The organism is Pseudomonas sp. FSL W7-0098, assembly GCF_005930585.1.
In the GTDB taxonomy this organism is placed as follows: domain Bacteria; phylum Pseudomonadota; class Gammaproteobacteria; order Pseudomonadales; family Pseudomonadaceae; genus Aquipseudomonas; species Aquipseudomonas bubulae.
In genome coordinates, this window is sequence record NZ_RXHW01000011.1 from 115,343 (window position 1) to 173,013 (window position 57,671).

The 57,671-nt window shown below is 60.0% G+C and carries 46 protein-coding genes and 2 pseudogenes (1 of these 48 cut by a window edge); 19 read left to right on the forward strand and 29 right to left on the reverse strand.

Annotated features, from left to right (window positions below):
* Window positions 1-1,140, forward strand: partial view of an acyl-CoA dehydrogenase family protein gene (locus FHL07_RS19610; protein ID WP_138738813.1) — the 3' portion only. Its footprint begins 87 nt before the window's first position; 1,140 of the gene's 1,227 nt are visible here — the last part of the coding sequence; the start codon falls outside the window, past its left edge; its stop codon occupies window positions 1,138-1,140.
* A gap of 106 nt (window positions 1,141-1,246) precedes the next feature.
* Here FHL07_RS19610 and FHL07_RS19615 read toward each other — a convergent pair whose 3' ends face one another.
* From FHL07_RS19615 to FHL07_RS19660, 10 genes are all read right to left on the reverse strand, one after another.
* Window positions 1,247-2,026 carry an ABC transporter substrate-binding protein gene (locus FHL07_RS19615; protein WP_238705569.1) on the reverse strand — a complete coding sequence of 260 codons (780 nt, stop codon included), beginning with the start codon at window positions 2,024-2,026 and terminating at the stop codon, window positions 1,247-1,249.
* Window positions 2,027-2,054: 28 nt separating this feature from the next.
* Complete coding sequence (locus FHL07_RS19620; RefSeq protein ID WP_095020661.1) at window positions 2,055-2,834, reverse strand: ABC transporter permease; 780 nt, start codon at window positions 2,832-2,834, stop codon at window positions 2,055-2,057.
* A gap of 2 nt (window positions 2,835-2,836) precedes the next feature.
* A complete protein-coding gene (locus tag FHL07_RS19625) occupies window positions 2,837-3,703 on the reverse strand; it encodes an ABC transporter ATP-binding protein (RefSeq protein WP_138738814.1) in 867 nt (288 codons plus the stop codon).
* On the reverse strand, window positions 3,703-4,734 hold the full coding sequence (locus FHL07_RS19630; protein ID WP_095002509.1) for an ABC transporter substrate-binding protein: 1,032 nt from the start codon (window positions 4,732-4,734) through the stop codon (window positions 3,703-3,705). Before FHL07_RS19630 ends, FHL07_RS19625 begins: the two co-directional genes overlap by 1 nt.
* A gap of 100 nt (window positions 4,735-4,834) precedes the next feature.
* On the reverse strand, window positions 4,835-6,166 hold the full coding sequence (locus FHL07_RS19635; protein ID WP_095002508.1) for an LLM class flavin-dependent oxidoreductase: 1,332 nt from the start codon (window positions 6,164-6,166) through the stop codon (window positions 4,835-4,837).
* Between the two features lie 31 nt (window positions 6,167-6,197).
* On the reverse strand, window positions 6,198-6,962 hold the full coding sequence (locus tag FHL07_RS19640; RefSeq protein WP_095002507.1) for an ABC transporter ATP-binding protein: 765 nt from the start codon (window positions 6,960-6,962) through the stop codon (window positions 6,198-6,200).
* Window positions 6,963-6,987: 25 nt separating this feature from the next.
* Window positions 6,988-7,776: an ABC transporter permease gene (locus tag FHL07_RS19645; protein ID WP_095002506.1), complete on the reverse strand. Its 789-nt coding sequence runs from the start codon at window positions 7,774-7,776 to the stop codon at window positions 6,988-6,990.
* Complete coding sequence (locus tag FHL07_RS19650) at window positions 7,773-8,675, reverse strand: ABC transporter permease (protein WP_095002505.1); 903 nt, start codon at window positions 8,673-8,675, stop codon at window positions 7,773-7,775. Before FHL07_RS19650 ends, FHL07_RS19645 begins: the two co-directional genes overlap by 4 nt.
* 80 nt (window positions 8,676-8,755) lie before the next feature.
* Entirely contained in the window at window positions 8,756-9,850 is a 1,095-nt protein-coding gene (locus tag FHL07_RS19655; protein ID WP_138738815.1) for an ABC transporter substrate-binding protein, read from the reverse strand.
* A gap of 36 nt (window positions 9,851-9,886) precedes the next feature.
* Window positions 9,887-10,798 carry a TauD/TfdA dioxygenase family protein gene (locus tag FHL07_RS19660; RefSeq protein ID WP_095002503.1) on the reverse strand — a complete coding sequence of 304 codons (912 nt, stop codon included), beginning with the start codon at window positions 10,796-10,798 and terminating at the stop codon, window positions 9,887-9,889.
* A 505-nt stretch (window positions 10,799-11,303) separates the two neighbouring features.
* On the opposite strand from FHL07_RS19660, the gene FHL07_RS19665 reads away from it, so the two are divergent.
* The 11 genes and pseudogenes from FHL07_RS19665 to FHL07_RS19715 all read left to right on the forward strand — a co-directional run bounded on the left by FHL07_RS19665 (window position 11,304) and on the right by FHL07_RS19715 (window position 25,129).
* A complete protein-coding gene (locus FHL07_RS19665) occupies window positions 11,304-11,543 on the forward strand; it encodes a type II toxin-antitoxin system RelB/DinJ family antitoxin (protein ID WP_095002587.1) in 240 nt (79 codons plus the stop codon).
* A pseudogene (locus FHL07_RS19670) lies at window positions 11,533-11,819 on the forward strand (type II toxin-antitoxin system RelE family toxin). Before FHL07_RS19665 ends, FHL07_RS19670 begins: the two are co-directional and overlap by 11 nt.
* Window positions 11,820-11,942: 123 nt before the next feature.
* Entirely contained in the window at window positions 11,943-13,154 is a 1,212-nt protein-coding gene (locus tag FHL07_RS19675) for a CmpA/NrtA family ABC transporter substrate-binding protein (RefSeq protein ID WP_095002502.1), read from the forward strand.
* A 14-nt stretch (window positions 13,155-13,168) separates the two neighbouring features.
* Window positions 13,169-13,744: an ANTAR domain-containing response regulator gene (locus tag FHL07_RS19680; protein WP_019827366.1), complete on the forward strand. Its 576-nt coding sequence runs from the start codon at window positions 13,169-13,171 to the stop codon at window positions 13,742-13,744.
* 226 nt (window positions 13,745-13,970) lie between these two features.
* Window positions 13,971-15,182, forward strand: coding sequence for a nitrate/nitrite transporter (locus FHL07_RS19685; RefSeq protein ID WP_095002501.1), 1,212 nt, complete (start codon window positions 13,971-13,973; stop codon window positions 15,180-15,182).
* A 7-nt stretch (window positions 15,183-15,189) separates the two neighbouring features.
* The gene (locus FHL07_RS19690) at window positions 15,190-16,860 is read left to right on the forward strand and encodes a bifunctional protein-serine/threonine kinase/phosphatase (RefSeq protein ID WP_138738816.1); all 1,671 of its coding nucleotides are present in this window, start codon (window positions 15,190-15,192) and stop codon (window positions 16,858-16,860) included.
* Window positions 16,861-17,177: 317 nt separating this feature from the next.
* Window positions 17,178-19,631, forward strand: a complete 2,454-nt coding sequence (gene nirB / locus FHL07_RS19695; protein WP_138738817.1) for a nitrite reductase large subunit NirB — start codon at window positions 17,178-17,180, stop codon at window positions 19,629-19,631.
* Complete coding sequence (nirD, locus tag FHL07_RS19700) at window positions 19,628-19,945, forward strand: nitrite reductase small subunit NirD (RefSeq protein WP_095002498.1); 318 nt, start codon at window positions 19,628-19,630, stop codon at window positions 19,943-19,945. The genes nirB and nirD overlap by 4 nt, the downstream gene beginning before the upstream one ends.
* Window positions 19,945-22,662, forward strand: coding sequence for a nitrate reductase (locus FHL07_RS19705; protein ID WP_138738818.1), 2,718 nt, complete (start codon window positions 19,945-19,947; stop codon window positions 22,660-22,662). Before nirD ends, FHL07_RS19705 begins: the two co-directional genes overlap by 1 nt.
* Before the next feature lie 10 nt (window positions 22,663-22,672).
* Window positions 22,673-23,449 (forward strand): uroporphyrinogen-III C-methyltransferase, encoded by a 777-nt coding sequence (cobA, locus tag FHL07_RS19710; protein ID WP_095002496.1) that lies wholly within the window; start codon window positions 22,673-22,675, stop codon window positions 23,447-23,449.
* A gap of 279 nt (window positions 23,450-23,728) precedes the next feature.
* A complete protein-coding gene (locus tag FHL07_RS19715) occupies window positions 23,729-25,129 on the forward strand; it encodes a purple acid phosphatase family protein (RefSeq protein ID WP_176465004.1) in 1,401 nt (466 codons plus the stop codon).
* A gap of 115 nt (window positions 25,130-25,244) precedes the next feature.
* Here FHL07_RS19715 and garD read toward each other — a convergent pair whose 3' ends face one another.
* The 5 genes from garD to FHL07_RS19740 form a co-directional block, all read right to left on the reverse strand.
* Window positions 25,245-26,798, reverse strand: a complete 1,554-nt coding sequence (gene garD / locus FHL07_RS19720; protein ID WP_095025637.1) for a galactarate dehydratase — start codon at window positions 26,796-26,798, stop codon at window positions 25,245-25,247.
* A gap of 11 nt (window positions 26,799-26,809) precedes the next feature.
* Window positions 26,810-28,165: an MFS transporter gene (locus FHL07_RS19725; RefSeq protein WP_138738819.1), complete on the reverse strand. Its 1,356-nt coding sequence runs from the start codon at window positions 28,163-28,165 to the stop codon at window positions 26,810-26,812.
* Window positions 28,166-28,315: 150 nt separating this feature from the next.
* Window positions 28,316-29,227: a 5-dehydro-4-deoxyglucarate dehydratase gene (kdgD, locus tag FHL07_RS19730; protein WP_095002493.1), complete on the reverse strand. Its 912-nt coding sequence runs from the start codon at window positions 29,225-29,227 to the stop codon at window positions 28,316-28,318.
* 354 nt (window positions 29,228-29,581) lie between these two features.
* Window positions 29,582-30,331: a FadR/GntR family transcriptional regulator gene (locus tag FHL07_RS19735; RefSeq protein ID WP_095002585.1), complete on the reverse strand. Its 750-nt coding sequence runs from the start codon at window positions 30,329-30,331 to the stop codon at window positions 29,582-29,584.
* A 263-nt stretch (window positions 30,332-30,594) separates the two neighbouring features.
* On the reverse strand, window positions 30,595-35,307 hold the full coding sequence (locus FHL07_RS19740) for an AAA domain-containing protein (protein WP_138738820.1): 4,713 nt from the start codon (window positions 35,305-35,307) through the stop codon (window positions 30,595-30,597).
* Window positions 35,308-35,489: 182 nt separating this feature from the next.
* Between FHL07_RS19740 and FHL07_RS19745 the strand changes: the two genes are divergently transcribed.
* The gene (locus FHL07_RS19745) at window positions 35,490-38,459 is read left to right on the forward strand and encodes an autotransporter outer membrane beta-barrel domain-containing protein (protein WP_138738821.1); all 2,970 of its coding nucleotides are present in this window, start codon (window positions 35,490-35,492) and stop codon (window positions 38,457-38,459) included.
* 215 nt (window positions 38,460-38,674) lie between these two features.
* Here the strand turns inward: FHL07_RS19745 and FHL07_RS19750 are convergent, their stop codons facing one another.
* From FHL07_RS19750 to FHL07_RS19810, 13 genes are all read right to left on the reverse strand, one after another.
* Window positions 38,675-39,253, reverse strand: coding sequence for a TerD family protein (locus FHL07_RS19750; RefSeq protein WP_095002490.1), 579 nt, complete (start codon window positions 39,251-39,253; stop codon window positions 38,675-38,677).
* Window positions 39,254-39,292: 39 nt separating this feature from the next.
* A complete protein-coding gene (locus tag FHL07_RS19755) occupies window positions 39,293-39,868 on the reverse strand; it encodes a TerD family protein (protein ID WP_016783512.1) in 576 nt (191 codons plus the stop codon).
* Window positions 39,869-39,894: 26 nt separating this feature from the next.
* On the reverse strand, window positions 39,895-40,941 hold the full coding sequence (locus tag FHL07_RS19760; protein WP_016783513.1) for a TerC/Alx family metal homeostasis membrane protein: 1,047 nt from the start codon (window positions 40,939-40,941) through the stop codon (window positions 39,895-39,897).
* Window positions 40,942-40,948: 7 nt separating this feature from the next.
* Complete coding sequence (locus FHL07_RS19765) at window positions 40,949-41,398, reverse strand: tellurite resistance TerB family protein (RefSeq protein ID WP_095002488.1); 450 nt, start codon at window positions 41,396-41,398, stop codon at window positions 40,949-40,951.
* Window positions 41,399-41,464: 66 nt separating this feature from the next.
* On the reverse strand, window positions 41,465-42,676 hold the full coding sequence (locus tag FHL07_RS19770) for a TerD family protein (protein ID WP_138738822.1): 1,212 nt from the start codon (window positions 42,674-42,676) through the stop codon (window positions 41,465-41,467).
* Window positions 42,673-43,263 (reverse strand): TerD family protein, encoded by a 591-nt coding sequence (locus FHL07_RS19775; RefSeq protein ID WP_095002486.1) that lies wholly within the window; start codon window positions 43,261-43,263, stop codon window positions 42,673-42,675. The genes FHL07_RS19770 and FHL07_RS19775 overlap by 4 nt, the downstream gene beginning before the upstream one ends.
* 73 nt (window positions 43,264-43,336) lie before the next feature.
* Window positions 43,337-44,014, reverse strand: a complete 678-nt coding sequence (locus FHL07_RS19780; RefSeq protein ID WP_138738823.1) for an HAD-IB family hydrolase — start codon at window positions 44,012-44,014, stop codon at window positions 43,337-43,339.
* Window positions 44,011-44,970, reverse strand: coding sequence for an HpcH/HpaI aldolase/citrate lyase family protein (locus FHL07_RS19785; protein WP_095020649.1), 960 nt, complete (start codon window positions 44,968-44,970; stop codon window positions 44,011-44,013). The genes FHL07_RS19780 and FHL07_RS19785 overlap by 4 nt, the downstream gene beginning before the upstream one ends.
* Entirely contained in the window at window positions 44,970-46,064 is a 1,095-nt protein-coding gene (locus FHL07_RS19790; RefSeq protein WP_130872471.1) for a cysteine protease StiP family protein, read from the reverse strand. The genes FHL07_RS19785 and FHL07_RS19790 overlap by 1 nt, the downstream gene beginning before the upstream one ends.
* The gene (locus FHL07_RS19795) at window positions 46,057-46,815 is read right to left on the reverse strand and encodes a trehalose phosphatase (RefSeq protein WP_095031907.1); all 759 of its coding nucleotides are present in this window, start codon (window positions 46,813-46,815) and stop codon (window positions 46,057-46,059) included. The genes FHL07_RS19790 and FHL07_RS19795 overlap by 8 nt, the downstream gene beginning before the upstream one ends.
* Window positions 46,805-47,941, reverse strand: a complete 1,137-nt coding sequence (locus FHL07_RS19800; RefSeq protein WP_095020647.1) for a phosphoribosyltransferase domain-containing protein — start codon at window positions 47,939-47,941, stop codon at window positions 46,805-46,807. The genes FHL07_RS19795 and FHL07_RS19800 overlap by 11 nt, the downstream gene beginning before the upstream one ends.
* Before the next feature lie 77 nt (window positions 47,942-48,018).
* The gene (locus tag FHL07_RS19805; protein WP_138738824.1) at window positions 48,019-49,161 is read right to left on the reverse strand and encodes a trypsin-like peptidase domain-containing protein; all 1,143 of its coding nucleotides are present in this window, start codon (window positions 49,159-49,161) and stop codon (window positions 48,019-48,021) included.
* Window positions 49,162-49,201: 40 nt separating this feature from the next.
* Window positions 49,202-50,215 carry an ATP-grasp domain-containing protein gene (locus FHL07_RS19810; RefSeq protein ID WP_095025646.1) on the reverse strand — a complete coding sequence of 338 codons (1,014 nt, stop codon included), beginning with the start codon at window positions 50,213-50,215 and terminating at the stop codon, window positions 49,202-49,204.
* A gap of 176 nt (window positions 50,216-50,391) precedes the next feature.
* Here FHL07_RS19810 and FHL07_RS19815 point away from each other — a divergent pair, with 176 nt between their 5' ends.
* The 3 genes from FHL07_RS19815 to FHL07_RS19825 all read left to right on the forward strand — a co-directional run bounded on the left by FHL07_RS19815 (window position 50,392) and on the right by FHL07_RS19825 (window position 53,838).
* The gene (locus FHL07_RS19815) at window positions 50,392-51,687 is read left to right on the forward strand and encodes a carbohydrate porin (protein WP_095024395.1); all 1,296 of its coding nucleotides are present in this window, start codon (window positions 50,392-50,394) and stop codon (window positions 51,685-51,687) included.
* A 91-nt stretch (window positions 51,688-51,778) separates the two neighbouring features.
* Window positions 51,779-53,239, forward strand: coding sequence for an ArnT family glycosyltransferase (locus FHL07_RS19820; RefSeq protein ID WP_138738825.1), 1,461 nt, complete (start codon window positions 51,779-51,781; stop codon window positions 53,237-53,239).
* Window positions 53,240-53,331: 92 nt separating this feature from the next.
* The gene (locus tag FHL07_RS19825) at window positions 53,332-53,838 is read left to right on the forward strand and encodes a hypothetical protein (RefSeq protein ID WP_095018720.1); all 507 of its coding nucleotides are present in this window, start codon (window positions 53,332-53,334) and stop codon (window positions 53,836-53,838) included.
* A gap of 47 nt (window positions 53,839-53,885) precedes the next feature.
* On the opposite strand, the gene pmrG is transcribed toward FHL07_RS19825, so the two are convergent.
* The gene (pmrG, locus tag FHL07_RS19830) at window positions 53,886-54,608 is read right to left on the reverse strand and encodes a lipopolysaccharide core heptose(II)-phosphate phosphatase PmrG (RefSeq protein ID WP_232527685.1); all 723 of its coding nucleotides are present in this window, start codon (window positions 54,606-54,608) and stop codon (window positions 53,886-53,888) included.
* Window positions 54,609-55,111: 503 nt separating this feature from the next.
* Between pmrG and FHL07_RS24080 the strand changes: the two are divergent.
* The 3 genes and pseudogenes from FHL07_RS24080 to FHL07_RS19840 form a co-directional block, all read left to right on the forward strand.
* A pseudogene (locus FHL07_RS24080) lies at window positions 55,112-56,044 on the forward strand (methyl-accepting chemotaxis protein); the annotation flags it as partial.
* A gap of 141 nt (window positions 56,045-56,185) precedes the next feature.
* On the forward strand, window positions 56,186-56,899 hold the full coding sequence (locus FHL07_RS24085; protein WP_369782769.1) for a methyl-accepting chemotaxis protein: 714 nt from the start codon (window positions 56,186-56,188) through the stop codon (window positions 56,897-56,899).
* 308 nt (window positions 56,900-57,207) lie between these two features.
* Window positions 57,208-57,654, forward strand: a complete 447-nt coding sequence (locus FHL07_RS19840; RefSeq protein WP_133144349.1) for a hypothetical protein — start codon at window positions 57,208-57,210, stop codon at window positions 57,652-57,654.
* Window positions 57,655-57,671: the final 17 nt, after the last annotated feature.

The following is a 57,671-nucleotide window of genomic DNA, read 5'->3' on the forward strand; positions in this document are numbered from 1 at the left end:
ATTCGTGAAGGAGCCGTAGATCGCGAACTGGAGCGACGCTTGCCGCTCCAGGAGTTGCAATGGCTCAAGGAGGCAGGCTTCACCACCCTGCGCGTGCCCAAGGAATATGGCGGTGCCGGCGCCAGCCTGCCGGAACTGTTCAACCTGCTGATCGAACTGTCCGAGGCCGACTCCAACCTGGTGCAATCGTTGCGCGGGCACTTCGGTTTTTGTGAAAACCTGCTTAACAGCCGCGACCCTGAGTATCAGGGCGTGTGGCTGGAGCGCCTGGGTCGTGGCGAAACCGTCAGCCCGGCGTCCGGCGAAGTGGGCAATGCCAAACAGCTTGAATTCGGCACCCGCCTGAGCCTGCACGGCGGCCACTGGCAATTGAGTGGCAGCAAGTTCTACACCACCGGTGCGCTGTATGCCGACTGGGTCGATGTCAGCGCCAACAACCCGGATGAACAGCGCGTATCGGTGACGGTGCGCAGCAATGATCCGGGGGTGGAAATCATCGACGACTGGAACGGTTTCGGCCAGACGTTGACCGCCAGCGGCACCGCGCATTTTCGCGAAGTGCCGGTGGACCCGCTCAATGTGATCCTGGCTGAAAACCGCTTTCGCTATTCACCGGCTTTTTTCCAGTCTGTGCACACGGCAACCCTGACCGGGATTGGCCGCGCGCTGGCCGACGAAACTGCCGGGCATGTGGCCAGGCGCACCCGCAGCTTCAGCAGCGGCAATGCACCGCGCGTGGCCCACGACCCGCAAGTGCTGCAAGTGGTGGGCAACCTGCGCAGCGCGGCCTATGCCGCCGGCGCTATTGCAACGCAGAACTTCCAGGCGCTGGAGCGAGTCCATCAGGCCCATTTGAGCGATGATGAACACGCCCTGAGCCACGCCGTGAATATTGCCGAACTGGAAGTGGCGCAGTCGCAAACCATAGTCTCGGACTTGATCATCAAGGCCAGTGGCGATCTGTTTGATGCACTGAGTGCATCGGCCACCCTCAAGCCCTTGGGACTGGACCGTTTCTGGCGCAATGCGCGCACGCTGTCGTCGCATAACCCGCGTATTTACAAGAGTCGCATCGTGGGGGATTTTGCGGTGAACGGCACACCGCCACCGGCGCAATGGCGCATTGGTGTGGCGGAGTAAACCCTGTGGGAGCGGGCTTGCTCGCGATGGTATCGACGCGGTTTGCCTGACAGACCTCACCGTTTGCATCGCGAGCAAGCCCGCTCCCACCGTGGCGTGGTATCGCTCAGTGACACACCAGCCCGTCGCCGATCTTCAGGCTGTCCACCAGCAACGCATTACTGCGCAGCTCCCATGCACGGGTCTGGCCGCCACGGGCCTGCCAGTCGCGCAGTGCCGCATTGATCAACGCGCGGCTTTGCCTGTCGACTACGGGCAGGTAAACCCGCAGGTCGCTGCTTGCCTTCAAGGTCTGCGGTAACAGCGCATAGAAGCGCCAGTCCGGCGCCTGTGCCAGCGCCTGCAAGCTGTTGCGCTCTTCCGCCAGCAGGTTGCACTCGCCCGCCATAAACGCCACCGCGGCACGGATCGACGACACATAAGTGCGCAGCTCGGCGCCCTGTTGCTGCAGGGTTTGCGCCCACGGGCTACCCATCGCCAGGCATACGCTTTGCCCGCGCACAGGACGGGCGGGAGCATTGCGCAAGCCAATCAACGCCCCCGCACGGTACTGCACCGGCAAATCCCGCAAGCTCGCCACCCGGTCTGCTTCGACCGGTAGTTTCAGACTGCCGGCAATGACCAGGTCGACGTGGCCGTCACTCAACGGGCCACTCTGCGGCAATGCCTGCAACTGCACCTTCAGTCCAAGGTAAGCCCCCAGGGCCTCGGCCAACTGACTGTCCAGTTCATCCGGCTCAGCCACCAGCGCCTCTTGCCCCAGGCTCGGCCGTGGGTAACTGCGTACGCCCACACGCAAGACCTGGCGCTGTTCGGCTGCCTGCAACAGCGGCCCACGAGGCATCTCACCCGGTGCCAATGGCCATTGCCAGGCGACCAGCGACACAGCGCCAACCACCACTGCTGCCAGCCACCTAACCACCGTGGCGCAAGCCCCGGCGCCAGTAGGTAAAGCGCCGTTCCAGCAAGGCCAGCAAAAAGTTGAGCAGCAAACCCACCACCGCCAGCAGCAAAATGCCTGCGTACATGCTGGGAATCTGGAACACCTCCTGGGAGTTCAGCGTGAGGAAGCCCAACCCGGAATGAGCACCAATCATCTCGGCGGCCACCAGTGCCGTGATGCAATACGCACCCGCCAGACGAATCCCGGTAAAGATCGACGGCGACGCCGCCGGCAGCACTATTTTGGTAAACAGAAACCAGCGGTTCGCGCCCATCGACAGCGCCGAGTTGATCAGCAACCCGTCGACCTGCTTAACGCCGCTGATGGTACTCAACAGGATCGGCCAGAACGACGCCCAGAAAATGATCGCGATTTTCGACAGTTCACCGATACCCAGAAACAGAATAAACACCGGAAACAATGCCAGCGCCGAGGTCTGGCGGAAGAACTGCAACAACGGATCAAGCACATGTTCGACCCGTGCAAACCAGCCCATTATCAACCCCAGGCTGACACCGCAGGCAATCGCCAGCAGCAGTCCGGCAAAGGAACGAAACAAGCTGGCCTGCAAGTGCTTGATCAGATCGCCACTGCTGGCCAGGTCCAGCACCGCACCCAGCACCGCCGATGGCGGGCTCAGGTAGCCGGGGTTGACCACGCCCAATTGCGGTAAGGCCTCCCAGAGGGCGAGGAACAGGACAATACCCACCGAGCTGTCGATCACCCGCCGCGAAGTCAATTTAAAGCCCATGTTTACACTCCAATCCGATAACCACCCTGGGTCGCGATGCTCTGCCAGTTCTGAGGCACTGGCGCCGCAACGGGCTCACGGGCCACGTCTGTGACCTCGTCGCGCAGGGCTTCCCAGGCACGCTGGCGGTAGTGCACAAAGGCCTGGGTATTACGCAATTCCGGCTGGCGCGGGCGCGGCAGGTCGATGTCGAAGATCTCCTTGATCCGCCCCGGGCGCTGGGTCATCACCGCCACCCGGTCCGACAGGAAAATCGCCTCGTCCAGGCTGTGGGTAATAAACACGATGGTTTTTTTGTGCGTATCCCAAATGCGCAGCAACTCACTCTGCAGGGTCTCGCGGGTTTGCGCGTCGAGGGCGGCGAAAGGTTCGTCCATCAGCAGCACATCCGGGTTGTAGGCCAGCGAGCGGGCAATCGCTACGCGCTGGCGCATGCCGCCGGACAACTCGTGAGGGTAGCGCGAGGCGAAGCCATTGAGGCCCACCAGCTCCAGGTATTCGCGGGCAGTTTCCAGCCGCCGGGCCTTGGCCACCCCGCGGATCTCCAGACCCACGGCAATGTTGTCGAGCACCGTGCGCCAGGGCAGCAATGCATAGCCCTGGAACACAACACCCTGGTTACGGTTGATGCCCTGCAGGGGCCGGCCATCGACCAGAAGGTCGCCGCCGGTCTTGTGCGCAAGCCCTGCAAGGATATTCATAAAGGTCGACTTGCCGCAGCCCGAAGGCCCGAGGATGGACAGGAACTCGCCCTCGCGTACCTGCAGGTCAAACCCCTCCAGCACGGGCACCCGCTCCTCTCGCCCCGCTTCATTCAAGGCCCGGTACTCCATGCTCAGGTCACGGGCGGCGATCTTGTGTTCCGGCATCAGGCATGCCCCCGGGCGAACGGGTTGAAGTCGTTGGTGTAGACATCCTTGACCCCTATCGAACCTTTTTTGATCTTGCCTTCGTTTTCAAGAATGTCGATGTAGTACTGAATCGGCGGCTCGGTCACTACCAGGTCATCGACATAGGCAAAGCGCTCCACCAGCTCGAGCTTCATGCCGATGCGCTCGGAGGTGATTTTGCGCGCGTCGTCGGGGTTGGCATTGACCCAGTTGGCCGCGCGGGCGATCGCGTTTACAACGTCGCGGGTAGCCTCCGGGTTCTCGCGGCTGAACTTGCCATACACACTGTAGGGCGCCATGCCGCCCAATCCGCCATCCAGATCGTAGTCGCTCCACAGCTTGCGTAATGCCGGGTTGTGCTCGGCACCGCCGGACGATGGCGGATGAATGATTGCAATGTCGATATTGCCGGTGGCCAGGGTCTGCTCGGCCTGGTTGTCCGGCACCACCACCCAGTTGATCTTGTCGACATTGACGCCCTGCTCGCGCAGGTACTTTTTGGTGACAAATTCGGCGCAGGCGCCAAAGCTGTTGAAGCCTACGGTCTTGCCTTCCAGGTCTTTGGGCTTGACGATGCCGGAGTCGTCGCGCACGAAGTATTTCATGTGCGGAGCTTCTTGCAGGGTCTTGCCGCCGGCGGCCACCACCTTGAGGTCAAGACCACTGGCGATGGCTGAAATCACCAGCGGTACCATGCGCGCGCCGAAGTCTATTTCGCCGGTGCCGGTCAATGGAATGATCTGGGGCGCGGCAATACGGCCGATGTACTTGGGCCGTGCCCGCGAGCCTTCGAAATAGCCGAGGGAGTCGGCGACATAGACCAGATCGAATGAGGGGTTGTCGGGGTATTTGAAGTCCACCACCTGATCGGCGCGGCTCTTGATCACGGCGGCGCTTTTAGCGCCGCTGTCCTTTTTTTCGCAGCCGGGCAGCAGAATGCCCGCAGCGCCGACCGCACCCAATACCGCGCAACTACGCAGGAATGCTCTTCTGTTGTTGATCGGGTTCATGCCCGCTCCTTGTGGGTTTTGAATTGTGGGAGCGAGCCTGCTCGCGAAGGCATCAAGGCCTGCTTCGCGAGCAGGCTCGCTCCCACTAGGGTGGGGGGAGTCAGGCGGTTTTCAGGGTGTAGCGCGACTCCGGGCGAGTCAGGCCGTAGTGTTCGCGCAAGGTGCTGCCCGCATACTCACTGCGGAACAAGCCGCGCTGGCGCAAGATCGGCAGCACTTCGTCGAGGAACACGTCAAAACCATCGGGGAATGCCGGCGGCATCACGTTGAAACCATCCGCCGCACCGCTGCGGAACCACTGCTCAATCAAGTCGGCAATCTGCACCGGGGTACCCACCGGCACCCAATGCCCGCGCGCCCCCGCCAGGCGGTTGATCAGCTGGCGCAAGGTGACGTTTTCGCGGTCGACAATATCGATGATCAGCTTGAAGCGGCTGGACTGGCTTTCGACGCCTTCGAAGTTGATCAGATGGCGCGGAAACGGGGCGTCCAGATCCTGACCCGACAAGTCCACACCCAACATGCGCCGCAATTGGCCCAGGGACACGTGGGGCAATACCAGCTCATTGAGTTCATCAAACTTGCGCTGCGCTTCGGCTTCGGTGCTGGCGATATATGGGCTGATGCCCGGAAGAATTTTCAGCTGGCGCGGATCGCGGCCCACGGCTTTCGCCCGGGCGCGGATGTCATTGGCAAATTCCGTGGCGCTTTGCAGTGTCTGGTGCGCGGTAAAGATGGCTTCAGCATGCCTGGCGGCAAAATCACGACCATCCTCGGATGAGCCGGCCTGCACCTGCACCGGTCGCCCCTGGGGCGAACGCGGCGAGTTCAGCGGGCCCTTGACCTTATAGTAAGCGCCGACGTGGTTGATCGAGTGCACCTTGCCGCTGTCGGCAAATACCCCGGCGGTTTTATCCAGCACCAGCGCATCGTCTTCCCAGCTGTCCCACAGGTCACCGACCACCTGCACGAACTCTTCGGCCTGGGCGTAGCGATCATGGGCCGAAGGGTGTTCATCAAGCCCAAAGTTGGCCGCTGCGGCAGCCATTGACGTGGTGACAATGTTCCAGCCCGCACGGCCCTTGCTCAGGTGATCCAGCGCGCTGAACGAACGCGCCAGGTTGTAAGGTTCGCTGTAGGTGGTGCTGGCCGTGGCAATCAGGCCGATGCGCTGGGTAACCGCCGCAATGGCTGCCAGCCAGGTCACCGGCTCGAAGCGGATGCGCAGGCCTTCGCGGCCGCTTTCGGCCAGTGACGGCGAGTCGGCAAAGAAAATCGCATCGAGCTTTTCGCGCTCGGCGCGTAACGCCAGCTGCTGGTAGTAGCCAATGTCCATGGACGACTCCGGCACTGACTGCGGGTGGCGCCAGGCGGCTTCGTGATGGCCGTTGGGGTAGATAAACAGGTTGAGGCTGAGCTGACGTTCGGACATGTTCTGTTCTCTGAATTCAGGTGGCAGGGGTTCAATGCAATTCGGCGAAGTCACTCAGCACGTCGTCGCGCAGGGCGATAAAGCGGCTGTCACTGCGGTTGCGCGGGCGCGGCAGGTCGATATCGAGGATGCGCCGGATACGCCCGGGGTTGGGCTGCATGACCACCACGCGATCACCGAGAAACACAGCCTCATCCACATCGTGGGTCACCAGGATCATGGTGATTTTTTCCTTGGCCCAGATGTTTTGCAGCTCGCCCTGCAAGCGCGCCCGGGTCAGGGCATCGAGAGCGCCAAGGGGTTCATCGAGCAACAGCACGCTGGGGCGGTTGACCAGCCCCCGGGCAATCGCCACACGCTGGGCCATGCCGCCGGAAATCTGGTGCGGGTAGGCGTCGATAAAGTCCTGCAGGCCCACCAGTTCGATATGTTCGCGCACGGTGTCGCGCTTTTCCTTTGTGCTCAGCGGCGAGTTTTTCAGCGCCACGGCAACGTTCTGCTCAACGTTGAGCCAGGGGAACAAACGGTGATCCTGAAACACGATGCCGCGCTCCAGCCCCGTGCCGTCAATGGGCTGGCCATTGAGCAGGATGCGCCCCTCATACTCTTCGTCCAGGCCCAGAATCAGGCGCAGCAGGGTGGACTTGCCGCAACCGCTGGCACCGACGATGCTGATAAATTCGCCGGGAGCGATATCCAGCTGGATATTGTCCAGCACTTGCAACTGGCTGCTGCTACCGGGGCGCGAAGCAAAGCGCTTGCTGATGTTTTCCAGGGTCAGGCTGTTATTGAGCATGCTGCAATCCTTTTGAAAGTGCCGATCAACGCGGTTCAATGCCGTACAGGCGTTGCATGCGTCGCTCAAAAATTCGGGCCAGGGCATTGAGGCTCCAGCCCACCAGGCCGATGACCACCATGCCGAACAGCACCAGGTCCATCATGAAATGCTCGCTGCCATCGATCAGCGTGTTGCCGATGCCCTCCCCCGACACCAGCAGATATTCGGCGCCGATGGTCGCCAGCCACGAGTACACCAGCGCCAGATACAGCCCGGTGAAAATCGAGGGCAAGGCGGCGGGCAACATGACTCCGACGATGGTCTGCCAACGGCTGAAGCGGTAGACCCGCGCCACTTCCAGCAGGTTGGGCGGCACATTGCGCAGGCCGTCGCAGGTATTGACCACCACCGGTACCAGGGCCGCCAGTGACAAAAACACCACCTTGGCCACATCGCCCAGGCCGAACCACACCGAGATCAGCGGGATCCAGGCGAACAGCGAAATCTGTTTGAAGGTGTTGAAGCTCGGGCCGACCAAACGCTCGAAATAGTGCGACAGGCCCAGCAGGCAACCCAGCACCAGGCCCAGGGTGGTGCCGATAAAAAAGCCGCTCAGGTTGCGCGTCAGGCTGGCGCTGATGGCCCGCCAGAACTTGCCCGAAGCGATCTGGTCCCAGGCCGTGGCCGCCACTTTCTCCGGTGAAACCAGCAGCCCGGACTGGCTCCAGCCCATATGCGAAGCCAGCCACCACAGGGCGACGGCACTGATCGGCAGCACCCAGCCGCGATAGCGACGGCTGCTGCCATGACTGATAGCCAGTGCGCTGCTCATGACAGGCGCCCCGCTACCGGTGCGCGGCCACGATTAAGGCGGCGCTCGGCATAATCAAAACCACGGTCGATCACCAGGCCGATCGCCCCGACCACCACCACGGCGGCCATCACCAGATCCAGCTGGAACAGTTGGCGACCATAGACAATCAGGTAACCCAGCCCTTCGCTCGACGCCACCAGCTCAACCACTACCAGCGACAGCCAGGCCTTGGTGAAGCCCAGGCGCAGGCCGGTAAACAGGGTCGGGATAGCCGCCGGCAACACGATAAACACCACACTCTGCCAGCGGCTGAAACCATAGGCCCGCCCTGCTTCCAGCAAGCCCTTGGGCGCCTGGTGGAAAGCCTGCAAGGTGCACAAGGTGATCGGCACCATCGCCGCCTTGGCAATCAGCACGTACTTGAGCGGCTCGCCAATGCCGAACAGCAACAAGGCAAACGGCAACCAGCCCAAGACCGGGATTTGCACAATGGCATTGAAGGTGGGCAGCAGATAATCTTCGACGGTTTTCGACAACCCCATCGCCAGCCCCAGCGCCACACCGATAGCGCCCCCCAGGGCAAACCCGACGACTACCCGCTGCAGGCTGGCGGCAGCATTTATCCACAGGTCGCCAGAAGCAAAGAGATCCGACAGGGTTTCGTAAACATAGGCTGGTGGCGGCAAGACCTGCTCTGACAGCCAGCCCTGCTCAACCCCCAGATACCACAGGCCCAGCAGGGTCAGCGGCAAGAGCCAGGGCAAGCTCCGGTCACCCAGGGTCGTGGCCCAGGCCGAGGTGCGCGGCACTTCGACCTTGCGTACCGGGCGTGCCGGGGCCGGTGGCAAACGCTTGACGTTGCCCTTGGGTAGCGCCGGTGCGTACTGCTGCGGTATGACGGTCTGTGCCCTGGCCATATGCCTGGCTCCTTTGTTGCTACTACAAAAAACGGAGTCCCTGTGGGCTCCCACAGGGGTATCCCCATAAGGGTATGCAGTTACTTGCCCGCCACCGCATTGCCGGCGGGCTGTTTGCCATCCACGCCATAGGCCGTCCAGAAGCTCTCCAGGCCCTTGGCTTTCAACGCGGTCTGCAAATAGTTCGGCTCAAACCAGCCTTCGATACTCACCGGGCGGCGGATCAGCTTTTCGTCCTTGGCCTGCTCTGCCACTGCCTGGTAGCGACTCACCAGAAAGGTGTCGATCAGCGGCGAATTCCGGTCCCGCAAACTGACCCCGGTAAAGTCGGCGCGCAGTGAGTCCACCGGGTCGTTGCTCTTGGCCCACTCGCTGAACACCTCATCACGATGGTTGTCTTCGGACGCCCATTTCGCCGCATCCACCAGGGTATCGACGACTTTTTGCACATTGCCCGGGTGCTCTTTTTCATAGGCACCGCGCACCACCAAGGCGGTCTGACGGGTGTAGCGCACATCCTGGGCAGGGTTGTCGTAAACGATGTCGATCAGGCCCTTGTCACGCAGCTTGAACAGCTCACGACCACCGAAGGCCGCATCCACGCCATTGGAAACCAGGGCTGCCTGGGTACTGCCGGCATCGAGGTTGATCACCTTGATATCGCGCTCGCTCATGCCGTGCGCTGCCAGCAGGTTGATCGACACCAGATGACCGTTGGTGCCGCGAAACACCGCGACCTTCTTGCCTTTGAGGTCTTCGATGGTCTTGATGTCAGAGCCCTTTGGCACCGCCAGATACAGGTTGGCCCGCACCCCCAGTGCTGCCAGCAGTTTGGTGTCCAGCCCGTTGGAGCGCCCGACCACCGCCGGCAGATCACCCTGATAGGCGAAGTCCAGCTGCTGGTTGGACAACGCTTCGTTGACCGCAGGGCCAGCGCCTTTGAAGAAGAACCACTGCACCTCGGTGCCGGTGCCGGCGAAGGCTTTTTCCAGCAGTTGCTGGTTGCGCACGATGCCCAGCGGCGAGCCACTGAACGTGACCGGATCACCGCCACCGGCGCTCGCCACACCGACGCGCAACACATCGGCCTCGGCCAGCGGAACAGCCATGACCGCCGCCAGCACGGCGGCAATGCGGGTCTTGCGCAACAGGGCATTTACTTTGAATGTGGCCATGGGCAGGTCTTCCTTGAAGCAATAAGGCGCGGCCCGTCAGGCGGCGAGGTGTTTTTTGTCGGCTTCGGTTTTCGGCGAGCGGGTGTCCGGGGTCGGCTTGAGCGCCTGGCTCAGGCGACCGTCGACACCCACCGGCACATCGCCGTCGATGGTGGTGCGACGTACGATGCGCGGGGCATCGCCGTAGTCGTTGATCGCAATATGCTGGGTGGCGCGGTTATCCCAGATCACCACATCACCTTCCTGCCAGCGCCAGCGCACGGTGTTGTCGACATGGGTAATGCGGTCATGGAACAGGCGAATCAGTTGCTTGGAATCGTTGCTGCTCACACCCTGAATATCTTTGACAAAGTGGCCCAGCAACAAACTTCTTTCGCCCGATTCCGGGTGAACGCGAACCAGCGGATGTTCAGTTTCATAAACTTCGGCAGTGAACTGTTCGCGATAGCGCTTGAGACCGGACTCATCGGTACCGCGAGGCGTCGCATAGTCATAAACATTGGTGTGCAGGGCGCGCAAGTTGTCCGCAAGTTGCTTTAACGGCTCGGGTAAATCGTTATAAGCCGATGCGGTATTGGCCCACACTGTGTCGCCGCCATAGGGTGGAATGACCACACCGCGCAAGATGGAGATTTTCGGGTAATTGGCCACAAAGGTCACATCGGTATGCCAGGAGTTGGCGCGGGTTTCCTTGGCGTCCAGGTGCAGGATGGCGGAACTTTGCTCGGCAGAGCGCACGGTCGGGTGGGGCACCTGATCACCGAAGCGGCGGGAAAATGCTTCGTGCTCGGCGTCGCTTAAATGCTGGTCGCGAAAGAACAGGACTTTATATTTCAACAAGGCCTGATGAATAAACTCGAATGTTTCGCCACTGATATCACCGCCCAGTTTTACGCCTTCAAGTTGTGCACCAATTCGACCCGCTACGGGTTTTACTTGAATAGTCATCGCCCCACTCCTGCTTCACGAGTTGTTGTGAACAGATCATAAAGGCATAAAAACTCGGGCAGCCAATCACTTTTTAGTCTAACGATAGATGAGCAGTTTTATAGAACATGTCCGGTTTTAGCGGGGTTAAAGGGTTATAAACTTTTCAGTTGTAAGTTAATAACCCTTTCAATTATTCACCTGTTTGCCTGGCTCGCGCATAACCGCTTTACGACGCGGCAACCGGCCATTGAGCAGCGGTGGAGCGAGACTCTTCCCCGATTTGGACAGGCGCAAGCGAGCGGGATTACGCTCGGATGTTTCACGGGAATGAAAGCGAATCGTCGTACGAATCACCTGATTATCTCTAGCTAGGCTCACAGATCTGACCACCCTTCTTTGGTTTGGTGGCTTAAATTCAGGAGCGCATATGAACAACGCAGAACACTTAACCGCCCAATGGCACTTGCAAAAGAAACGGGCAGAGGTCAGCGTAATGACAAACGTCATTACACGAGTCAAAGCCATGGCCTCTATCAACATTCGCATTGACGATGAACTCAAAGCCCGCGCTTACCAGGAACTTGAGCGCCTGGGTGTCACCCCCTCTGAACTGGTCCGCCAGGCATTTCAGTACGTAGCCGAACGCGGCCAACTGCCCTTTCGCCCCATGCTGGTAACCGAAGAAGACGAAGCCCTCATCAACACTGTGCGCGAACGCCTGGCTGCACCGCAAAGGGTCAAGGTAACACTGGATGACCTTTGATCTTGAGTTTGACCAGCGCGCACTCAAGGAATGGCACAAGCTCGCAAACCGGTCATGCAGCAACTCAAGAGCAAACTGTCAGAGGTGTTGCTCAACCCCCGCGTTGAAGCCAACCGGCTGCGCAAGCTGCCCGATTGCTACAAAATCAAGTTACGCAGCGCGGGTTACCGACTGATCTATCAGGTTATTGATCAAGAGGTTGTGGTGTTCGTGGTCGCCGTTGACAAGCGCGAACACGAGACCGCGTATCGCAAGGCGCAAGACCGCTTGAAGTAAGCCACCCCATTAAAGGCAAGCGCAAATCCAAAGCCCTGTAAAATCCAGGTTTTCAACTGGGTCAACACCTCTGGCATATGCCTTGCACCCTCACAGTATGCTTTTGCCAAGGTGCTGCCTCCCATGAACGAATCACTCGCCGGCCCTCTGGCCTGGGTCAACGGCAGCGATGCCCCGGAAAAAACCGAAATCAACCTCGGTTTTATGGCCCTAAGCGATTGTGCCTCGGTGGTGGTGGCCGCCACTCAAGGGTTCGCCCAGCCCTTCGGGCTGACGCTGAACCTCAAGCGCCAGTCGTCCTGGGCCAGCCTGCGGGACAATCTGGTCAACGGCCAGCTCGACGCCGCCCACAGCCTCTACGGGCTGATCTACGCCGTGCACCTGGGCATTGGCGGCGTGGCGGCCACCGACATGAGCGTACTCATGGGGCTTAACCAAAACGGCCAGAGCCTCAACCTCTCCCACGGTTTGCAGGCCCTGGGCGTGACCCGTCCTGAGGCGCTGCAACAACACGTGCACCAAAGTCGATCGAAACTGACCTTCGCCCAGACTTTTCCCACGGGCACTCATGCCATGTGGCTGTATTACTGGCTGGCGAGTCAGGGCATTCATCCGCTGCAAGACGTCAACAGCGTAGTGGTACCACCGCAACAGATGGTTGCGCACTTGCTGGCAGGTCGCATTGACGGCTTTTGCGTCGGCGAGCCGTGGGCTGCCAGCGCGGTTGCACAGAATATGGGGTTTACCCTCGCCACCACCCAGGCGCTGTGGCCCGATCACCCGGAAAAAGTCCTGGGCTGTACCCGGGCGTTTGTCGAGCAGTACCCCAATACCGCCCGGGCGCTGGTGATGGCGATCCTGGAAGCCAGCCGCTTTATCGAGCAGAACGACGAAAACCGGCGCAGTACCGCGCAGTTGCTGAGCGCCCCCGAGTACCTGAATGCACCCGTAGAGTGCATCGCGCCGCGCCTGCTCGGCGACTACAACGACGGCCTGGGCAAGCACTGGCAAGACCCGCACGCCCTGCGTTTTTATGGTGACGGCGAGGTCAACCTGCCGTACCTGTCCGATGGCATGTGGTTTATGACCCAGTTCCGCCGCTGGGGCTTGCTGCGCGAAGACCCGGACTACCTCGGTGTTGCCCGTCAGGTTCAGCAATTGGCCCTGTACCGCGACGCGGCCAACGCCGTTAACGTGCCGGCAGGTGCCGCAAACATGCGCAGCAGCCAGTTGCTCGATGGCAAGGTGTGGGACGGCTCGGATCCCGCAGGCTATGCCCGAAGCTTTGCGCTGCATGCCATGAGCACCCGCGCTCCTCTTGCTGCCCGTCGTTGACCGGAGCCACCCCCATGCTGCGTATCTTGCTGATCAACGACACGGCGAAAAAAGTCGGCCGCCTGAAAGCCGCGCTGAGTGAAGCCGGATTTGAGGTAATCGATGAATCGGGCCTGACCATCGACCTGCCTGCTCGCGTCGAAACGGTGCGCCCGGACGTGATCCTGATCGATACCGAGTCGCCAAGCCGCGATGTGATGGAGCAAGTGGTGTTGGTGTCTAGGGACCAACCACGACCGATTGTCATGTTCACCGACGAGCACGACCCCGGCGTGATGCGTCAGGCGATCAAGTCAGGGGTTAGCGCCTACATTGTCGAAGGCATTCACGCACAGCGCTTGCAGCCAATTCTCGATGTGGCCATGGCTCGCTTCGAGAGCGACCAGGCCCTGCGCGCCCAACTGCATGCCCGCGACCAGCAACTGGCCGAGCGCAAGCGCATCGAACTGGCCAAGGGTCTGCTGATGAAGATGAAAAGCTGCAACGAAGAAGAGGCTTACACCCTGATGCGCCGCCAGGCCATGAGCCGCCAACAAAAACTGATACAGGTGGCGGAACAGATCATAGCCATGAGTGAGCTTCTGGGGTGACCCATGATCCTCCTCAATTGGCACAGTTTTCGCTAAGCAATCCTTACCGGTAACCAACGGCGGTTGCCCCATCTACGACAGAGACGTCGCTCCCCTGATTCGCCCATGGCGGATCCGGCAGCGGCGTTTTTTCGTTTTGGCCCCAGCGACCGGGGCCGGTGGTGCGGCCGTTACGGCGCCCCATCGCAACTCTTCTTCTAAAAACGATCAACCGTTGAGGTGCGCGATGAATTCAAGCTTCTGGAAGTCCGGCCATACTCCAACCCTGTTCGCGGCGTTTCTGTATTTCGACCTGAGTTTTATGGTCTGGTATCTGCTCGGCCCACTGGCCGTGCAAATCGCCACCGACCTGCACCTGACCACGCAACAGCGTGGGCTGGTGGTGGCCACGCCGATCCTCGCGGGGGCCGTGCTGCGCTTTGTGATGGGCCTGCTGGCTGATCGCCTGTCTCCCAAAACCGCCGGGCTGATCGGTCAGGTCATTGTTATTGGTGCGCTGTTTGTGGCCTGGAAGCACGGTATTCACAGCTACGAGCAGGCTCTTTTGCTGGGACTGTTTCTGGGCATGGCTGGCGCCTCGTTTGCCGTTGCGTTGCCGCTGGCCTCGCAGTGGTATCCACCGCAACACCAAGGCAAGGCAATGGGCATCGCCGGTGCAGGCAACTCTGGCACGGTGTTCGCTGCGCTACTGGCCCCGGTGCTGGCAGCGGCGTATGGCTGGAGCAATGTGTTCGGCTTTGCCCTGATCCCGCTGGTGCTGTGCATTTTCGTATTTGCCTGGCTGGCCAAAAACGCCCCGGAACGGCCCGTGGCCAAGTCCATGAGCGATTACTTCAAGGCCCTGGGCGACCGCGACAGTTGGTGGTTCATGTTTTTCTACAGCGTGACGTTCGGCGGCTTTATCGGCCTGGCCAGCGCCCTGCCCGGCTACTTCAATGATCAATACGGACTAAGCCCGGTGACGGCGGGTTACTACACAGCCGCCTGTGTGTTTGGCGGTAGTTTGATGCGGCCGCTGGGCGGTGCGCTGGCGGATCGCTTCGGCGGTATTCGTACCCTGTTGGGGATGTACACCCTGGCGACCATCAGCATCGCCGCCGTGGGTTTCAACCTGCCAAGCTCCTATGCAGCACTGGCGCTTTTCGTCTGCACAATGCTGGGATTGGGTGCAGGTAACGGTGCAGTTTTCCAATTGGTGCCTCAGCGCTTTCGTCGTGAAATTGGCGTTATGACGGGTTTGATCGGCATGGCAGGCGGCATCGGCGGTTTCGCCCTCGCAGCAGGCATGGGCGCGATTAAACAAAGCACCGGCAGCTATCAACTGGCCTTGTGGTTATTTGCCAGCCTTGGCGTACTGGCCTGGTTCGGCCTGCACGGGGTCAAGCGCCGCTGGAGAACAACCTGGGGCTCGGCTGCCGTGACCGCTGCCCGAGTGTGAGGCTGCGATGAGTCTGCAACTGAGTTTCGCCCACGCCAGCGCCATCGGCCCTCGCGCAGAGAATCAGGACGCACTGCGCGAGGTCACGCCTGTGCCCATGCTGGCGGCGAGCAAAGGGCATTTATTTGCCATTGCCGATGGCGTCAGCCAATGCGCCGATGGCGGCCTGGCCGCCCGTTCGACTTTGCAGGCACTGGCGCTGGACTACTACGCCACACCAGAAACCTGGAGCGTCGCCCAGGCACTGGAGCGTTTGCTGCTCGCGCAAAATAGCTGGCTGCGCGCCAATGGCGGCGGGCAACCGCTGCTGACCACGGTAAGTGCTGTGGTCATGCGCGGCAGGCGTTTTACGTTGGCCCATGTGGGTGATTGCCGGGTCTACCGCTGGCACGCCACAACCTTGCAGCGCATCAGTGAAGACCACGTCTGGGACCAGCCGGGTATGCAGCATGTGCTCAAGCGGGCGCTGGGGCTGGATCAGTATCTGGTGGTGGATTTTCTGGACGGTGAACTGCAACAGGGCGAGACCTTTGTGCTGCTTAGTGACGGTATATGGTCGACCCTGGGCGATACCGCCATAGCCGCCCTGTTGCGTGATCTTCCCGACCTGCAAAGCGCCGCCAGCACGCTGGTGAATGCCGCGCATCGGGCAGGCAGTCAGGACAATGCCAGCGCTCTGCTGGTGAGGGTCGACGCTCTGGGGGAAAGCGCCATCGGCGACGCCCTGGCGCAACTGCAGCAATGGCCACTACCGCCCGCGCTCAAACCGGGGCAACACTTTGAAAACTGGCAGGTCGAAAGCCATGTTGGCCAGAGCCAGCAATCACTGCTCTACCGGGTGCGGGATGCGCAGCAACAGCCCTGGCTACTGAAAACCCTGCCGGCCCATCTGCACGATGATCACCTGGCAGGGCAAGCGCTGCTATCGGAAGAATGGTTCCTCAAGCGCGTGGCGGGTCGTCATTTCCCCGAGGTGCACCCCGCCAGCCAGCGTCAGCATTTGTACTACGTGATGCGTGAATATCCAGGCACCACCCTGGAAAATCTCTATACCAAGCGCGGGCCTCTGCCCCTGGCACAATGGCTGGATCTGGCCGAGCGCCTGTTGCGAGCTGTGGGCCTGTTACACCGACGGCAGATTTTTCATCGCGATATCAAACCGCACAATCTGTTGCTGGGTGACGACGGTGAATTGCGCTTGCTGGACTTTGGGCTGGCCTACTGCCCCGGTCTGTCGGAGGATCTGCCATCAACGTTGCCCGGCACACCCAGTTATCTCTCCCCGGAAGCCTTTCGCGGCGAAAAACCCAGCCCCGGACAGGATCTCTACGCCGTGGGCGTGACGCTGTATTACCTGCTGACCGGGCATTACCCCTACGGAGAAATCGAAGCATTTCAGCGTCCGCGCTTTGGTATGCCTGTCAGCGCCAGTCGTTATCGACCCGATCTGCCGGAGTGGATTGTCCATAACCTTGGGCGCGGGGTTGCCGCCAATCCGGCGCAACGCTTTGAAACGGCCGAAGAATGGCTGCTACAACTGGAGCAGGGTGAGCGCCAGAGCTTGAGCGTGCGCCCCCGGCCCTTGCTGGAGCGCGAGCCGTTAAAGGTATGGCGGACGGTGGCATCAGTGTCGTTGTTGATAAATCTGGTGCTGATATTTTTGCTGTCTCACCCATAAAGGTGTTCGCTACAGGGCAAGCGGCGCCCCAATAACGGGCGAGGCGCATTGCATCGGTGCACAAAAACACCCCGCGAATATCCAGACATCGTGTAAACACGGGCTCTTGTCAACTTGGCACAACCACTGCATTAGCTAATCCATCAAACATAAAACCCGGTCTTCAACGACGAATACCAGGTTTCCCGAGAGAACGGGACAAGGACAAAGGCGTCCTCGCTAGGCAACTAGCGGGACGCCTTTTTTTGTTTTTGCACAATGTGTCGAGCAAGGCCGCAATGCCCCCCAGAAGGCCGGCCTTGCTCGCGGAGAACCTGATGAAAAAACTCAAACTGGTGATGATCGGCAACGGCATGGCCGGGGTTCGCACCCTGGAAGAGTTGCTCAAACTGAGCAACGAGCTGTACGAGATTACGGTCTTCGGCGCCGAACCTCACGCCAACTACAACCGTATCCTGCTCTCGCCCGTTCTGGCCGGGGAACAGACCTTCGAGGAGATAGTGCTCAACGATCTGGACTGGTACCTGGACAACAACATCAAGCTGCTGCTCAACCGCAAGGTGGTGCAGATCGACCGGGCCAGGCGCCGGGTTATCGCCGAAGACGGTACCGAAGCCGAGTACGACCGTCTGCTGATTGCCACCGGCTCTACGCCCTTTATCCTGCCGATCCCCGGCAACACCCTGGACGGTGTGATCGGCTACCGCGATATTGCTGATACCCAGGCGATGATCGATACCGCCAAAACCCATAAACACGCGGTGGTCATCGGTGGCGGACTGCTGGGGCTGGAGGCAGCCAATGGCCTGATGCTGCGCGGCATGCATGTGACCGTGGTGCATATCGGCGAATGGCTGCTGGATCGCCAACTCGACCCGATCAGCGGCCAACTGCTGCAAAATGCTCTTGAAGCACGCGGCCTGCATTTTCGCCTGCGCGAACAGACCAATGCCCTGCACGATGCTGGAAATGGCCGGGTGGGCTCGGTGGAGTTCAAGAACGGCGAGATCATCCCTGCAGATCTGGTAGTGATGGCTGCCGGTATTCGGCCCAATACCGAGCTTGCCGAGCAGGCGGGCATCCCCTGCAATCGCGGCATTCTCGTCAACGACACCCTGCAAACCTACGACCCGCGCATTTACGCCATCGGCGAATGCGCCAGCCATCGCGGCATCGCTTACGGCCTGGTGGCGCCACTGTTCGAGCAGGCCAAGGTCTGCGCCAACCACCTCGCACAACTGGGTTTTGCCCGCTATCAGGGCTCGGTCACGTCGACCAAACTGAAGGTCACCGGCATCGATCTGTTCTCGGCAGGCGACTTTATGGGCGGTGAAGGCACTGAAATCATCACCCTCAGCGACCCGATCGGCGGGGTCTACAAAAAGCTGGTGATCAAGGACGACATTCTGGTGGGAGCCTGCCTGTACGGCGACACCGCAGACGGCGGCTGGTACTTCCGACAAATCCGTGAGAATCACGCCATCGGTGAGATCCGCGATCATTTGATGTTTGGTGAAAATGCCATAGGCGATGTCGGCCATCAGGGCCAGGACAAGGCCATGAGCATGGCCGACACCGCCGAAATCTGCGGTTGCAATGGCGTGTGCAAGGGCACCATCGTCAAGGCTATTCAAGAGCACGGGCTGTTCAGCGTTGATGAGGTCAAAAAGCACACCAAGGCGGCCAGCTCCTGCGGTTCATGCGCGGGGTTGGTGGAGCAGGTTTTGATCAACACCGTGGGGGGCGCGGCGGACGTCAAACCCAAAAGCGAAAAAGCCATCTGCGGCTGCAGCGACCTGAACCACGGACAAATCCGCCGGGCCATTCGCGAGCAACATTTGCTGACCATCGCCGACACCCAGCGCTACCTGAACTGGCGCTCGCCCAACGGCTGCGCCACCTGCCGCCCGGCGCTCAACTACTACCTGATTTCGACCTGGCCGGGAGAGGCCCGCGATGATCCGCAATCACGCCTAATAAACGAAAGGGCCCACGCAAACATTCAAAAAGACGGCACCTATTCCGTCGTCCCGCGGATGTGGGGTGGCGTCACCAACCCGTCCGAGCTGAGGCGTATTGCCGATGTGGCCGACAAGTACAACGTGCCGATGGTCAAGGTTACCGGCGGGCAGCGCATCGATCTGCTGGGGATAAAAAAACACGACCTGCCGGGCGTGTGGAAGGATCTGGACATGCCCTCGGGGCATGCCTACGGCAAATCCATCCGCACGGTAAAGACCTGTGTGGGCAGCGAGTTCTGCCGCTTCGGCACGCAAAACTCGACGCAACTGGGCATCGAGCTGGAACACGATCTGTTCAATATGTGGTCGCCGCACAAGGTGAAGTTGGCAGTGTCCGGTTGCCCGCGCAACTGTTCGGAAGCAGGCATCAAGGACGTAGGAATTATCGGCGTGGACTCAGGCTGGGAGATGTATATCGGCGGTAATGGCGGGATCAAAACCGAGGTTGCCGAGTTCTTCGTCAAGCTCAAAACGGCTGAAGAAGTCCGCGAGTACAACGGTGCCTTTTTACAGTTGTATCGCGAAGAGGCCTTCTACCTCGAGCGCACCGTGCATTACCTGCAACGGGTCGGTATGGAGCACATCAAAAAGGCTGTGCTTGAAGACCCCGAACGGCGCAAGGCGCTCAATGATCGCCTGCAGTTTTCCCTGTCGTTTGAGCAAGACCCGTGGAAAGAGCGCCTGGTGCAGCCGTTGCTGAAAAAGGAGTTCGAGGTCATCCCCGTGAAAAATCTGGAGGTGCCGGCATGAACTGGCTCGATATCTGTTCACTTGAAGAAATCAACACCCTGGGCTCACGGATCATCAGCGGACCGAAGGGTGATATCGCGATTTTTCGCACAAGCGACGACGAAGTGTTCGCCCTCGACGACCGCTGCCCGCACAAGGGCGGCCCGTTGTCCCAGGGTTTGATCTACGGCAAGCGCGTCGCCTGCCCGCTGCACAACTGGCAGATCGATCTGCAAAGCGGCGAAGCCCAGGCTCCGGACATCGGTTGCGCCCACCACCATCAGGCGCGGGTGGAAAATGGCCGTGTGCAGTTGGCCCTGCGGGACGCAGGCTGATGAGCCGCCAGATCACCGCCTCCACCTGCTGCTACTGCGGGGTCGGCTGCGGCGTGCTGATCGAACATGATGGCGAGCGTATTCTCGGCGTTAGCGGCGATCCGACGCATCCGGCCAACTATGGCAAGCTGTGCAGCAAAGGCTCGACCCTGCACCTGACCGGCGACCTCAATGCCCGCGCGCTGTACCCGCAACTGCGCCTGGGCAAGGCACTGGCCCGTGGTCGCATCGACTGGGACAGCGCCCTTGATCACGCGGCCAATGTGTTCGCCGCCACCATCGCCGAGCACGGCCCCGACAGCGTGGCGTTTTATATCTCGGGGCAGTTGCTGACCGAGGATTACTACGCCTTCAACAAACTGGCCCGGGCGCTGGTGGGCACCAACAATATCGACAGCAATTCGCGGCTGTGCATGTCCTCGGCCGTGGTCGGCTACAAACGAAGCCTGGGCGCCGATGCGCCGCCTTGCAGCTATGAAGACCTGGAGCTGAGCGATTGCGTGATGATCGTCGGCAGCAATATGGCCTACGCACATCCGGTACTGTTTCGCCGCCTGGAGGAGGCAAAAGCCCGACGTCCGCAGATGAAAGTCATCGTTATCGACCCGCGGCGTACCGATACCTGCGATCTGGCCGACCTGCATCTGGCAATTTTACCGGGCACCGACGTCGCGTTGTTTCACGGGATTTTGCATTTATTGCTGTGGGAAGACTGGGTCGATCGCGACTTTATCCAGGCCCACACTCAGGGCCTGCCCGAGCTGAAAAGCCTGGTGCGCGATTACACCCCGCAGATGGTCTCGCAATTGTGCGGCATCAGCGTCGAGCAACTGCAGCAATGCGCCGAATGGGTGGGCACCTCGCCAAGTTTTTTATCGCTGTGGTGCATGGGCCTGAACCAGTCCACCGCCGGCAGCGCGAAAAACAGCGCCCTGATCAATCTGCATCTGGCCACCGGGCAAATCGGCCGCCCGGGTGCAGGACCGTTCTCGCTTACCGGTCAGCCCAATGCCATGGGCGGGCGCGAAACCGGTAGCCTGTCCAACTTGTTACCCGGCCATCGTGATGCGGCCAATGCCGAACACCGGGCCGAAGTCGCCGCTTACTGGGGGGTTGAGCAACTGCCGCAGAACACCGGCCTGAGCGCCATCGAACTCTTTGAGCAAATGGCCAGCGGCAAGGTCAAGGCCGTGTGGATCGCCTGCACCAACCCCGCGCAATCCATGCCGGACCAGACTGCCGTGCGGGCGGCGTTGCAGGCCTGCCCGTTTGTGGTGCTGCAAGAGGCGTTTCACACCACCGAAACCGCGGCCTTCGCCGACCTGCTGTTGCCCGCCGCCAGTTGGGGAGAAAAGGACGGCACAGTGACAAACTCTGAGCGGCGTATTTCCCATGTACGCAAAGCCATTCCGGCACCGGGGGAAGCCCGTTCCGACTGGGCGATTACGGTGGATTTCGCACAGCGCCTGGAAAAACATCTGCGTCCCGAGCACAGCAGCCTGTTTGCATTTGAAACTGAAGCCCAGGTGTTCGACGAATACAAGCACCTGACCTCTGGCCGTGATCTGGACCTGTCGGGTATCAGCCATGCAGTGCTCGATGCCATCGGCCCGCAACAGTGGCCTTTCCCGATAGGGGCCCGTGAAGGCACTGCGCGGCTGTATTTGGACGGGGTATTCCCTACCGCCACCGGTCGTGCGCAGTTCGTGGCCGAGCCCTACCGTGCCGCCAAGGAGCAGCGCGACGCACGCTTCCCCCTCACGCTGATCACTGGTCGCCTGCGCGACCAATGGCACGGTATGAGCCGCACCGGCACGGCCGCGCAATTGTTCGGTCACGTCAGCGAAGCGGTGTTGAGCCTGCACCCGGACGAGTTGCGCCGTCATCGCCTGCAGCCCGGAGATCTGGTCAGCCTCAAGAGTCGGCGCGGCGCCGTGATTGTTCCAGTCAGCAGCGACGACAGCGTGCGCCCGGGGCAGGCGTTTTTGCCGATGCACTGGGGTGACCGCTTCCTCAAGGGCGGGGTCAACATCTTGACCGTGCCAGCGTTTGACCCGCTGTCCAAACAACCGGAACTCAAACACAGCGCCGTGCGCCTGGAACCGGCGCAATTACCTTGGCACCTTTTCGCCCTGATCGAGGGTGATGTTCAACAGAATTTCGAGACACTGCGCCAGCTCTGCGAAACCTTTTCGTACGTCAGTTTCAGCCTGACTGGCCGCGAGCGCCCTGCGTTACTGATCCGTGCCGCCAGCGCCAGCGCACCCGATCCGCAACTGCTACGCGAGATTGATCAATGCCTGGGGCTCAACGAGGGGCCGGTACTGGCTTACGACGACCCGCGCCGCGCCATTGGTAAGCGGGTGCGCATCGAGCACGGAAGCATCACTGCGATTCGTCTGGCGGGCGAAACCCTGGCACGGCACTGGCTGCAAAACCTGTGGCAGGAAGGCCGCGCCGACGAGCAATTGCGCCGCTGGCTGCTGGCGCCACTGAGCGCGCCACCGGGCAACGCCAACGCCCCGACCGCTGGCAACTCGATTGTGTGCAATTGCAAGAACGTCAGTCAGAGCGTGATTGAGGCTGGCATCGCCCAAGGGCTGGACTTGCAGGGACTGAAAAGATCGTTGGGCTGCGGGACGCAATGCGGCTCCTGTGTCCCGCAAATCAAGCGCTTGCTGACTGCCCAGGCGCAGCCGGTCGCCATTAACCCGTGAGGAAATCACAATGAGTGCAAAAGTCTGGCTGGTGGGCGCAGGGCCGGGTGATCCCGAACTGCTGACGCTCAAGGCCGTGCGCGCCCTGCGCGAAGCAGATGTCGTATTGATTGACGATCTGGTCAATGACGCGGTGCTGGAGCATTGCCCCGCTGCGCGGGTGATTTCGGTGGGCAAACGCGGAGGGTGCCGTTCGACTCCACAGGCGTTTATTCATCGCCTGATGCTGCGTTATGCCCGCCACGGCAAATGCGTGGTTCGACTCAAGGGCGGCGACCCATGCATTTTCGGCCGTGGCGGCGAAGAGGCACAGTGGTTGCGTGAACACGGGGTTGAGGTGGAACTGGTCAATGGCATCACGGCCGGCCTGGCTGGCGCGACGCAATGCGCTATCCCCCTGACCCTGCGCGGCGTGGCCCGTGGCGTGACGCTGGTGACGGCACACACCCAGGATGACAGCCAGGTGAACTGGCAGGCGCTGGCGCAAAGCGGCACCACGCTGGTGGTGTATATGGGGGTGGCAAAGTTGAGCGAGATCCGCGAACAATTGCTGGCGGGCGGCATGACGGCGGACATGCCGGTGGCCATGATCGAAAATGCCTCCCTGCCCCACCAGCGCGAATGCCGCAGCGACCTGACGGCGATGGAGAAAGATGCTCAGGCGTTTGAACTCAAGAGCCCGGCGATTCTGGTGATTGGTCGCGTGGCGGCATCCAGCGCGGCACAACCATCACGGGAGGAGAATGTGTGGGAGCCGGGCTTGCCCGCGATGCAGGCAACCCGCTAGTTCTGAAGGGAATTTTAACTGTGGGAGCGAGCCTGCTCGCGAACGACTTTCGCGAGCAGGCTCGCTCCCACAGGGAGGGTTGACCGGCAACAGAGTATCTACAGAAATGGCGCAGAAGGGGTGATCTCAAACGACCCCCTTCGCCTCAACGTTTACCCCGCTGCGGGCCACAAGCCACGCGCAAAGCGACTTGTGACTGAGCCAAATCGACCCCCGCCGTCATCCCGGTGTCATGGGGCTTTGTTTCCTTGACGGGCATTCAGCCCTCAAGGAGCCCCCATGATTCGCCCCACATTACTGGCCCTCGCGCTTTTTTCCGTGATCAACAGCGCTTGCGCCGCCCCCGACACGCCGCTGCCCCACTCCCCCGGCGCGCCTTATGCCGCCAGTGGCCTGGCCGACCGTATCGTGCTGACCCCCGGGGCCGATCCTGCCAGGGAAATGGCCGTAACATTCCGCACCGATACCCGCCAGCAGGCCAGCCAGCTGCAACTGGCTCCTGCCCTCGATGGCCCGCAACTGGCCAAGGCGGCGCATGAGGTCCAGGGCACAAGCATCAGCCTGGACAACGAGAACGGCGCGGCGTTGTTCCACCAGGTACGCCTGCACGACCTGCAGCCGGGCACGGCCTATGTGTACCGGGTCAAGGGCAGCGACGGCTGGAGTGAGTGGTTGCAGTTCCACACTGCGACCAAGAGTTTCAAGCCGTTCAACTTTATTTATATGGGCGATGTGCAGAACGACATTCTGTCACTGGCCTCGCGCAGCATTCGCCAGGCCTTGCAGAGCGTGGCCAACCCCGCGTTGATCGTGCATGCCGGGGACCTGGTGTCGCAACGCGAAGACCTGGTACACGACGATCAATGGGGCGAATGGAACCAGGCAGGTGGTTTCAATTACGGGATGATTCCCCAGCTAGTGGCCGCCGGCAACCACGAATACCTCGACGGCCTCAACCCCGACGGCAGCGAAACCCGCACTCTCGGGCCGCACTGGAGCCGCCAGTTCGCCCTGCCGCAAAACGGTGTTGATGGGCTCAAAGACACCACCTACTTTGTCGACTATCAGGGTGTGCGGTTTATCGTCCTTGATGGCACCTCGGCGCTCGATATGGGCACCCTTGATCAACAGACCCGCTGGCTTGAGCAGAGCCTGAAAACCAGCCCCGCACGCTGGAATATCGTGGTCACTCACCAGCCGGTCTACACCTGCGCCCGCCCCGAAGATACCGAGCCGTTGAAAACTGCCTGGAAGCCGCTGTTCGAGCGTTATGCGGTGGATCTGGTGTTGCAGGGCCATGATCACTGCTACAGCCGTGTCAGCAACGAGGCCGGCCGTGTTGCGTCCAAAGCCGCACAAGCCGGCGGCAAGATTCAGGGACCGGTGTATATGGTCTCGGTGGCGGGTTCGAAGATGTATGGCCTCAATGACCGGGCCCGGCAGCAACCGGATCGCAGTGCTGAAGAAACCCAGCTGTACCAGACGGTCGACGTACAGGACTCAAGGCTGAAGGTGCGCAGCTACACCGCGGCTGGCAAGTTGTATGACGCCTTTGACCTGGAGCGCGACGGCAAAAATCGCAACCACTTGCGCGAGCCGGTGAAAAACCTGCCCGCCGAACGCGCCTGCACGCAAACGGCTGGCCCCGACGGCTTCGCCTGCAGCTCAAGGGCCAAGTAACCCGCTGCTACGGGAAAACTTCAACTGTGGGAGCGAGCCTGCTCGCGAATGACCTTCGCGAGCAGGCTCGCTCCCACTGGAAGGTATCTACGGGGTTCGGCGGCACCTCACTGCTCTAGGTGATCGGCGCCGGATTGAACAGGGTGATGTCGTTGTGCAATTTGTGCTGCTCGGCCCAGGTGTGCTGTTTGCCACTGGCCACGTCCAGGTAGTAATGGAACAGCTCCCAGCCCAGCTCTTCGATACTCGCGCGCCCGGTGGCGATGCGCCCGGCGTCGATATCGATCAGGTCCGGCCAGCGTCGGGCCAGCTCAGTACGGGTCGAGACTTTCACCACCGGTGCCATCGCCAACCCATAAGGCGTGCCGCGACCTGTGGTGAATACGTGCAGGTTCATACCGGCGGCCAGTTGCAAAGTACCGCAGACAAAATCGCTGGCAGGCGTGGCACAAAAAATCAGGCCCTTGCCCTTGACCCGTTCGCCGGGCCCCAGCACGCCATTGATCGCGCTGCTGCCGGATTTGACGATGGAACCCAGGGACTTTTCGACAATATTCGACAGCCCGCCTTTCTTGTTCCCCGGCGTGGTGTTGGCACTGCGATCCGCCTCACCCTTGGCCAGGTAACGGTCGTACCAGTCCATTTCACGCACCAGTTCACGGGCGACGGTTTCGTTGGCAGCACGGGAAGTCAGCAGGTAGATGGCGTCGCGCACTTCGGTGACTTCGGAAAACAGCACCGTCGCCCCTGCCCGCAGCAGCAGGTCCGAGGCAAAACCCAACGCCGGGTTGGCAGTGATGCCGGAGAACGCATCGCTGCCACCGCACTGCATACCTAAAATCAGCTCGGACGCCGGCACGGTTTCGCGGCGACGTTGATCGAGTTTTTTCAACCGCACTTCGGCCAGCGCCATGATCTGTTCGATCATTTCGGTAAAGCCGTGGCTGGAGTCCTGCAAGCGGTACAACCACGGCTCGCTCAAGTCCACTGAGCTGTCGTTTTCGTGCATCACCTGGCCGGCCTGGAGCTTTTCGCAGCCCAGACTGATCACCAGCGCTTCGCCACCCAGGTTGGGGTTGCGCGCCAGGTTGCGCACGGTACGGATCGGGATATAGGCGTCGGTGGCGCTGATCGCTACGCCGCAGCCGTAGCTGTGGGTCAGGGCCACCACATCATCGACATGCGGGTAACGGGGCAACAACTCGTCCTTGATACGCTTGACCGCATGGTCCAGCACGCCGGTCACACACTGCACGGTGGTGGTGATGCCGAGGATATTGCGCGTCCCGACCGTGCCATCGGCGTTGCGATAACCCTCGAAGGTGAAGCCCTCAAGTGGCATTTGCGGTGCGGGAACATCGGTGGCCAGTGGCAGGCTATCGAGCGGCGGTGCGGTGGGCATGCGCAGTTGGTCCTCATTGACCCAACTGCCCCGCGCAATGGCTTGCAGGGCATAGCCGATCACCTGACCGTAGCGGATCACCTCGCCACCTTCGGCAATAGCCGCCAGCGTGACCTTGTGGCTCTGGGGGACAAAATCCACCGTCACCAGCCCGTCGGCAAACACAGTACCCGCCGGTACGCCCTGGTCGTTGACCACCACCGCGACATTATCCCGCGGGTGCAGGCGGATCGAGCGCGGTGAGTCGGAATGTTCAATCAACGTCATTACGCCGCTCCTCAAATATGGACAGGTAAAATGTCAGCGATTTTCGGGTCGCTGGTCGGTGGTTCTTTAAGTACCACACGCTTGATCGGGCCGACGATCACCAGATAGCTGAAGACCGCCACCAGTGCGTTGCAACCGACAAACACCAGCGCCCATTTGAACGAGCCGGTGGCACTGATGATGTAGCCAATGACGATCGGGGTAGTGATGGAGGCGATGTTACCGAAGGTATTGAACAGACCGCCGCTCAAGCCGGCGATCTGCTTGGGCGAGGTGTCGGAAACCACGGCCCAGCCCAGTGCGCCCACGCCCTTGCCGAAGAAGGCCAGGGCCATAAAGCCCACCACCATCCATTCAATGTCCACATAGTTGCAGGCCACGATACTGCTCGATACCAGCAGGCCGGCGATGATCGGCGCCTTGCGGGCGAAGGTCAGGGAGTGGCCCTTGCGCAGCAGGTAATCGGAAATGACTCCGCCCAGCACGCCGCCGATAAACCCGCAGACCGCCGGCAGTGAGGCAATAAAGCCGGCCTTGAGGATGGTCATGCCGCGCTCCTGCACCAGGTACACCGGGAACCAGGTCAGAAAGAAATAAGTGATGCCATTAATGCAGTACTGACCCAGGTAAACGCCGAGCATCATGCGATTGGTCAGCAGTTGGCGTATGTAGTCCCACTTGGGGCCGTCGGCCTTTTTGCCTTTCTGGTCCATGTCGACCATGCCGCCGTTGTCGGCGATGTGTTTGAACTCCGCTTCGTTGATGCGCGGGTGCTCACGTGGGCTGTAGATCACTTTGAGCCAGATGCCCGAGAAGACGATGCCGAACACACCCATCACGATAAAGACGTGCTCCCAACCGTAGGAATACACGATCCAGCCCATCAACGGTGCAAACAGCACGGTGGCAAAGTATTGCGCCGAGTTGAAAATAGCTGAGGCCGTGCCACGTTCGGCGGTGGGGAACCAGGCGGCCACGATGCGGGCGTTGCCGGGAAAGGACGGCGCTTCGGCCAACCCCACCAGAAAACGCAGCATAAAGAGCGCCACCACGGCCGTGGACATGCCGAATTCACCGACAAAGCCTTGCAGCACGGTGAACAGGGACCAGGTAAAGATGCTCAGGGCATAGATTTTTTTCGAGCCGAACCGGTCGAGCAACCAGCCACCGGGGATTTGCCCGGCCACATAGGCCCAGCCAAATGCGGAGAAGATATAGCCCAGGGTCACGGCGTCGATGCCGAGGTCTTTTTGCAGGCTGGAACCTGCGATGGCGATAGTGGCACGGTCGGCATAATTGATCGTGGTCACCAGAAAAAGCATGAGCAAAATCAAATAACGGACATGCGTCGGCTTGGTCGCTTGCATGTAGTACTACTCCCACTGATTATTTTTATGTGCGGGTTAATCTGTTTTGGCTGTAGCTGACGGGTGGAACTTATGTGGGAGCTGCGTGAGCCACCGATCGTATTCCTTTACGTAAAAAGCCGCTGATTACTCAGCGGCCTTGGTCATTGCTTACTGCGGGCCTTGCTTGTCGATCAAGGCTGCCAGCGCCTCGTACTCGTCCGGCAGCAGATCGGTCAGCGGGGTACGCACCGGGCCTGCGCCGTAACCGGAAATGGTGGCCCCGGCCTTGACGATGCTGACCGCGTAGCCGGCTTTGCGGTTGCGGATGTCCAGGTACGGCAGGAAGAACTCATCGATGATCTTGCCGATCGTGCCGTGATCGTCACGGGCCACCGCACGGTAGAACTCCATCGCGGTTTTCGGGATAAAGTTGAACACCGCCGAAGAGTAAACCGGAACGCCCAGTGCCTTGTAGGCCGCGGCGTACACTTCGGCCGTCGGCAAGCCGCCCAGATAGCTGAAGCGATCACCCAGGCGGCGACGGATCGACACCATCAATTCGATATCGCCCAGGCCATCCTTGTAGCCGATCAGGTTGGGGCAGCGCTCGGCCAGACGTTCCAGCAGCGGTGCGGTCAGACGGCAAACGTTGCGGTTGTAGACGATCACGCCGATGTTTACCGACTTGCACACAGCCTCAACGTGGGCGGCAACGCCGTCCTGGCTGGCTTCAGTCAGGTAATGCGGTAACAGCAGCAGGCCTTTGGCGCCCAGGCGCTCGGCTTCTTGAGCGTATTCGATGGCCTGGCGGGTCGAACCGCCGACACCGGCCAGGATCGGCACGCTGGTAGCGCAGGTATCGACTGCGGTTTTGATCACTTGCGAGTATTCGCTGGCTGCCAGGGAGAAGAACTCACCCGTGCCGCCAGCGGCAAACAGGGCCGAAGCGCCGTACGGAGCCAGCCATTCCAGACGTTTGATGTAACCCTCAGGGTGGAAATCACCTTGAGCATTGAAGTCGGTTATCGGAAAGGACAACAGACCGGAAGAGAGGATGGACTTCAGTTCTTGTGGATTCATTATTCGAACACCCTGGGAGCACGTTGTGATGAGAAATACGTTAGCGATTCGTTGCGTCGTACGTCATCGTACAACTTAAAAAAAGAACGTCAATCTCATTTCTTGAAATCGTGGCTGCCCTGGGGCGAATCAGTTTCGATAAAAACAAAAAAGCCCGTCTAGTACGGGCTTTGGTGGAGTGTGGTGAAAGTGAAATTTAATTTTTGGTAAGTGACAGGTTGTCGTAGAACAGCTCATCTTACGCAGCAATACCCGGTGGGAGCGGGCTTGTTCGCGATGCAAGCGCCGCGTTCTGTCAGGCCATCCGCGTCGATACGATCGCGGGCAAGCCCGCTCCCACAGGTGGAGGACGCCCTACCCGCGCTGCGCCTCTGCCTCTTCATGGGCATGGCGCAGGCGCTCGCGGCTGTTGGTCAGGTGCAGGCGCATGGCAGCGCGGGCCGCTTCCGAATCCTGACGGGCAATAGCCTGGTAGATTTCTTCGTGTTCACGGTTCAGGCGGTCCATGTACTGCTGCTGGTCATCATGGGCCAGACGCGCCGAATTGAGCCGGGTTCGCGGGATAATGCTGGTGCCCAGGTGAGTCATGATGTCCGTGAAGTAGCGGTTGCCGGTCGACAGTGCAATCTGCAAATGGAACTGAAAATCCGAGGCCACGGCATCACCGTTACGCGCGGTGTTTTCATTCAGGGCATCCAGCGCCGCGCGCATTGCGGCCAGTTGTTCGGCACTGCGCCGCTGCGCCGCCAGCCCTGCAGATTCAACCTCCAGGCTGATGCGCAACTCAAGAATCGCCAGCACATCGCGCAATGTGACGACAGTTGCCGGATCGATGCGAAAACCGCTCGGGCTCGGTGTATCCAGCACAAAGGTGCCGATGCCGTGTCGCGTCTCGACTTGCCCTGCGGCCTGCAGTCGGGAAATGGCCTCGCGCACCACCGTACGGCTAACACCATGGGCTTCCATGATCGCCGACTCGGTGGGCAACTTGTCGCCGCGCTTGAGCATGCCGTCGCGGATCTGCTCGGACAGCACCGTCACCAACTCTTGCGCCAGGCTGCGGCGCTTGCGAGGGAGGCGGGGTACGTCGTTGTGGTTTTCCATGGTGAACATTTTTCTCGAAATCAAAAGGATCGGAAGCATTGATGATTAAAGCAGCTGATCTATCGCCTTGGCCGACCTGAACACTGCGAAATCGCGCCCCCGTAGGGACGCATCATAGCTCAAGGTGGTTGTACGATCACCTGCTGACACATGACAACGCAAAACCCCAAGGGGCTGGCCTGCCTGTAATACAGGCGCTGCGGTCTGGCTGGCCGGGTCACGGTATCGCGAGCAGGTTCGCGCCTACTGTTCCCCGGCGACCATCAGACGGTCAGTGGCAAAGACTGCTCAGCCTCGACATCGCTCACGGCCAATGTGTCGTCCGGTACCCAGAACAAAAACGGATCTTTGGCCGGACGGTTATCATGGGCCCGCACACGGCCCTCCTCGGTGACTGTTCCTGCGCGTTCAAAGCCATATACCTGACGTCGCTCGACATGAATGCTCGGCGCCGCGCCTTCGCCGCTGGCAGGTTCGATGTTCATTGCCTTCAAGGTAGCCAGCAAATCATCAATGATCTGCTGACGATCAAGGGTAAAAGCCGATGCAAAGCAACGCCAGAAACGCCAGCCTGCCCGCTCCAGAATACGCTGGCGACGCATGTCGCTGTCCCAGCGGTCCGGGCCGTGGAAGCGGTCGCCGTCACATTCGATGGCCAGGCGACTGTCGTTGTCGCCCTCGACCACCATGTCGATGCGATACGCGCCAACGCCCACCTGCGGAATCACCCGATAGCCACGCTGGGTCAGCTCATCGTACATCTCCTGCTCGAAGCCGGATTCGCACAACTCGCGCAGATCACTGACCTGCGCAGCATCCTGGGTAAAAGGGGTTTCAAAGTGCTCAATCAGGCCGCGGCGCAAACTGTCCACAGGGCTGAGGTCGGTCAGCTCGACACTGCGCACCAGGTACATGCGATCCCGTGCCCGCGAAGCGGCCACGTTGAAGCGCTGGGCTATCGAGTCGCGGCTGTTGGCAAAGCAATCGCCGGGAGAGGCCACCATGCTCAGGAACATGATGTCGCGCTCCTTGCCCTGGAACGTGCGGGCATCGCCACAGCTGATCTGGAACTGGGTAATAGCCTCTTCACCCAGCTCCTTGGTCAGCATCTGCATGATCTTTTGCGCTTGCTCGGCGCCCAGCAGCGAGACCACGCCGATGCTGCGTCCAGTGATCTGCGGCAGGGCGATCAGGCGGCGAATTTCCTCGACGATCACCTGGGCTTCGCCAAGGTTGAACTTGCCTTTCTTCTCCCCGTCCATCACCAGCAGATCCACCAGCGGCGGGTCAAGACGCTCAGTCATCAACGGCAGGCGCAGCGGTTTGAGTTCGTGGTTGTAGAACTCTCGCTTGGAGTATTCGATGATCGGCGCCACACAGCGAAAATGCTCGCGCAGCATGGTGCCGCTCTTGGCAAATACCACTTTGAACAGGTCATACAGCGAACGCTCGGGCGACATCAAGGGCCGATACAGGCCCACCTGATTGCCCAGAAAGCGCGCCATCATGTTCTGCACGCGCTCTTCTTCCATGCCGATACCATCGGGCGATACTTGTTTGTCATCGCCCACCACCAGCACTTTTTTCGCCCGCAGCAACGCCGGCAATGCACTGAGATCCGACTGCGACGCTTCGTCGATAATCACCAGGTCAAAGGCACCGTACTGCGCGGGCAGGCTTTCGCAAATGCGGTAATGCGGCATGATCCAGCACGGGATGGCCGAGATCGCCACATCGGCCGCCAGTCGCGCATCCTGACGATAACGCCCGGCGCGTACGCCGGTGCCCTTGCCGATCTTGCGGATTGCGGTGCGGTACAGCTCAAGGGCTGCCCTGACACTCGGCGTGGCGTTTTCCGACAGCCGCAGCCAGGTTCGTTTGACCACCGCATCCTGATAAAGACGCGACAGACTCAGCTCCAGCTCACCGCGTAACTTGAACAATCGCTTGAGGTCTTCGCGTCCGTCGATGCTTTCGAGGTAGCGGGCCAGACGGCTCAGGCGCCACACATCCAGGCAGTTGTCCGGGAGCAGGCCGTCGACCGCCCCGACGACCGGCTCTTCACGCAAACGGGCGGCCCAAAGCAGGCCGCCGCTTTGCGCGATCAGGTCGGTTACCCGCTGTACGGTCTCAAGGGCACTGGCCAGGGCCATCACCCGGCGCAACTCGTCCATCAGCGCGGACCACCGGGTTTGCAGTAAGGCGGTATCAACCTGAGGCTGACCAAGGCTCAAATCCAGAAAGCCTTGCAACTGCTCACTGATATCGCCACCACACCCGGCCAGCGCTATGTTGAAGGTTTCCTTGATGGCCCAGGTGGCCGCCAGGCGATGGCGTATCAGGTAGTGTCGCAGGATGCTTTCGGCCTCGGCCAATACCGGTGCGTTGCTGCGCAACTGGCTAACCTCGGCCCAGTCCGGGAGCAGCTGCTTGAGTTCGCGGTGGGCACGGGCTTCGCCCTGCTCGGTGAGCACAATGGCATCGAACTGCTCGATCGCCCGGGCCGCTGCCATCAGTTGCTCGGCGTCGGTTTCCAGCGTCGGCAAGGGTATTTCGGCAGCCAGCGCATTCCAGCGCAGCAGCAAGGTACGGCTGTGTTGCTGGAAGTGCACAAAGGCTTGCACATGCTGCCAGTCCTGGTCGCTTTGCGGCTTGCTGCCCAGCACCACAATGGTGTCCAGCAACTGTTTTTGCGTGCCCTTGCCAAGCAGGCCGGACAAGCCGAACGGGCGTCGCCCCTGGGCCAGGTTATCGATAGCTGCCACCACCTCGGGTTGCGCATGCAACTCGAACGACAGGCTTACCGGTCGTGCCACAAAGGCCTTGCGCCCTGCCAGCGCGTCTTCGATCTCGCCCTTGAGGCTGGCAAACAGCGCCAGCACATCATCGTTGCCACCACGCATCAGACAAGCCTGCATGGGCGCGGCCCAGCTGTGGGCCGAGGTGCTGATCTGTGTGCGCAGGGTTTGCAGTTGGCCCAAATGCTCGACCAGCGCCTGGGCCTGCTCCAGGGTTTCGGCACTGTTATCCAGCAGGCGCGGCACTTCGCCGGTGCTTTCCTTGAGCTGCAGCTGGCTTTCCTGAGCCAGATCCTGATGCACCTGAATCAGTGTCTGCGCGTCCGGGAAGTCAGCCAGCTGCGGCAGTTTCTGGCCCAGGTAGGCCAGTGAGTCCTTGAGTTCAAGCCGGGCTTCGCGCAAGGCGATGATGTCTTGCAACGTAAAGCGCGGACGATACGCTTCGTCCACGCCGATCCGGTCGGTAAAACCGCTGATTTCATCTTGGGCCGCCGCAACCTGCAAGGCCGCATGGGTAGGGCTCAGGCGCTCACCGTCGATCTCCAGGTCCGACAGATTACGCTCGGCCCAATGAGTGATCTCACGATCAACGCCGGCCATCTGACCATGAAGGGTGTTGATTTCGTCGTCAATCTGCCCGATTTCGCGCTTATACAGCGCACGATCGATGCGCTGTACTTCGGCTGAGATCTTTTGAATGGCGAACTCGAACTGCTTCATGCCGTCCGCTTCACTGCTCAACAAACTGATTGCCAGCGGACGTATGGCTTCCGGGAGTTTTTCCTGCAGCACCGCCAGGGCCGGGTCTTTCATCGACGTCACCAGCACCCGCTTGCCATTGGCCAGGTAATGGCTGATGACGTTGGCGATGGTATGGGTCTTGCCCGTACCGGGCGGGCCCTGCACCACAACGCCATCGTGCACTTGCAGCAGCTGGATGATTTGCACCTGCTCATCGTTGTACGGTTTGGGGAAATACAGCTCCTGCGCTTTTGCCGCCGGCGCATCATCCCCCTGGGTACCGCTGACGTAGGACAAACCACGAAACGGTGGCAGGACCACATCTTCCAGCACACTGGACGGTTCGGTGAGAATGGCCCGCAAGGCCGCCGGCAGCTCACCGGCCTCCTCGATCCCGGCTTCAAAGCGACCCAGGTCTTCAATAAACATATTGCTGTCGCGGGCGCGGGCAAACAGGCACCAGGTATCGGTGACACACAAGAACTCGGCAGCCTTGGGGACGGATCGATCACCCTCGGCCAGCGTCACCGGCAAAAACTGACCATGGGCATCGAGCAGGGTCGATGCTGAACGAATCACCGGCTCGTAGCTGGCGGCGTTGAACGGGCTGATGCCGGCCTGATCCTGTTGGAAAAAATCCTTGGCCAGGGTTGCCAGCGGCCCGACACCGGCAATATCGGCCGCCACATAGGCATCCACTTCCAGGCGTGGCTCGGCAGCGCGCGGACGCACTTCAATGGCCATGCTGTCGGGGTTGATGGCGATCTCCACCAACTGGCTGATTAACGGGTAATGGATGACACCGACCACGGGATGTTCCCACGTCGAAACCCCCAGGCCCCACACCAGTTCCAGCTGCGCATCCCCCAGGTTGCCCTGCATCTGTTGCACCAGCATAAAAAGCTCGGCATACAGTTCGATGCTTTTGCGCCGCTGTTTTTCCTCGGCGGCCCACAGGCGCCAGGCCGTTTGGCTGTAAGACTTGAATTGCGCACGGATCTCGCCAGCATCCAGGCAGTCTTCCAGATTGACCCACTCTTCGACAGCGACGTCTTCCCCGATCTGCAGAGCTACAGGCATCAAGCGCGAGCGTTCGTCCTCGGAGATCGCCGTGCTGTTGATCAGGACCTCCCGTGCCAGGCGGACCTTGAGTGCCGGTTCGGTCTGCGGCGTGCCCTTGAGTTCGATCCACAACCCCAGCAGCGGGCTGAGGGGCGCCGGTGGCTTGCGCTCATGCAGACGTTCGAGCTGCAGCCAGACTTCGTCTTCCTCGCCGTTGTGCAGATCCAGGCTGACCCCGGGCAACGCCCGCAATTTTTCTTCGCTGGCACTGAAGGCGCTGTGTTGGCTAAGTGTTAACGCCGGCCGCTTTTGCATCAGCGCGGTCTGTTTAACAAATTCAATCAGGCCGGCAAGACGGGCACGTACTGTTTCCATGGGTGAGCTGAACCACTTCGATAAGGGGGCACTTCGACAGAATCTGGAAGCGCCGAGTAAAAGCGAAATTTCTTACAATGGCCGACACGATACAGAGGTTCTGGTGGTATTCGGATACATCATTTTGTAAAACCTGTTCGCTATACATGACGACCTTATTATTACAAAAAAGGTCGTTCGTCATGCCCGCCTCACCCCAGCGTCTTGCGCTCACCCTTGCACTGCTGAGTACCAGCTGTTTATCCCCTGTGGCGTTTGCCAAAGCGGCCCTCCTCAGCACCGCCAGCACCGACAGCCTGACCCTCAATGGCAACGACACCCTGACGTTGACGCCCAGCGGCAGCCTGACCACCACCAAGGTGGCGGTCACTCTGAAAGACGACACCCGCGGCTCAGGTGTCGTCATCGACAACGCCGGCAGCTTGATCTCGACAGGCGGGCGAGCCATCGATACCAGCGGCAGTACCCGTGGTGAACGCAACTACAGCATTATCAATCGCAGCGGCGCGACGATTCAGGGCAGTAACGATGCTTTGCGAATCGACACCAATTTCACCAGTGGCAGTGTGTTGATCGACAACAGTGGCACTGTGCGCTCGACCGGCAGTGGCCAGGCCATCGACCTCGACTCGCTGCGCAGCGAGGGTGTCCAGACCACCCTTATCAACCGCGAGGGTGGGCTGATCCGCGGCGAATTCAGTGACGGCATGAAAACCGGTTCCAACGCCACAATCCTCAACTACGGCGAGATTTCATCGGGTGATGCCCTGACCGACGACAACAAATTCGACGGCATCGATATTGACTCGGCAACCGGCGTGACCGTGACCAACCACGGCACCCTTTCAGGTGGTCGCCACGGCATGACCACCGATCTGGGCGCAACCCTGGTCAACTACGGCGAAGTCACCGGGCGCAACGGCTCGGGCTTTGGTTCGGACGGCAACGGCACCGTGATCAATTACGGCACCATCACCGGCGCCTACTCCGGGCTCAAGCCCAACGGTGACGGCGATGGCGTGGATATCGACCTGATCGCCCATATCGAAAACTATGGGGTGATTCAGGGCACCGGCGCCGGTGGCGTCGATAAAAACGGCTTTGCCAATGGCAGCGAAGGTATCGCCCTTGGCGGGGGTTATCTCTACAACGCCGCAGGTGCACTCATCAGTGGCGCCAACAATGCGGTGCTGGTGGATGACGGCAGCGATGGCCCCGGGATCGCGACCACCCGACTGATCAATAACGGCACAATCAAAGGGCTGGACGGTTTTGCCGTCAGATTTGTGGGAGAGTTCGATGATGTGGTCAGCAACAAGGGTCTGATCAGTGGCAGCAATGGTCTGGCCCTGGACCTCGGCGGCGGCGATGACCACCTGACCCTGGGCAGCGCCAGCCGCTTCGACGGCCTGGTGGACGGCGGTAGCGGCTACGACCGGGTGACATTGGATGACCCGGCCGGTGGCCGCTTCGGCAATAGCCAGAACGTTGAATGGCTGGATGTGAAGTCCGGCAGCTGGATCCTCACCAGCCACAACGACTTCAGTGACGGCGGCGAGGTGTTCAGCGGCGCCCGCCTGGTCAACCTGGGAGCCATCAGCGGCGCTATCACTGTCGATGAAGGTGGCATGTATGCCGGTGGTGGCAGCGTCGGCAACCTGCAGGTCAACGGCACGCTGCAAACCGACACGCAGCTGGGCAGCGCCACCATCAGCCATGACTTGACCCTGAGCAGCGGCGCGACCCTGGCCTATGGCGTCAATGCCGATGGCAGCAGCGCACCGGTGCAGGTTGGCGGCACCGTCCACCTCAATGGCTCGACCCTGGCCATCAATGCCGGTAGCGGTACCTATCCGTGGCTAAGCCAGTACAGGGTGCTGAACGCAGCGGCCATCGACGGCACCTTTGGCAAAGTCACCAGCGATTACGCCTTCCTCACCCCGACCCTCAACTACACCCCCACCAGCGTCGAGCTGACCTATGCGCGCAATGACGTAGCATTTACCGATTATGCCAGCAGCGCCAACGGCCACAGTGCGGCCATCGGCCTGAGCCAGCTAAAGGCCGGCAACGCGCTGTATAACGCCCTGCTCAACACCTCGGCACAGACGGCGGGCGCCGCCATCGAGCAGCTATCCGCCAGCAGCAATGCGAGCCTGGGCAGCGCCACACTGGGCGCCTCTTTGCAGGTGGGCAGCAGCATGCTGGCGGCCATGCAGTCGTTGGGCGCAGGCGGTGGCCTACAGGTTGCCAGTGCCGCCAGTGATACCCCTGCCCTGGCCGCCACGGGCCTGGTGCCGGGCGTGCGCTACCTCAACGACCCGAATGCCCGGGGCAGGCTCTGGCTGCAGGGCCTGGGCAGCTATGGCCGGCTGGACGCAATCCACGGCAACAGCGACCTGACCCAACGTACCAAAGGCGGTGTACTGGGTGCCGACTGGGCGCTAACCCCGGACTGGCGCATGGGTGTACTGGGCGGCTACTCAAAAACCGACGTGGACAGCACCGGCATGGAGGGCAGGGTCAACAGCTGGCACGCGGGCGCCTATGCCATTCACCAGAGCGGTGCGCTGGCCCTGCGCCTGGGGGCGGCGTATAGCGGCCATAACGGCGACAGCAAACGCAGCGTGATATTCAACGGCTTCAGCGATCAGCCCAAGGGGGACTACCACGCCAGCAGCCAGCAGGTTTTTGCCGAACTGGGCTACGCCCTGGGCAGCGGTCGTCTGAGTGCCGAGCCGTATGCCAACCTGGGTTATCAGCGTTATCAACGTGACCGCTACACCGAAAAAGGCGGTGCCGCGGCGTTGCAGGTTGACCGGCAAACCCAGGACAACTTCAGTAGCACCCTGGGTGTACGGCTGGCGCATCTGAACCAGCTCGAAAACGGCATGAGCATCACACCCCGCCTGAGCGCTGGCTGGAAACACCTCTATGGTGATGTCGGCAGCTCAACCACCCAGGCCTTTGTGCTGGGCGGATCGGCCTTTGATGTCGAGGGCAGTGCGCTGGATCGCAACTCGCTGGTGCTGGAGGCCGGGCTGGATCTTGGCGTCTCTGCCAGGCAGACCCTGGGGGTGGGCTATACCGGCGATATCGGCAGCAACAGCCGCAACCACGGGCTGATGGGGCAGTGGCAGATGAGGTTTTGATCAAGCGGTGCGTGGAATACTTGTAGCAGTTGCCGAGGACCGAAGGCTGCGTTCGAGGGCGAAGACCTCGTAAAACCTGAGCGTTCAATCTATCTGATGCAGCGAAGTGTCTGATTTCACGACGGCTTCGTTCCTCGGCAGCTGCTACAGGTGTTTATACACAAAAAAAAGGCCCTCCCCGATACCGGGGAGGGCCTTTCGTTTAACGCCGGGGGTTAGCCCAGGTTAACGCCAAAGTTCGAAGCCAATGGCGCCAGGCCACCGGCAAAGCCCTGACCAATTGCCTTGAACTTCCACTCTTCGCCATTGCGATACAGCTCGCCGAACACCATCGCGGTTTCGGTCGAAGCGTCTTCGCTCAGGTCAAAACGTGCCAGCTCCTTGCCGTCAGCCTTGTTCAGAACGCGAATGTAAGCGTTGGATACCTGACCGAAGTTTTGCTTGCGGCCATCCGCTTCGTGAATGGTCACCGCGAAAGCCAGTTTTTTGGCTTCTTGCGACAGACCCGACAGGTTGACGTTTACTTGCTCATCATCACCGTCGCCGGCGCCCGAGCGGTTGTCGCCCTGGTGCACAACGTTGCCGTCGGGCGAAGTCTTGTTGTTGTAGAACACAAAGCTGCCGTCGTTCAGCACTTTGCCGTTCTCACCAACGATAAACACCGAGGCGTCCAGGTCGAACTCCTGACCGTCAGTAACCCGCGGGTCCCAACCCAGGCCTACAACCACTTCGGTCAGGCCAGGTGCTTCTTTGGTCAGGGAGACGTTGCCGCCTTTACTCAGACTTACTGCCATGTTCGTGAACCCTTATATGAAAAGTTGATGGGGTGCAGATTAAAACTTCAGGCCGTAGCTTTCCGCCAATGGCTTGAGACCGCCAGCAAAGCCCTGGCCCACAGCGCGGAACTTCCACTCGGCGCCATTGCGATACAGCTCGGCAAAGATCATCGCGGTTTCGGTGCTGGCGTCTTCTGCCAGGTCATAACGCGCCACTTCACTGTTGTTGTCCTGGTTCACAATGCGGATGAAAGCATTGCGCACCTGACCGAAGTTTTGACGGCGAGCGTCAGCTTCGTGAATGGTCACGGTAAACGCGATCCGGTCGATGTCAGCGGGTACTTTGGACAGGTCGACCTTGATCGCCTCGTCATCACCGTCGCCTTCACCGGTACGGTTGTCGCCCGTGTGTTCAACCGAGCCGTCCACGCTTTTGAGCTGGTTGTAAAAAATGAAATCGGAGTCAGCGCGTACTTTACCGTCAGCCTTGAGCAAGAAAGCGCTCGCATCCAGGTCGAAGTCTTGACCATCGGTGGAGCGAGCATCCCAGCCCAGACCCACGAGGACTTTGGTCATCCCGGGGGCTTCTTTGGACAGAGACAGGTTGCCGCCTTTGGAAAGGGAAAGTGCCATGTGTAATTCTCCTTAGTAATGTGCGATCAAGCTTTCGTGTCGTTGTTAACGTCGGATTGCTCTTCTTCCTTACCGGGAAAGATGATGCTGGCCACGATACCGATAGCCAAGACCACCAACACCACAATCAGACTGGTGTTTGGATCAATTTCATAACCATGGCCAAACAGGTGATCGGTTGCGTTCAGGGCCAGCTTGCCGGCGATAAAGAACAGCAGGGCGATAACCGCTTTTTCCAGGTGCACCAGGTAGCGTTTCAGCGCTTCGAGAACGAAGTACATGGTCCGCAGACCCAGAATGGCGAACATCATGGCCGAGTACACGATCAAGGGTTCACGGCTCACGGCAATCACTGCCGGTACGGAGTCGAAGGCAAACAGAATGTCTGAAACCTCAACCACCACCACACACAAAAACAGTGGGGTAGCAAAAAGAGCGCCCTTGCCTACAAGGGTCATTCCCTTGTTCTGCGGCTTCGTGATCTCTTTTTCAAGCTCTGTACGTGAAACAAAGAAATTATGCCCGTGCAGCTTCGGCCACACCGGGAACAGTTTTTTCGCAAAACGGTAGGCGATGTGCTTGGAGTAATCCTCCTCCTCATCCTCTTCCTTGCTGCGCAACATCATCACTGCGGTCCAGGCCACGACCACGGCAAACAGCACTTCGACCCAAGGGCCAAACGCCAGCAGGCCAGTACCGATCGCCACGAAAATCAGGCGGAACACAATGGCGCCGATGATGCCCCAGTACAGAACCCGGTGACGCAATGCGTCCGGGATCTTGAACCAGGCAAAGATCGCCATGAACACGAACAGGTTGTCGACGCTGAGTACTTTCTCCAGCGCATAACCGGTAACGAACAGGCTGGCCACACTTGGGCCGTGGGCCACATACAGGTAGCCCGCAAACATGAGCGAGATCACCACCCAGAACACCGACCAGACGGCGGCGTTGGTCAGCGAGACCGGTTTATCGCTTTTGTGGGTAAACAGGTCGATTGCCAGAGCAATGACCGCCAGAGCCACAAATACAGCGATGGTAGTTGGCGGAAAGCCAATTGCCGTGTTTTCCATGATGTCCTCAGAGATCAAAATCGCCAGGGTTCAGCCCCAGCTCATTGCAGATAGTGCGGCAGGCAGCCCGCTCACTTTCATCGAAGTTGCCGTCGGCGCTACCGATTGCGCAGCAAACACGCACCAGCAGGCGGGCGGCATCTTCTTTTTTACGTAGCTGACCGATAGATTTCAGCGCTTCAGCGCGACCGATCTGCTGGTCAAATTCAAACTTTTCACACACGGCGTTGAAAGCTTTGATCACGTCCTTGACGTCAAAGACCTTCAACTCATTGGAGTTTTGAATAAATCCGACCATTTTCTGTTTTTCGTCACTGCTGATATTGCCATCGGCAGCGGCCACCAGTGCGCAACCGGAAACCACGGCTTCCATAAACTCACGGTTCTTGAATTTGCTGACTTCCGCCGAGAGCTTGTCACGGGCGGCGCTTGCGTTGGTTTTGAGCCATTCGAGCATTGGAGTCACCTTGTCAGAAATTGCAGGTACGGCGCCTGTTTCATCAGGCGGCCACTTACAGAGCGCTCATTTGGAGCCGGCAGCCCAGCGCATACCCCAACCAAACGCTTTATCCATGTCAGAGTGGCCCTTGAAGAATTCAACCCGACGGTTGACCTTCACACTGCCACCGACGTTTTCGAGCAAAGCAATGGCGCACATGCCTTTGGTCCCGCCCTCTTCGCTCAGGCGCACTTCTATCGGCGGCTCACCCGGGATGTACAAGGTGATGACACCGTCAGTCGCCTGCCAGTTCGGGGCACCTTCGTAGATGAACGCGTAAACCAGCACGCGACGCATCTTGCGCCACTCCTTGCCATTGATGCGCAACCACTCGCCGTCACTTACCGAGCCGGTGCGGTCGTCGCCCATCAACTGGATAAACGGCTCGTCACGGAAATCACCGAAGGCATTGCCCAGGGCCTGTACCGCGCCTTTGCGGCCGTTCTCCATTTCGTACAGGCAGCCCACGTCCAGGTCGATCCCGCCCGACTTGCCGCGCAGCGAAGCAAAGAAGCCGCCGCCCCCGGCGTTGGGGTTGGTACGGTTCCAGTTGAGGTTGATCTTGATCTCGCCGAAGTCACCGTCCTTTTTCTCAAGGCTGATGGACGGACGCTGCTTGTCCAGGGTGATCTTCGACAGATTGATCTTCGCTGCCGGTGCCGGTGCTGGTGCTGGTGCTGGAGGCGCTGGAGGTGGCGTCGGCGCTGCAGCAGGAGCAGGAGCAGGAGCAGGAGCCGCAATATCAACCCCAAAGTGCTCGGCCAAGGGCGCAAGGCCACCGGCAAAGCCCTGTGCTACGCAGCGGAACTTCCACACGCCCTGACGACGATAGAACTCGCCGAGGATCAACGCGGTTTCCTGCATGCCCTGGGTCGGAATCGGTGCTTCGATGCCGCCGCTCACCGTTACGGTCAACTGCGGGAAGGCGTCGAAACGGGCCTTGTTCTCATAGATGGTTGCGGTGAGGGCGACTTTTTCGATGGCCTGATCAATGGCGTCCAGATTGACGCTGAACACACTGCGACCTGCAGCCGATTCCACCAGCTTGACCGCGCCATTATTGACGCTTTGCTGGCCGAAGAAGCACATGTCGTTGTCGCCACGCACCTTGCCCGACTCATTGAGCAAAAACGCAGAAACGTCCAGGTCCGCGCCGGTCACCGGTGTATAGCTGACGGTGACGCTCAGGGTACCGCTGGCAACGCCGGTGTTGGCGCCCGGGGTCAATGTGGTCATGAGCGCACCGCCTGGGCTGCGTCAGTGGCCAGATCCTGGGCGGTACGGCCATTGGCCACGGTGCCGATGGCGGTCAGGTCCCAGCCCGCCGATGTGCGGCTGATGTATGCCATGACCACGCCGGTGTGACGGCCCTTGTCCGACAGGTTGAAGCGCGCCAGCTCTTTGCCGGTCAGCTCGTCAACGATACGGCAGTAGGCGTTTTCTACCGCTTCGAAATTTTGCCCGGTAAACGAGTTCACGGTAAACACCAGGTGCTTGACCCCGGCCGGCAGCTGCTCCAGGTTGACCTGGATCGACTCGTCGTCGCCATCGCCCTCACCCGTGCGGTTGTCGCCGGAGTGCACGATGGAGCCGTCTTTGGACTTGAGCTGGCGAAACCACACCAGGTCCAGCGGTTGTTTGGCACTGTCGAGCAGGATGCACGAAGCATCCAGGTCGATGGCGGTATCACTGCTCAGCAGCTTGGCGAAAAAACCGCTGGGCTTGACCGGATCCCAGCCCAGGCCCATGCGAATTTTCTTGAGACCGGCTCCCGCTTCTTTCTCGAGAGAGATGGTTTGATTCTTGGACAGCGAAATGGCCATGAAACGTCTCCTTGTCTGCACTGAAGCACGATAGGTAATTACTGATTATTGACATGCTTTGCTTGCGCCTGGCTTACAGCTCCTCGCGCAAGCACACGTCAAGTGGCCGCTTGCGACGCCACAATGCGTGAAATTCACGCCAATGCGGCTCTTGAGCGGCTCCGAGCATCTGTTCATCGCCCCGGGTGTCACCCCAGGCACGCAGTGTGTATTGGTCCAGAGGCCCGTATTGCGCCTCCAGCCGAATGACTTTTTGTTCACAGCGACAGTTGGCGCCCTCGATATCTCCGGTCAGCACGCCATCGACTGAGGCCAGCCGTGTACCGATCAAGCCGATACCGAGTTTTTTGGCAAAAGGTGTGAGCACCAGTTCAGGGGACGCCGAGCAAATTGTTACCTTGGCGCCCTGCTCAATCTGGTTGGCGACGGATGTTAAGCCCAAAGGCCGCATCAGACGCTGCCAGGAAACGTCACAAAATGCTTCAGCGCGCTCCTTTACCCAGGCCTCTTTGGCGCCGGTCAGGTAGACCGCAATCAGTTTCTCTTTCAAATCATTGCGAGAAATCCTGCCCAGCAGGTAGCACGCCGTGGCCGGAATCATCCGCAACAGGCGCATCGCGAACAGGCGATTGCCAAAGGCAAAGCGCAAAAACGGCACAAAGCTGTCGTGATAGGTCAGTGTGCCATCGAAGTCGAACGCTGACAGAACCTGCTTGTTGCCTTTGTCCGATGTATTCAAAACGTCGTTCAACCCACTAATTCAGCCAATCTCAGGCTGCCTCCAAAAGTGTCTGTCGGGCAGGCGACTTCAGGGCGAACCCCTTGCCAATGTGCCCGTTCAATAATTGTTTGCGCCCATTTGTAATGGGTCGCAGGCTCGCACATGGCGTCGTTGAACTTGAACACCGCAGGCGCCGCCTCACTCAATATTTGGCGTGCGCTGTTGAGATCTTCAAGGCTGACTTGCAACGCCCTGTGGATAACTGCAATTTGTGACGGGTGAATCGCAGTTTTCCCTACAAGCCCGTGAGCCATATCCAGCGCCAGTTCCTGATCCAGCACGTGTGGCGTATTGAGCTGCTCGAACACCGGTGCGGTCAGGGCAAAACCTGCCGAGCCCATGATCCCGCACAACATGGGAATCACATAGCTCATGGGCGTGCTGTACAGGGTCATGGTTTGTGGACGACGCAAACCCAGGCAGCCCATCAGGTCGTTGCCACCGATGCGCAGGGCAATAATGCGCTCAGGCAACAGCTCCAGCATGGCGCTGCGCAGCTCTACCATGGCATTGGGCACAAAGACTTCCGGGGTTTCCAGAGTGGGCATCAGCATCAGGTCGTCGCGGGTCACCGCCTGCTGCCACTCGCGGATATTGCCCAGGCTGAGTTTGGGCACCACAAAACCGTCGACATGGCGCATCAGCGACCAATCATTAAGCACCGCTGCCATTGCCGCATCACGCGGGCGCACAAACAGGATCGGCCCGCTCGACGGACGGCCGCCACGCGCCTCGATGCCCAACAGCAGGTTCTTGAGGTTGTTCAGCCCCTGCTGCACGTCGATTTCGGCCACGGCGTCTTCCAGGCACACCACCAGCGAGCGTAAACCCTGGATCTTCTCGCCCAGCACCACATCCAGAATATCGGGACGGGTGGCCGGCATATAAAGTGTGGCGCCCAAGGCATAGGCTGAATGCTTGATCATCAGCGAACACTCCTGATTACGGTCACCGCGCGATACGGCCCCAGTTCATCACCGACTTCCTGGACCTCGATATTGGCCTGGCGCGTCAGGTGCAACAGCAGTTGCACGTCCTGATCGTCAAGGTTGCGCACCAGCACGTGGTCCGGTACCCGGCGCATCACGGCGCGGGTGGCCTCGGCGATACCCGGTTTGACCCGGTTGGGGTTGGTCACCGCAAACCGCGTCGAGATACGTTCGACCGCAGCTACCGCCGAGTGTTGCAAGGCTGCGGCCTGATCCAGTGTCCAGGGTTGCGCAGCGGGCAACGGGGCAAGCTGTGCCCGCTCGGTTTCGATGCTGTGGATAAAACTCATGGTCACGTCGTGTTCCGCCAAATGGTCATACACCACGCAACCATGCAGGCCCGGGGTTTGCGGCCAGATGGAACGAGAAACCAGCCCGGAAACCGTAGCCCCCAGAATGCCCGAGGGGATCAGCCAGTCTTCAGCGGACGCCGCCAGCCACGCGCGGCCACAAGGGTCCGCCAACACCACCAGGCGTGGGTCTGCCGGGAAACGCGAGTCTCCCGCCAGGCTTTCGCGGATCTGGCCGCTGATCGCGCCCTTGCCGGTCCAGCCATCGACAAACACGATGTTTTCGGCACCGTGGCTCTTGATGATAGCTTCGAGTGCGACGTTGTCGATTCCACGGTCACGAATAATGCTGATGCCGTAATGCGCAGCCTCGCGCCCCAGATCAAGCAGCGCCCGGCGCAGCAGTACACCCAGCGGTAAACCGGCGCGCACAAAGGACACCAGCGCAATCGAGGGGCCGTTGTAGCGCTCATTCAAGGCCAGCGCCAGCGCCTGCACATCGGCCGCCATGCGCGCGCCATTTTGCATCAGGGCACGCTGGTAAAGGCTTTTATGGGTGTCGGACGGCGCATGTTCCTGGCTGATCATCTCGGAGTAATGGCGTTGCCGGGTCTGGATCAGCCGCTCTTTTTCCTGCACGTCGGTGACTTCAATCTGCAGGGCGCGCAGTAAAAAGTGCACGTCATCGGCGTCATAGCTGCCACTACCGACGGTTTCCAGGCCTGCGAAAGCATTACTCATGGTCGACGCTCGCCAGCACATGAGCGGCCAACTGCCCGCGTTTGGGCGTGCCCCACCAGTCGCACTCGGCCATAAAGCCCAGGTCCGACACACTGTCACCGAAGCCCAGCAACGGGCGCTTGCCGTTGATCGCCTGATCGCGGCGGATCCACTCACGTACCGCTTCACGCTTTTGCAGGGTGATGGGCAGAAACGCCAGGTTGTTGCCATTGCCGTGTACATACAGGCCATCGAGCAACCCGCGCGCCCTGACCTCGGCCAATACGACGAGCAGCGCTTCGTCGGTTTCGTTGTTGTGCTTGGTGACCACGTAATTGGCCAGGCCCTGCTCTTCAACCACCCAGCCACGCAACGAAAAGCCAAGTTCGGCACCAATGGCCAGGGTTTGCTCGCTCAGTTGATGCAACCGGGTTTGCTCAAGGGCCAGCTCCTCGCACATGCGCGCATGCCAGACCGGGTCCAGCGAGCCGTCAGGCTTGAGAATCACGCCGCCGTGGGCACACACCGCGCCGTGGACGAACGGCAATTGCACACGTTGATAGGCCTCGATGCTGCGCGCAGTTACGGGGACGACATCGCTGGTGGCCAGCAGCCATTCCACAAAGCTCTTTTGTGTTGCGCTCATAAAGCCGTTGGGCTGGCCGTCCACATCCAGGGTGGCGGCAAAGCGTGGCTCATCACCCATTTTGCGGGCGGTTTGAAACAGGGTGTCGTCCAGATCAACGAACACCAGAGGACGATTACTGCTCATCAACGATTACCTGCGCATTCAACGCGCTAACCAGCGCCGGATCGACCGCAGCTGCCGGGGTTTCGCTGCAGATCAGCACCCGGTCGAACTGGCCGGGGGCGACGTTATAAAGAAAGTTGGGGATACCCAGGCCATAGTTGTCCGAGAACGACAATGCATGATCGATGCAATGGCCCAAGGCAATGGGCGAGCGGCTGGTGGAGCTGAAGCGCACGTCGGCGCCCGCCCGCTCAAGGCGCTCGGCCAGCAGAAACGGGCGCCAGACAAATTCGCTGGTGCCGACCACCAAGACCCGTTCACCTGGGGCGACCTGCAGATCGGGCGCCAGGGTATCAAGGTGTTCGCGAACGCCCATGCGCCCCCAGTCACGGCTGGCATCAAGTGCCCAGTCGCCCTGGGCCACGCTGCCCACTTCGGGCATTTGAGGGAGTTCTGCGGTGGTATCTTCGGCGAACGTGTAGCGACCATCGAGCAAAGAGACGCTGCTGACATGATCGCCCATGGCCTTGCGCACAGCGTCCCGGGACCAGTCGGTCAGGGTCGTGGTGACAATACGCTCGACCGAGTTGAGCCCTGCTTCGGCCAGCGCCCGGGACAGATTGATAAAGGTATTGCCGGTAGAGGCTTCATCGTCCACCAGCACCAGCGAGCGGGCGTTGAGCATCATCTCGCGGGTGTGTGCGTCTTGCGGCAAATGCAGCAGATGCGAGCTGGCGTGGCTGTGCTCTTCTTCAAAACGGGCAAACAGTTCACTGCCCGTAGGGTGGCGGCTGCTGCACAGGTACACGCTGTCATCACGGGTCTGGCTGAGCGCGCGGTGCACGCCAGCACCCAGGCCAACGGCGGTTTCAGCCATGCCGATAACCAGCACCGGGCCGGGCAGGTCGGCAGGGATTTTTGCAGCCAGGGCATTGAAGCTTTCCGCCATCAGTGACGGCCGTGCCGGGATATGACGCCCCAATACACGGGAAACGAATAAAAAGGCGCGCTTGGGGTTTCGGCGCTCGGCAAAATCGAAAAGTGCCTGTGGCTCAAAGGTCGATGCATTGACCTCTACCTCCAGACGACCGCGCTTGAGGTTTGCATGCAATACCTTGGGTTCGGTCTTGGAATTACCGCTGTTCATTGATGTTTACTACCTGAACATACTGAAAAAATGGGGGACGATTAGGGAGACGGGGGGTTAAGACAAGTAAAAAATGGTTACTGAAGATGGCTGGCGTCAATCCGCCACAGTCCAGCCTGCGAAGCGCGTACCAACTCCGGCGTGCTCAACGAACGTTCACTGCACCCGCGCCGGGCCGGTACACGGGCTGCCTCAAGGAACGCCAGTACCAGTGCCGACTTGACAGCAAAGTTCATGTTCTGCGCATCCGCCATGCTCGAGGTCACCAGGCCACTGACCAATCCTTGCGGGTCAAACACCGGGCTTCCGCTGGAGCCGGGCTGAATCGGTGCGGTGAACTGCATCAGGCTGGCATCGTCGCGAAGGCCAAACAGGCCCGAAACCACACCTTGGGAAACTTGCACGCCACCGCCTGCCAGCCCGGCGAGCGGAAACCCCAGGGTGACGACACTTTCGCCCAGCTCACAGCCCACGCCCTCACGAAAAGTCACCGGGTTCAAAGGGGGGGCACCAATGACCCGCAGCAAAGCGAGGTCGTTCTTGCGATCGACCACCACAGACTCCGCCTTGTATCGACCCTCAAAGGACGTAATCGACAATTGCTCGAGGCCTTCAATGACATGGGCACAGGTCAAAATATGCTGGGTGCTTACGGCAAAACCAGTACCTGTAGCCCCTTGGCGCGCAACGCTGTCGTCTGATGCCTCAGGTCTCATGCGTTGCGGATGACGATCATCCAGAGCCAGCCCCAGGCGTCGGGCAAACGCGCTCAAGCCGTAGGCGGACGCTTCGGCGAGTGCGCGGATTTTCCATTGATCGCTGCGTCGGTACACCTCGGCAATGACCATTGCGCCATCACCGAACTCATCCAGTGCCAGACTGTGCTCGATCTGCTCTCCGACCTTGAGCCGGAACTGGCCGAGTTCACGTAACGGACCCAGCGCGCCGAACACATAGAGCACCAGCAATACACGCTCACAATCTGCAGGCAATTGTTCCAGCACCAGGCTGAAGCGTGCCAGGCCGGCGGTGTCATGCCATGCCAGCCAGGGTTGCGGGGCGTGTATCAGCGCAGGCTCCCCGACGGGTTGGCGCTTGCCATCCACGGCCAGCAACGCCAGCCCCGCATAGTCACCCAATGCGCCCGCTCGCGAGCAGGTCAGGCTCATCTCACAACGCACAGATTCAAGGGCCGCATTGGCGCCCGGCATCAATATCATCGCTTGTGACTCCCCTGTGCCCGCGACAAACAAGAGCTGATCACCTTAACAGCTCTTCTCCGCGAACCGGAACCACCACCGTGATTGCCTTGACCTGCACATTCTCGCGCCATGTACTGGCTGGCACGGGCAGGCCCAGGCGGCGTGCGGCAAAGATACCCGGCAGGTTGACTCCGGCTTCGCGGGTGTAGCCGATACCGCCAGAATAGCGCAGGTTGATCTCCAGCAAATGCGGCTGGCCTGCGGCATCATCCCGGGTCTGCACATTGACGATACCGTCGCACTTGAAGTGCCGCGCCGCCTTGATCGCCAGTTCGACCGCCGCACCGTCGCGCTCGAATGTCTGCATCAGGCCCTGCTTGCGCCGCCCCACATAGGCCACGGCCTCGCCCGCCTCACAGACCATGTCCACCGAGCATTCGCTGCCGGGCATATAAGGCATCACCAGCAACGGTTGGGGCGCATCCGATTGACCGTAGGCCTGGGCAAACACCGCCGCATTGACTTCATGGGCGTCGGCATTGGCAAAACTGCGAAACGGGTCCACGTTATCGGCCAAACGCCAAAAGCCCTGGCCGTAAATACCGCGCGTCGGTTTTACACACACCTGGCCGTCGCGGGCCAACTGGGCGTAAGCCGTCTCCAGTTCAGCCTGGGTGCTCACCGTCATCGCCGGTATGCACGCCAGCCCGGCCGCCAGGGCCTCACGGGTAAACGTCGACTTGTCGTCAACCCGCTCAAAGGTTTCCAGGTCCAGCGCCCCGGTAATCAATTGCAACCCGGCTGCTTCGAACTCGGCGCGGTGCGCTTCATATACCTGACCCACACGCCCGGCCAGCACCACCTTGATCTGCCGGGCGCGGGCCTGCTCGATCACCCAGCCGATGCGCTCCTGATTGTCTTGCGGCTCCCGCCAGGCGACATCCGCCAATCCGGTGATTTCAGGGCGATTTTGGCGGTGCGAGGCGAAAATTTGCACGGTGTCCGGCAGCGCCGCCCGGGCACCTGCAATCACATCGCGTTGGCTCGATTGCCCTTCAAGAAACCAGATCATGAACATCCCTTGGTACGGATAAACGCGGGAGTCTAGCGGATGGCCGCTACCAACGCCCTTAGTCATTAGAGGGAGGTCGTGTAACCAAATATGAAATTAATTAACTAAATAGTTCATAATGTGCGGCATCGTGTCGCGCCCCGTCGCCGACACTTCATATAAAGGAGCTTCTGTAGATGTTTTTCTCTTCCCGCGCCCTGCTGAACACCAGCCTGTGCGGCGGCTTGTCATTGCTGGCCCTGACGCCTGCCTGCGTACTGGCCGACACCACCGACAACCTGATGAACCGTTCGACCCTGACCGGCGACTGGGGCGGCGAGCGCCAAAAGCTGATCGACAAGGGCATCAAGCTGACCGGTGATTACAACTCCGAAACCTTCTCCAACTTGCATGGCGGGATCAAGCACGGCACCCGTTACTCGCAACAAGTGCGTATCGGTGCCCAGTTCGACCTGAGCAAAATACTGGGTAGCGCCGATGCTGGCCTGGTGCAAATCACCGTCAATGATCGTCGCGGTCACAGCGCCTCCGAAGACCTCGTAGGCAACCGCCTGCCAATCCAGGAAAACGCCGGCGGCAACTACACCCGCCTGTCCGAGTTCAGCTACCAGCGCACGCTGTTTTCCGAAGACCTGACCACCAAGGTTGGCTTTATGCCAATGGGCAACGATTTTGGCGGCATGCCGCTGTTGACCAGCTTCGTCAACGCCGGTTTCTGCGCGCATCCGCTGACCCAGTCCAATGGCAGCGGCTGGACCAACTACCCCACCGGCCACTGGGGCGGCGAACTGCGCTACACCGTCAGCCCGGCCCTGACCCTGCAAACCGCCGTGTTCCAGGTCAACCCCGAATACAACAGTCGCTCCTCCGAAGCCTTCAGCATGACCACCAAAGGCACTACCGGAGCGATCATGCCGCTGGAAGCGATCTTCACCAACAACGCCTGGCTCAATGGCCAATACAAAGTGGGCTGGTACTACGACACCTCCAATACCCGCAAGATTGGCAGCACGCAAAAAGCCAACAACCGCACCGGCGCCTATGTGCTGGTCGACCAGGCCATCTGGCGTGATGAGCAAGACCCCGAAAGCGTATTGCGCGCCTTTGGCCAGGCATCCAGCAGCAATGCCGCGACCTCGCCTATGCGCCACTGGTACTCGGTAGGCCTGGTCAAACAAAAGCCGTTTGCCAGCCGCCCCAAAGACAGCATCGCCTTTGCCTACGGCCGCGCCGTATTCAACTCGCGCTCCCGCGACGTGCAGGAAGCGGCAGCCAGCAGCCCGGAACAGGCGGACATGATCGCCAGCCTGGACAGCGGCGAGCAGTTGCTGGAGCTCAACTACGGCGCGCAAGTCACGCCGTGGCTGCTGTTGCGCCCGGACCTGCAATACATCATCGAACCAGGGGCTTTCTACGGCGCCAAGCGCAGCAATGCGCTGGTCGCGGGGCTGCAGGTCAAGGCAACGTTCTGACACAAGCGTTTATGTAGCTTTCACAAAGCTTTAAGGTTTGCCCTCCTATACTCCAGTGCAGTACTCCATTCGATTGCTGCCTGGTAGCCCAATGCGTCTGACTCGTCCTGCCCTGCTGTTACTGCTTCTCGGTTGCGTGCTGTTCTTTTTTGCGCTGGGGAATCACCAATTGCAGGGCTCGACAGAGTCCCGCGTGGCAGGCATAGCCATGCAGATGCACCTGAGCGACGATTGGGTAACGCCCAATTTGCTCAATGCCCCCTTCCTGGAAAAACCACCCCTGAGCCTCTGGCTGGATGCAGGAGCCATTCGCGTATTCGGCGGCGAACTGTTCGCCGTGCGCCTGGCTTCGGCCTTTGCCGGTCTATTTTGCGTGTTGCTGCTCTATGCAATGCTGCGCAAGCTGGGCCGCCCCACAGCACTGGCCTGGACAGCCGCCGCCATGCTGGCAACCATGGGCATATTTTGGGGCAACACCCGCCAGGTGGGCGAAGATGCCTTGCTCACCCTGGGCGTAACCATGGCCTTGCTGGCGTTTTTTCATGCCAACCGCCAGCCCGGTTTTGCACGGGGCAGCTGGCTGTTATTCGCGACCGGCATCGCCATTGCCACCTTGAGCAAAGGCGTACTGGGCCTGGCACTGCCGGGCGTGGTGATTTTTGTCTATCTGGTGTGTGAAAGCCTGCTGGAAAAACGCTTCAAGCCGCGCAACTGGCTACGCCCTGCCCTGCTGACCCTATTGGGGCTGATCCCGCTGACGGTCTGGCTGTGCATGCTCTATCAGCGCGGCGGCATGCAGGCCGTCAGCGAACTGCTGCTGACCAACAGCGTTGGCCGTTTTAGCGGCTCCTTTGTTGAAGCCGGACATTACGAACCCTTTTACTACTACCTGCGAAAACTGCCCGAAGCCTTCCTGCCGTGGAACCTGCTGACCTATCTGGGCCTGTGGCACTTTCGCAAACAACTGCGCAGCAACCCCTTCCTGTTGTTTTTCTGTGTATGGCTGGTCGCGCAATTTGTGCTGCTCAACCTCGCCTCCAGCAAGCGGGCGGTGTACATGATGTCGATGGCCCCTGCGGCTGCAGTGATTGCCGCCGAGTACGCCCGGGTGCTGCTGGGCTGGCTGTACCAAAAAAGCGCGCACTCGACCGTGGCCAAATTCTTCAGCGACAACCATCGCCCGCTTGCCATCGCGCTGCTGGCCGCTCTGGTGGGCGCCTACCTGCTGGCGGCCCATCGGGCACCGCTGGCCGACAAGGAACAGTCTTTCCAGCCCCTCGCCGCTGAGGTCATGAGCCTGCAGGCCAGCGGCAAGCAGGTCGCACTGCTGCGGCCCGACGAACGCCTCGGCGCCGTGGTGTTCTACAGCCAGCAGTTGCAGCACACCCTCAGTTCAACCGAAGAGTTGCAGGCATTCCTCAGCGCATCCCCCGACAATATCGCCCTGGTAGAAAACCCCGAGATACCGGGCATGGCCCTCAAGACTCTCGACAAGCTCAGCGTCGGCCGGCACCACTTCTACCTTGTCAGCCTGGCCGCTTCAGCCCCATAAACTTGATCCCGGGCAACGCAACCGCAGATACCGTGGCCGATCACGGCACATTGACTACGCTCCTTGGACAATTCCCGACCAAGGAGCCCGCCATGACCATCGGTATATCCAGCAAAACATTGAGCGACTACGACGCTCACCTGGCCTTCAATACGGCCACCGCCTTCTTGCGCAAATCCGATCTGGCCAACTATCTGATCGATCAGCTAGAGCAGCAGCATGTGAAACTCAATGTCGAGGTCAGCACCGACCCGGCATTGGCCAATCAGGAGGTGTCGAACAACGGCGCGATTCTATGGAACCTGCGCAGCAACCTGTCACCCGGTGCGAACCTGCCTGACGTGGCCGCCCTGCTCAACCGCATCCCCGAGCAACAAAAGCCCTACATCACCAGCCTGTGGGCGCTGATGCACTTGCTCGCCCAGGCGTGCCAGCAATTGAACAACCAGCTCAACTTCCGCGATGCGGATGCGACCTGGCCATGGCTCGACGAAAAAGTGCTCAGCGCCAACGATATCGAAAACGTGGTGGCCCGCGAACTCAGCGACCTGCCATTGCCGGCAGAACAGAACTGGGATCGTTTGTTCAAGCACAATTGAGGGGGGATGGATTGACTCTATGGGCGCGAGCCTGCTCGCGCCCACGATTAGAACTGCGAGGCTTCAAACCCGTGACGGTTGTTCGGGGTGACCACCGGCACGATATTTTTCCAGTCTTTGGGCTCGATATAGCCCAGCATCTGCGGATCCTCGTTCGCGCCATCGGTCTTGATAAACAACGAAGCGCCATAGCCAAACGTGGTGCTGGTTGACAGGTTCATGTCCATCAACAGTTGGTCCATGCATTCGCTGTGGCTCACCAGAATCAGGTTGTGGCCCGCCACTTTGTGCTTGAGAGCATCACGCAGCATGCTGCCGCGGCAGTTGAACAGCCAGTCCTGCGCCTCTACCGGGCGGGCAAACATGGCATCGGCGGTTTGTCGGGCCCGGGTCAGCAGGCTGCTGTGAATATCAGTATGGCTGAGCCCCAACTGCCTGAAGTCTGCGCCCAGCGCCTGAACTGCTGCTTCACCGCGCACCGTCACGCCGTCCATGGGGCCCAGGCACTGGGCCGAGGAACGGTCGCAACGCTCGCCGTGTCGAACCAGCGCAATCACATCACCCTTGGCCCAGCTGTCGGTGAGCAACAACACACGATCGGCATGGCTGGGCTGCGCCAGATCAGGCGGGGCCGCAGGGGCCAGCAGCCTCAATGTCAGCGCAACGGCAAGCGCACTTGCCACGATCACCACCAGCACATTTTTGTAACGGAGCAGAGCACGACGCAACAGCGTACGGTTAATTCCGGTCTGATCAAGACTCAACGTCACGATGCTTATGCCCTCTGCGCCAGCCAGTGATATCACTGACCGACACCCTATAGCGCGAATATGACAACGGGTCGTTTCGCGGCCCGGCGGTATAAACAGACTTGCATAAAGCAGGTCTCTATTAGCTGAACGCAGGCTAAAAAAAGGGAGGTCAGAGGCAGGTGAAACGGATGTGAAAAAAAGCGTAAAAGCGCAATCCAGGCACGCTACTCAAATGGATAGGTTGTTATGTGAACTGGCGCCCAACAAAACGTTTCAGCTCTGGCGAATGCAGCCGATACCCCTCCAACACAACACTCGGCTGGGTCAAAAAAAATAATTCCCTCCAGCGAACTTAGATCATGCGTGCAGCGTTCCTGGAGAACTCTATGAATAGATGGCTGAGCAATATCAGCGTCAACCTGAAACTGTCCCTGGGCTTTGGCCTGGTACTGGCCCTTACCTGCGTAATGGCCGTCAGCAACTGGATCAGTCTGGGCCAGATGATTGATCGCAGTAACTGGATGAGCGACATCACCCGTTTAAACACCGCGTTTACCAACCTGCGGGTGACGCGTTTGCAATACATGCTGACCGATGGCGACGAAACTGCCGCACAAAGTGTACAGGCCAGCATTGACGCGTTTTCTGCGCAACAAAGTCAGCTGATTGCCACCTTCCAGAGCCCGGAAAACCTCAAGTTGCTCAAGGAGCAACAAGCCATCATCGGCCGCTACGAGCGTGCACTGGTGAGCATGCGCAAGGCTTACGTCGAGTCCGCCGCATCCCGTGCCGACATGGACCGCAGCGCCGCTCTGGCCCAGGACGCCATCACGACGTTGCTGAACCGCGCCCTGCAACTGCCCGCAGGTGACGAAAACCGTTTTGCCATGTACCAGAGCGTGTCTGAAGTACGTGAACAGTTCCTGCTCTCGCGCTATCAGGTGCGCGCTTATATTGCTGCGCCCACCCCCGCCACGGAAAAGGCCGCACGCCAGCAACTGGACGCGGCCCTTGCCAGCCTTGACCGCCTGAGCTCGCACTTTGCCGCCAATGCCGGCGACACCCTGCGCACCCTGAACAAAACCATGGAGCAGTACCAGCAGGCGCTGGAGCTGTACACCAGCACCGACAACACCATCATTGCCATGCGCAAGGACATGACCGAATACGGCTCCAGCATCCTTGGCCGCAGCGATGAGCTGTACAAGATTCAACTGGAACGCCGCGACATCGAAAGCGCCACGGCCAACAGCATGCAACTGATCACCACCTTGCTGGTATTGCTGTTTGGCATCACCGCGGCCGTGATCATCACCCGCCAGATCACCGTGCCCCTGCGTGAAACCCTGGCCGTGGTCGATCGCATCGCCAGTGGCGACCTGACCCAGAACCTGCGCGTCACCCGTCGCGACGAGCTGGGCGTGCTGCAACAAGGTATTGCGCGCATGGGTACGACCCTGCGCGAGTTGATCAGCGGTATCCGTGATGGCGTCAGCCAGATTGCCAGTGCCGCCGAAGAGCTGTCCGCGGTGACCGAGCAAACCAGCGCCGGGGTCAACAGCCAGAAGATCGAGACTGATCAGGTGGCCACCGCCATGCATGAAATGACCGCCACCGTGCAGGAAGTGGCGCGCAATGCCGAGCAAGCCTCGCAAGCCGCCGCGGCCGCAGACAATGAAGCCCGCGAAGGCGATACCGTGGTCAACCAGGCCATTGACCAGATCGAGCGCCTGGCGGTGGAAGTGGGTCGTTCAACCGAAGCCATGGCCGTATTGCAACAGGAAAGCGACAAGATCGGCAGCGTGATGGACGTGATCAAGGCCGTGGCCGAGCAGACCAACCTGCTGGCCCTCAACGCCGCAATCGAAGCAGCCCGTGCCGGTGACGCCGGGCGCGGTTTTGCCGTAGTGGCCGATGAAGTGCGTGGCCTGGCCCAGCGTACGCAAAAATCCACCGAAGAGATTCAAACCCTGGTCGCGGCCCTGCAAAGCGGCACCCAGCACGTGGCCAGCGTGATGCACAACAGCCGCACCCTGACCGACAGCAGCGTGACCCTGACCCGTCACGCGGGGACCTCGCTGCAGGGCATCACCCGCACGGTGTCGAATATTCAGTCGATGAACCAGCAAATTGCTGCTGCCGCCGAGCAACAGAGCGCGGTGGCCGAAGAGATCAGCCGCAGCATCGTAAACGTGCGCGACGTTTCCGAGCAAACCGCAGCGGCGAGTGACGAGACGGCCAAGTCCAGCGTTGAATTGGCGCGCCTGGGTAACCAGCTGCAAGAAATGGTGAGCCATTTCAAAGTGTAACAACTCAGGGTTCAACTTCTGTTGCAGAAGTTGAACCCTCTTCAACTCCTTAAGATTAAATCCGGATAAATGACGATTTAAACGTGGCGCCCCAACATAGCCGGAAATGACGTTTGCAACCTCGCAGCGTTATAACTATAAGCCCACAACATCAAGGCTTAATGGCATCACCTATACCGAAGCCACTAACTACTCCTTACTACAACTTATAACGACTGCCCCCACATCTAAATGTAATCCCGCCCATCGCCGTCGCTGATTACAGCACTTAAGATCTCTGGACCTCATTAAAAACAGGCCCCTGGACTATGCTAATCAAAAATAAACGTGCGCTCCTGGCAGGTCTTGCTATCGCCAGTGTACTGACCGCTTCTCCACTGCTGGCTGAATCTCGCAAAGACTACACCCTGAGTTGCTCGGCGAATGGCTTTACAGGTACCGCTTATGTAACGGCCGTCAGAAACGGAGACTTGCTCTTCGCTACCACCACCGGGTATACAATCAAAGCACCTAGAGAGTCACAATCGCGTACCAGTGCCAATTTAAATCTTCGGGTGTGGGGCGCCACAAAGAATGCCTGGTCTCCTTGGAGCTACTCGAATGACAACCTTCAGCAGGATGGAGTGCGTCGCCCTGTATTCGTGAAAGCCAGCGTTAACGAATCACGTCTAGGAGCAGTAGAAGTCAACTTTATATTTGATAAAACCGGCACCGATCCCCGCTGCACAGCGAAAGAGATGATTCGCAAGTTTTAATCGGTCATAAACAATAA

Bases quoted from the DNA above. Each gene is read 5' to 3' on its own strand.
- FHL07_RS19725 (WP_138738819.1), bottom strand. From the start codon at position 28,165: ATGCAAGCGACCAAGCCGACGCATGTCCGTTATTTGATTTTGCTCATG.
- FHL07_RS19655 (WP_138738815.1), bottom strand. From the start codon at position 9,850: ATGGCCACATTCAAAGTAAATGCCCTGTTGCGCAAGACCCGCATTGCC.
- FHL07_RS19680 (WP_019827366.1), top strand. From the start codon at position 13,169: ATGCTGCGTATCTTGCTGATCAACGACACGGCGAAAAAAGTCGGCCGC.
- FHL07_RS19690 (WP_138738816.1), top strand. From the start codon at position 15,190: ATGAGTCTGCAACTGAGTTTCGCCCACGCCAGCGCCATCGGCCCTCGC.
- FHL07_RS19735 (WP_095002585.1), bottom strand. From the start codon at position 30,331: ATGGAAAACCACAACGACGTACCCCGCCTCCCTCGCAAGCGCCGCAGC.
- FHL07_RS19630 (WP_095002509.1), bottom strand. From the start codon at position 4,734: ATGAACCCGATCAACAACAGAAGAGCATTCCTGCGTAGTTGCGCGGTA.
- FHL07_RS19715 (WP_176465004.1), top strand. From the start codon at position 23,729: ATGATTCGCCCCACATTACTGGCCCTCGCGCTTTTTTCCGTGATCAAC.
- FHL07_RS19665 (WP_095002587.1), top strand. From the start codon at position 11,304: ATGGCCTCTATCAACATTCGCATTGACGATGAACTCAAAGCCCGCGCT.
- FHL07_RS19815 (WP_095024395.1), top strand. From the start codon at position 50,392: ATGTTTTTCTCTTCCCGCGCCCTGCTGAACACCAGCCTGTGCGGCGGC.
- FHL07_RS19740 (WP_138738820.1), bottom strand. From the start codon at position 35,307: ATGGAAACAGTACGTGCCCGTCTTGCCGGCCTGATTGAATTTGTTAAA.
- FHL07_RS19660 (WP_095002503.1), bottom strand. From the start codon at position 10,798: ATGACTATTCAAGTAAAACCCGTAGCGGGTCGAATTGGTGCACAACTT.
- FHL07_RS19625 (WP_138738814.1), bottom strand. From the start codon at position 3,703: ATGCCGGAACACAAGATCGCCGCCCGTGACCTGAGCATGGAGTACCGG.
- nirB (WP_138738817.1), top strand. From the start codon at position 17,178: ATGAAAAAACTCAAACTGGTGATGATCGGCAACGGCATGGCCGGGGTT.
- FHL07_RS19760 (WP_016783513.1), bottom strand. From the start codon at position 40,941: ATGGAAAACACGGCAATTGGCTTTCCGCCAACTACCATCGCTGTATTT.
- FHL07_RS19745 (WP_138738821.1), top strand. From the start codon at position 35,490: ATGCCCGCCTCACCCCAGCGTCTTGCGCTCACCCTTGCACTGCTGAGT.
- FHL07_RS19675 (WP_095002502.1), top strand. From the start codon at position 11,943: ATGAACGAATCACTCGCCGGCCCTCTGGCCTGGGTCAACGGCAGCGAT.
- FHL07_RS19705 (WP_138738818.1), top strand. From the start codon at position 19,945: ATGAGCCGCCAGATCACCGCCTCCACCTGCTGCTACTGCGGGGTCGGC.
- FHL07_RS19840 (WP_133144349.1), top strand. From the start codon at position 57,208: ATGCTAATCAAAAATAAACGTGCGCTCCTGGCAGGTCTTGCTATCGCC.
- FHL07_RS19770 (WP_138738822.1), bottom strand. From the start codon at position 42,676: ATGACCACATTGACCCCGGGCGCCAACACCGGCGTTGCCAGCGGTACC.
- FHL07_RS19750 (WP_095002490.1), bottom strand. From the start codon at position 39,253: ATGGCAGTAAGTCTGAGTAAAGGCGGCAACGTCTCCCTGACCAAAGAA.
- FHL07_RS19790 (WP_130872471.1), bottom strand. From the start codon at position 46,064: ATGAGTAATGCTTTCGCAGGCCTGGAAACCGTCGGTAGTGGCAGCTAT.
- FHL07_RS19640 (WP_095002507.1), bottom strand. From the start codon at position 6,962: ATGCTCAATAACAGCCTGACCCTGGAAAACATCAGCAAGCGCTTTGCT.
- FHL07_RS24085 (WP_369782769.1), top strand. From the start codon at position 56,186: ATGCATGAAATGACCGCCACCGTGCAGGAAGTGGCGCGCAATGCCGAG.
- nirD (WP_095002498.1), top strand. From the start codon at position 19,628: ATGAACTGGCTCGATATCTGTTCACTTGAAGAAATCAACACCCTGGGC.
- FHL07_RS19765 (WP_095002488.1), bottom strand. From the start codon at position 41,398: ATGCTCGAATGGCTCAAAACCAACGCAAGCGCCGCCCGTGACAAGCTC.
- FHL07_RS19645 (WP_095002506.1), bottom strand. From the start codon at position 7,776: ATGAGCAGCGCACTGGCTATCAGTCATGGCAGCAGCCGTCGCTATCGC.
- FHL07_RS19785 (WP_095020649.1), bottom strand. From the start codon at position 44,970: ATGATCAAGCATTCAGCCTATGCCTTGGGCGCCACACTTTATATGCCG.
- FHL07_RS19805 (WP_138738824.1), bottom strand. From the start codon at position 49,161: ATGATATTGATGCCGGGCGCCAATGCGGCCCTTGAATCTGTGCGTTGT.
- FHL07_RS19810 (WP_095025646.1), bottom strand. From the start codon at position 50,215: ATGATCTGGTTTCTTGAAGGGCAATCGAGCCAACGCGATGTGATTGCA.
- FHL07_RS19825 (WP_095018720.1), top strand. From the start codon at position 53,332: ATGACCATCGGTATATCCAGCAAAACATTGAGCGACTACGACGCTCAC.
- kdgD (WP_095002493.1), bottom strand. From the start codon at position 29,227: ATGAATCCACAAGAACTGAAGTCCATCCTCTCTTCCGGTCTGTTGTCC.
- FHL07_RS19755 (WP_016783512.1), bottom strand. From the start codon at position 39,868: ATGGCACTTTCCCTTTCCAAAGGCGGCAACCTGTCTCTGTCCAAAGAA.
- FHL07_RS19800 (WP_095020647.1), bottom strand. From the start codon at position 47,941: ATGAACAGCGGTAATTCCAAGACCGAACCCAAGGTATTGCATGCAAAC.
- garD (WP_095025637.1), bottom strand. From the start codon at position 26,798: ATGACGTTGATTGAACATTCCGACTCACCGCGCTCGATCCGCCTGCAC.
- FHL07_RS19650 (WP_095002505.1), bottom strand. From the start codon at position 8,675: ATGGCCAGGGCACAGACCGTCATACCGCAGCAGTACGCACCGGCGCTA.
- FHL07_RS19795 (WP_095031907.1), bottom strand. From the start codon at position 46,815: ATGAGCAGTAATCGTCCTCTGGTGTTCGTTGATCTGGACGACACCCTG.
- cobA (WP_095002496.1), top strand. From the start codon at position 22,673: ATGAGTGCAAAAGTCTGGCTGGTGGGCGCAGGGCCGGGTGATCCCGAA.
- FHL07_RS19775 (WP_095002486.1), bottom strand. From the start codon at position 43,263: ATGGCCATTTCGCTGTCCAAGAATCAAACCATCTCTCTCGAGAAAGAA.
- FHL07_RS19620 (WP_095020661.1), bottom strand. From the start codon at position 2,834: ATGGGCTTTAAATTGACTTCGCGGCGGGTGATCGACAGCTCGGTGGGT.
- FHL07_RS19820 (WP_138738825.1), top strand. From the start codon at position 51,779: ATGCGTCTGACTCGTCCTGCCCTGCTGTTACTGCTTCTCGGTTGCGTG.
- FHL07_RS19635 (WP_095002508.1), bottom strand. From the start codon at position 6,166: ATGTCCGAACGTCAGCTCAGCCTCAACCTGTTTATCTACCCCAACGGC.
- FHL07_RS19685 (WP_095002501.1), top strand. From the start codon at position 13,971: ATGAATTCAAGCTTCTGGAAGTCCGGCCATACTCCAACCCTGTTCGCG.